This is a genomic window from Asaia platycodi JCM 25414 (assembly GCF_000614545.1).
Classification (GTDB): Bacteria; Pseudomonadota; Alphaproteobacteria; order Acetobacterales; family Acetobacteraceae; genus Asaia; species Asaia platycodi.
In genome coordinates this window covers 56,658-112,584 of record NZ_BAKW01000002.1, presented here as the reverse complement: position 1 = coordinate 112,584, position 55,927 = coordinate 56,658, and the positions used below count along the sequence as shown (strand labels likewise).

The 55,927-nt window shown below is 59.1% G+C and carries 51 protein-coding genes, 1 tRNA gene and 16 pseudogenes (2 of these 68 only partly in view); 27 read left to right on the top strand and 41 right to left on the bottom strand.

The annotated features are described in order from the left end of the window. Both folK and folP read right to left on the bottom strand, forming a co-directional pair. On the bottom strand, window positions 1–429 hold the 5' portion of the coding sequence (gene folK / locus JCM25414_RS02555; RefSeq protein ID WP_025840627.1) for a 2-amino-4-hydroxy-6-hydroxymethyldihydropteridine diphosphokinase. The gene continues 450 nt to the left of window position 1, outside the view; only the first 429 of its 879 coding nucleotides appear in the window; the start codon lies at window positions 427–429; its stop codon lies beyond the left edge, outside the window. Next, window positions 426–1,301 (bottom strand): dihydropteroate synthase, encoded by an 876-nt coding sequence (gene folP, locus JCM25414_RS02550; protein ID WP_242403287.1) that lies wholly within the window; start codon window positions 1,299–1,301, stop codon window positions 426–428. The genes folK and folP overlap by 4 nt, the downstream gene beginning before the upstream one ends. A gap of 140 nt (window positions 1,302–1,441) precedes the next feature. Between folP and JCM25414_RS23590 the strand changes: the two genes are divergently transcribed. After that, on the top strand, window positions 1,442–1,753 hold the full coding sequence (locus JCM25414_RS23590; RefSeq protein ID WP_199897573.1) for a hypothetical protein: 312 nt from the start codon (window positions 1,442–1,444) through the stop codon (window positions 1,751–1,753). 133 nt (window positions 1,754–1,886) lie between these two features. Here JCM25414_RS23590 and JCM25414_RS02540 read toward each other — a convergent pair whose 3' ends face one another. After that, window positions 1,887–2,984: a branched-chain amino acid aminotransferase gene (locus JCM25414_RS02540; protein ID WP_025840625.1), complete on the bottom strand. Its 1,098-nt coding sequence runs from the start codon at window positions 2,982–2,984 to the stop codon at window positions 1,887–1,889. A gap of 200 nt (window positions 2,985–3,184) precedes the next feature. Here JCM25414_RS02540 and panB point away from each other — a divergent pair, with 200 nt between their 5' ends. From panB to JCM25414_RS02510, 7 genes and pseudogenes are all read left to right on the top strand, one after another. Then, window positions 3,185–4,003 (top strand): 3-methyl-2-oxobutanoate hydroxymethyltransferase, encoded by an 819-nt coding sequence (panB, locus tag JCM25414_RS02535; protein ID WP_025840624.1) that lies wholly within the window; start codon window positions 3,185–3,187, stop codon window positions 4,001–4,003. Next, window positions 4,000–4,053, top strand: a pseudogene (locus tag JCM25414_RS26355) (hypothetical protein); the annotation flags it as partial. The gene panB and the pseudogene JCM25414_RS26355, both read left to right, overlap by 4 nt. 61 nt (window positions 4,054–4,114) lie before the next feature. Further along, a pseudogene (locus JCM25414_RS26350) lies at window positions 4,115–4,204 on the top strand (pantoate--beta-alanine ligase); the annotation flags it as partial. A gap of 73 nt (window positions 4,205–4,277) precedes the next feature. Then, a pseudogene (locus tag JCM25414_RS16365) lies at window positions 4,278–4,840 on the top strand (4-phosphopantoate--beta-alanine ligase). Window positions 4,841–4,950: 110 nt separating this feature from the next. Next, entirely contained in the window at window positions 4,951–5,679 is a 729-nt protein-coding gene (locus JCM25414_RS02525; protein WP_025840623.1) for an SDR family oxidoreductase, read from the top strand. 342 nt (window positions 5,680–6,021) lie between these two features. Continuing rightward, window positions 6,022–7,217, top strand: a pseudogene (locus JCM25414_RS02515) (PepSY-associated TM helix domain-containing protein). A 194-nt stretch (window positions 7,218–7,411) separates the two neighbouring features. Then, window positions 7,412–8,272, top strand: coding sequence for a glucose 1-dehydrogenase (locus JCM25414_RS02510; RefSeq protein WP_025840620.1), 861 nt, complete (start codon window positions 7,412–7,414; stop codon window positions 8,270–8,272). A 16-nt stretch (window positions 8,273–8,288) separates the two neighbouring features. On the opposite strand, the gene JCM25414_RS22205 is transcribed toward JCM25414_RS02510, so the two are convergent. Further along, entirely contained in the window at window positions 8,289–8,414 is a 126-nt protein-coding gene (locus JCM25414_RS22205; protein ID WP_081775760.1) for a helix-turn-helix domain-containing protein, read from the bottom strand. Window positions 8,415–8,947: 533 nt separating this feature from the next. Here JCM25414_RS22205 and JCM25414_RS23265 point away from each other — a divergent pair. From JCM25414_RS23265 to JCM25414_RS16360, 4 genes and pseudogenes are all read left to right on the top strand, one after another. Then, window positions 8,948–9,124: a hypothetical protein gene (locus JCM25414_RS23265; RefSeq protein ID WP_159101695.1), complete on the top strand. Its 177-nt coding sequence runs from the start codon at window positions 8,948–8,950 to the stop codon at window positions 9,122–9,124. Between the two features lie 352 nt (window positions 9,125–9,476). Further along, window positions 9,477–10,442, top strand: coding sequence for a thiamine pyrophosphate-dependent dehydrogenase E1 component subunit alpha (locus JCM25414_RS02490; protein ID WP_025840619.1), 966 nt, complete (start codon window positions 9,477–9,479; stop codon window positions 10,440–10,442). Between the two features lie 30 nt (window positions 10,443–10,472). Beyond that, window positions 10,473–11,501 (top strand): alpha-ketoacid dehydrogenase subunit beta, encoded by a 1,029-nt coding sequence (locus JCM25414_RS02485; protein ID WP_025840618.1) that lies wholly within the window; start codon window positions 10,473–10,475, stop codon window positions 11,499–11,501. A gap of 3 nt (window positions 11,502–11,504) precedes the next feature. Continuing rightward, window positions 11,505–12,634, top strand: a pseudogene (locus JCM25414_RS16360) (acetoin dehydrogenase dihydrolipoyllysine-residue acetyltransferase subunit). A gap of 271 nt (window positions 12,635–12,905) precedes the next feature. Here the strand turns inward: JCM25414_RS16360 and JCM25414_RS24290 are convergent. From JCM25414_RS24290 to JCM25414_RS02470, 3 genes are read right to left on the bottom strand one after another with little or no spacing between them, the layout of a single operon-like run. Then, window positions 12,906–13,439 (bottom strand): sugar phosphate isomerase/epimerase family protein, encoded by a 534-nt coding sequence (locus JCM25414_RS24290; RefSeq protein WP_242403286.1) that lies wholly within the window; start codon window positions 13,437–13,439, stop codon window positions 12,906–12,908. Beyond that, window positions 13,415–13,696, bottom strand: coding sequence for a sugar phosphate isomerase/epimerase family protein (locus tag JCM25414_RS24285; RefSeq protein ID WP_242403285.1), 282 nt, complete (start codon window positions 13,694–13,696; stop codon window positions 13,415–13,417). Before JCM25414_RS24285 ends, JCM25414_RS24290 begins: the two co-directional genes overlap by 25 nt. Beyond that, window positions 13,693–14,502, bottom strand: a complete 810-nt coding sequence (locus JCM25414_RS02470) for an alpha/beta fold hydrolase (protein WP_025840617.1) — start codon at window positions 14,500–14,502, stop codon at window positions 13,693–13,695. The genes JCM25414_RS24285 and JCM25414_RS02470 overlap by 4 nt, the downstream gene beginning before the upstream one ends. Window positions 14,503–14,603: 101 nt before the next feature. Here JCM25414_RS02470 and JCM25414_RS22200 point away from each other — a divergent pair, with 101 nt between their 5' ends. Then, entirely contained in the window at window positions 14,604–14,816 is a 213-nt protein-coding gene (locus JCM25414_RS22200) for a DUF2256 domain-containing protein (protein WP_369345975.1), read from the top strand. A 272-nt stretch (window positions 14,817–15,088) separates the two neighbouring features. On the opposite strand, the gene JCM25414_RS02465 is transcribed toward JCM25414_RS22200, so the two are convergent. The 8 genes and pseudogenes from JCM25414_RS02465 to rplM form a co-directional block, all read right to left on the bottom strand. Next, on the bottom strand, window positions 15,089–16,096 hold the full coding sequence (locus JCM25414_RS02465) for a LysR family transcriptional regulator (protein ID WP_025840616.1): 1,008 nt from the start codon (window positions 16,094–16,096) through the stop codon (window positions 15,089–15,091). Between the two features lie 255 nt (window positions 16,097–16,351). Next, on the bottom strand, window positions 16,352–17,236 hold the full coding sequence (locus JCM25414_RS23580; protein WP_408734863.1) for a Hint domain-containing protein: 885 nt from the start codon (window positions 17,234–17,236) through the stop codon (window positions 16,352–16,354). Between the two features lie 14 nt (window positions 17,237–17,250). Continuing rightward, window positions 17,251–17,466, bottom strand: a pseudogene (locus tag JCM25414_RS26920) (Hint domain-containing protein); the annotation flags it as partial. Between the two features lie 91 nt (window positions 17,467–17,557). Further along, window positions 17,558–18,400 carry a hypothetical protein gene (locus JCM25414_RS02455; protein ID WP_025840614.1) on the bottom strand — a complete coding sequence of 281 codons (843 nt, stop codon included), beginning with the start codon at window positions 18,398–18,400 and terminating at the stop codon, window positions 17,558–17,560. A 74-nt stretch (window positions 18,401–18,474) separates the two neighbouring features. Continuing rightward, window positions 18,475–19,491, bottom strand: coding sequence for a hypothetical protein (locus JCM25414_RS02450; RefSeq protein ID WP_025840613.1), 1,017 nt, complete (start codon window positions 19,489–19,491; stop codon window positions 18,475–18,477). An 8-nt stretch (window positions 19,492–19,499) separates the two neighbouring features. Continuing rightward, entirely contained in the window at window positions 19,500–20,153 is a 654-nt protein-coding gene (locus tag JCM25414_RS02445; RefSeq protein WP_025840612.1) for a hypothetical protein, read from the bottom strand. 472 nt (window positions 20,154–20,625) lie between these two features. Then, a complete protein-coding gene (rpsI, locus tag JCM25414_RS02440; protein WP_025840611.1) occupies window positions 20,626–21,111 on the bottom strand; it encodes a 30S ribosomal protein S9 in 486 nt (161 codons plus the stop codon). Window positions 21,112–21,116: 5 nt separating this feature from the next. Next, window positions 21,117–21,593 (bottom strand): 50S ribosomal protein L13, encoded by a 477-nt coding sequence (gene rplM / locus JCM25414_RS02435; RefSeq protein WP_023977905.1) that lies wholly within the window; start codon window positions 21,591–21,593, stop codon window positions 21,117–21,119. Window positions 21,594–23,249: 1,656 nt separating this feature from the next. Between rplM and JCM25414_RS16345 the strand changes: the two are divergent. Together JCM25414_RS16345 and JCM25414_RS16340 are read left to right on the top strand one after the other, a co-directional pair. Further along, a pseudogene (locus JCM25414_RS16345) lies at window positions 23,250–24,148 on the top strand (NAD(P)H-binding protein). After that, a complete protein-coding gene (locus JCM25414_RS16340; RefSeq protein ID WP_025840610.1) occupies window positions 24,145–24,525 on the top strand; it encodes a hypothetical protein in 381 nt (126 codons plus the stop codon). The pseudogene JCM25414_RS16345 and the gene JCM25414_RS16340 overlap by 4 nt, the downstream one beginning before the upstream one ends. 433 nt (window positions 24,526–24,958) lie before the next feature. On the opposite strand, the gene JCM25414_RS02420 is transcribed toward JCM25414_RS16340, so the two are convergent. Then, window positions 24,959–25,034: transfer RNA gene (locus JCM25414_RS02420), tRNA-His, on the bottom strand. 283 nt (window positions 25,035–25,317) lie between these two features. Here JCM25414_RS02420 and JCM25414_RS16335 point away from each other — a divergent pair. From JCM25414_RS16335 to JCM25414_RS02405, 3 genes and pseudogenes are all read left to right on the top strand, one after another. Further along, window positions 25,318–26,771, top strand: a pseudogene (locus JCM25414_RS16335) (SulP family inorganic anion transporter). Between the two features lie 258 nt (window positions 26,772–27,029). Then, window positions 27,030–27,944: a hypothetical protein gene (locus tag JCM25414_RS02410; RefSeq protein ID WP_148300915.1), complete on the top strand. Its 915-nt coding sequence runs from the start codon at window positions 27,030–27,032 to the stop codon at window positions 27,942–27,944. A 113-nt stretch (window positions 27,945–28,057) separates the two neighbouring features. Further along, a complete protein-coding gene (locus JCM25414_RS02405; RefSeq protein WP_148300914.1) occupies window positions 28,058–28,330 on the top strand; it encodes a hypothetical protein in 273 nt (90 codons plus the stop codon). Between the two features lie 178 nt (window positions 28,331–28,508). Here JCM25414_RS02405 and JCM25414_RS02400 read toward each other — a convergent pair whose 3' ends face one another. From JCM25414_RS02400 to JCM25414_RS16320, 11 genes and pseudogenes are all read right to left on the bottom strand, one after another. Beyond that, on the bottom strand, window positions 28,509–28,928 hold the full coding sequence (locus tag JCM25414_RS02400) for a host attachment protein (RefSeq protein ID WP_025840607.1): 420 nt from the start codon (window positions 28,926–28,928) through the stop codon (window positions 28,509–28,511). Between the two features lie 79 nt (window positions 28,929–29,007). Then, complete coding sequence (locus JCM25414_RS02395) at window positions 29,008–29,859, bottom strand: inositol monophosphatase family protein (RefSeq protein WP_199897571.1); 852 nt, start codon at window positions 29,857–29,859, stop codon at window positions 29,008–29,010. 84 nt (window positions 29,860–29,943) lie between these two features. Further along, window positions 29,944–31,247: pseudogene (hflX, locus tag JCM25414_RS16330) on the bottom strand (GTPase HflX). Window positions 31,248–31,274: 27 nt separating this feature from the next. Further along, entirely contained in the window at window positions 31,275–31,568 is a 294-nt protein-coding gene (gene hfq / locus JCM25414_RS02385; protein WP_025840605.1) for an RNA chaperone Hfq, read from the bottom strand. 120 nt (window positions 31,569–31,688) lie between these two features. After that, complete coding sequence (gene ntrX / locus JCM25414_RS02380; protein WP_025840604.1) at window positions 31,689–33,074, bottom strand: nitrogen assimilation response regulator NtrX; 1,386 nt, start codon at window positions 33,072–33,074, stop codon at window positions 31,689–31,691. Window positions 33,075–33,094: 20 nt separating this feature from the next. Beyond that, complete coding sequence (locus tag JCM25414_RS02375; RefSeq protein ID WP_408734862.1) at window positions 33,095–35,455, bottom strand: sensor histidine kinase NtrY-like; 2,361 nt, start codon at window positions 35,453–35,455, stop codon at window positions 33,095–33,097. A gap of 41 nt (window positions 35,456–35,496) precedes the next feature. Continuing rightward, window positions 35,497–35,697 (bottom strand): helix-turn-helix domain-containing protein, encoded by a 201-nt coding sequence (locus JCM25414_RS02370; protein WP_025840602.1) that lies wholly within the window; start codon window positions 35,695–35,697, stop codon window positions 35,497–35,499. Window positions 35,698–35,869: 172 nt separating this feature from the next. Then, window positions 35,870–36,430: a DNA-binding transcriptional response regulator gene (locus tag JCM25414_RS02365; protein ID WP_025840601.1), complete on the bottom strand. Its 561-nt coding sequence runs from the start codon at window positions 36,428–36,430 to the stop codon at window positions 35,870–35,872. Window positions 36,431–36,471: 41 nt separating this feature from the next. Then, window positions 36,472–37,565: pseudogene (dusB, locus tag JCM25414_RS16325) on the bottom strand (tRNA dihydrouridine synthase DusB). Window positions 37,566–37,805: 240 nt separating this feature from the next. After that, complete coding sequence (locus JCM25414_RS21250) at window positions 37,806–38,027, bottom strand: hypothetical protein (RefSeq protein ID WP_148300913.1); 222 nt, start codon at window positions 38,025–38,027, stop codon at window positions 37,806–37,808. Further along, a complete protein-coding gene (locus JCM25414_RS16320; RefSeq protein ID WP_051535639.1) occupies window positions 38,024–38,842 on the bottom strand; it encodes an aminotransferase class I/II-fold pyridoxal phosphate-dependent enzyme in 819 nt (272 codons plus the stop codon). Before JCM25414_RS16320 ends, JCM25414_RS21250 begins: the two co-directional genes overlap by 4 nt. A gap of 8 nt (window positions 38,843–38,850) precedes the next feature. On the opposite strand from JCM25414_RS16320, the gene cbiB reads away from it, so the two are divergent. Beyond that, on the top strand, window positions 38,851–39,816 hold the full coding sequence (gene cbiB / locus JCM25414_RS02350) for an adenosylcobinamide-phosphate synthase CbiB (protein WP_025840600.1): 966 nt from the start codon (window positions 38,851–38,853) through the stop codon (window positions 39,814–39,816). Then, window positions 39,813–40,450, top strand: a pseudogene (gene bluB / locus JCM25414_RS16315) (5,6-dimethylbenzimidazole synthase). Before cbiB ends, bluB begins: the two are co-directional and overlap by 4 nt. 58 nt (window positions 40,451–40,508) lie before the next feature. Here bluB and JCM25414_RS02340 read toward each other — a convergent pair. After that, entirely contained in the window at window positions 40,509–41,387 is an 879-nt protein-coding gene (locus JCM25414_RS02340) for a LysR family transcriptional regulator (RefSeq protein ID WP_277910970.1), read from the bottom strand. 271 nt (window positions 41,388–41,658) lie between these two features. Here JCM25414_RS02340 and JCM25414_RS02335 point away from each other — a divergent pair, with 271 nt between their 5' ends. Beyond that, the gene (locus JCM25414_RS02335) at window positions 41,659–42,129 is read left to right on the top strand and encodes a hypothetical protein (protein ID WP_206777943.1); all 471 of its coding nucleotides are present in this window, start codon (window positions 41,659–41,661) and stop codon (window positions 42,127–42,129) included. Between the two features lie 34 nt (window positions 42,130–42,163). Here the strand turns inward: JCM25414_RS02335 and JCM25414_RS16310 are convergent. From JCM25414_RS16310 to cobU, 3 genes and pseudogenes are all read right to left on the bottom strand, one after another. Beyond that, window positions 42,164–43,596, bottom strand: a pseudogene (locus tag JCM25414_RS16310) (cobyric acid synthase). Window positions 43,597–43,610: 14 nt separating this feature from the next. Next, window positions 43,611–44,219, bottom strand: a complete 609-nt coding sequence (gene cobO / locus JCM25414_RS02325) for a cob(I)yrinic acid a,c-diamide adenosyltransferase (RefSeq protein ID WP_025840597.1) — start codon at window positions 44,217–44,219, stop codon at window positions 43,611–43,613. After that, window positions 44,216–44,710 carry a bifunctional adenosylcobinamide kinase/adenosylcobinamide-phosphate guanylyltransferase gene (gene cobU / locus JCM25414_RS02320; protein ID WP_025840596.1) on the bottom strand — a complete coding sequence of 165 codons (495 nt, stop codon included), beginning with the start codon at window positions 44,708–44,710 and terminating at the stop codon, window positions 44,216–44,218. Before cobU ends, cobO begins: the two co-directional genes overlap by 4 nt. A 48-nt stretch (window positions 44,711–44,758) precedes the next feature. On the opposite strand from cobU, the pseudogene cobT reads away from it, so the two are divergent. Both cobT and JCM25414_RS02310 read left to right on the top strand, forming a co-directional pair. Further along, a pseudogene (gene cobT, locus JCM25414_RS16305) lies at window positions 44,759–45,787 on the top strand (nicotinate-nucleotide--dimethylbenzimidazole phosphoribosyltransferase). Further along, complete coding sequence (locus tag JCM25414_RS02310) at window positions 45,780–46,553, top strand: adenosylcobinamide-GDP ribazoletransferase (protein WP_025840595.1); 774 nt, start codon at window positions 45,780–45,782, stop codon at window positions 46,551–46,553. Before cobT ends, JCM25414_RS02310 begins: the two are co-directional and overlap by 8 nt. A gap of 151 nt (window positions 46,554–46,704) precedes the next feature. Here JCM25414_RS02310 and JCM25414_RS16300 read toward each other — a convergent pair. From JCM25414_RS16300 to JCM25414_RS24275, 3 genes and pseudogenes are all read right to left on the bottom strand, one after another. Beyond that, window positions 46,705–47,729: pseudogene (locus JCM25414_RS16300) on the bottom strand (WD40 repeat domain-containing protein). Window positions 47,730–47,734: 5 nt separating this feature from the next. Next, window positions 47,735–48,696, bottom strand: a pseudogene (locus tag JCM25414_RS16295) (CobW family GTP-binding protein). A 14-nt stretch (window positions 48,697–48,710) separates the two neighbouring features. Then, on the bottom strand, window positions 48,711–49,304 hold the full coding sequence (locus tag JCM25414_RS24275) for an O-antigen ligase family protein (protein WP_369345974.1): 594 nt from the start codon (window positions 49,302–49,304) through the stop codon (window positions 48,711–48,713). A 194-nt stretch (window positions 49,305–49,498) separates the two neighbouring features. Here JCM25414_RS24275 and JCM25414_RS26345 point away from each other — a divergent pair, with 194 nt between their 5' ends. The 3 genes from JCM25414_RS26345 (at window position 49,499) to JCM25414_RS02285 (ending at window position 51,725) form a co-directional block, all read left to right on the top strand. Beyond that, window positions 49,499–49,729 (top strand): hypothetical protein, encoded by a 231-nt coding sequence (locus tag JCM25414_RS26345; RefSeq protein ID WP_369345973.1) that lies wholly within the window; start codon window positions 49,499–49,501, stop codon window positions 49,727–49,729. A gap of 427 nt (window positions 49,730–50,156) precedes the next feature. Further along, complete coding sequence (locus JCM25414_RS02290) at window positions 50,157–51,152, top strand: aldo/keto reductase (protein WP_025840594.1); 996 nt, start codon at window positions 50,157–50,159, stop codon at window positions 51,150–51,152. 114 nt (window positions 51,153–51,266) lie between these two features. Continuing rightward, a complete protein-coding gene (locus tag JCM25414_RS02285) occupies window positions 51,267–51,725 on the top strand; it encodes a hypothetical protein (RefSeq protein WP_025840593.1) in 459 nt (152 codons plus the stop codon). 200 nt (window positions 51,726–51,925) lie between these two features. Here JCM25414_RS02285 and JCM25414_RS23260 read toward each other — a convergent pair whose 3' ends face one another. The 5 genes from JCM25414_RS23260 to JCM25414_RS02265 all read right to left on the bottom strand — a co-directional run bounded on the left by JCM25414_RS23260 (window position 51,926) and on the right by JCM25414_RS02265 (window position 54,204). After that, window positions 51,926–52,063, bottom strand: a complete 138-nt coding sequence (locus JCM25414_RS23260) for a hypothetical protein (RefSeq protein WP_159101694.1) — start codon at window positions 52,061–52,063, stop codon at window positions 51,926–51,928. Window positions 52,064–52,112: 49 nt separating this feature from the next. Beyond that, window positions 52,113–52,691 (bottom strand): cytochrome b, encoded by a 579-nt coding sequence (locus JCM25414_RS02275; protein WP_025840592.1) that lies wholly within the window; start codon window positions 52,689–52,691, stop codon window positions 52,113–52,115. Further along, complete coding sequence (locus JCM25414_RS24270) at window positions 52,688–52,939, bottom strand: hypothetical protein (protein ID WP_242403280.1); 252 nt, start codon at window positions 52,937–52,939, stop codon at window positions 52,688–52,690. The genes JCM25414_RS02275 and JCM25414_RS24270 overlap by 4 nt, the downstream gene beginning before the upstream one ends. Next, the gene (locus JCM25414_RS16285; RefSeq protein WP_242403278.1) at window positions 52,908–53,804 is read right to left on the bottom strand and encodes a catalase; all 897 of its coding nucleotides are present in this window, start codon (window positions 53,802–53,804) and stop codon (window positions 52,908–52,910) included. Before JCM25414_RS16285 ends, JCM25414_RS24270 begins: the two co-directional genes overlap by 32 nt. A gap of 160 nt (window positions 53,805–53,964) precedes the next feature. Beyond that, a complete protein-coding gene (locus tag JCM25414_RS02265; RefSeq protein WP_025840591.1) occupies window positions 53,965–54,204 on the bottom strand; it encodes a DUF1272 domain-containing protein in 240 nt (79 codons plus the stop codon). 226 nt (window positions 54,205–54,430) lie between these two features. On the opposite strand from JCM25414_RS02265, the pseudogene sodC reads away from it, so the two are divergent. Continuing rightward, window positions 54,431–54,963 (top strand): annotated as a pseudogene (sodC, locus tag JCM25414_RS16280) (superoxide dismutase[Cu-Zn]). A 124-nt stretch (window positions 54,964–55,087) separates the two neighbouring features. Here sodC and JCM25414_RS02255 read toward each other — a convergent pair. Together JCM25414_RS02255 and JCM25414_RS02250 are read right to left on the bottom strand one after the other, a co-directional pair. Then, complete coding sequence (locus tag JCM25414_RS02255) at window positions 55,088–55,552, bottom strand: nuclear transport factor 2 family protein (RefSeq protein WP_025840590.1); 465 nt, start codon at window positions 55,550–55,552, stop codon at window positions 55,088–55,090. A gap of 22 nt (window positions 55,553–55,574) precedes the next feature. Beyond that, on the bottom strand, window positions 55,575–55,927 hold the final stretch of the coding sequence (locus JCM25414_RS02250; protein ID WP_025840589.1) for an adenosylmethionine--8-amino-7-oxononanoate transaminase. The gene runs 922 nt beyond the window's last position; the window shows 353 of its 1,275 coding nt (coding positions 923–1,275); its start codon lies off the right edge, out of view — the gene reads right to left on this strand; it ends in the stop codon at window positions 55,575–55,577.

The window sequence follows — 55,927 nt, the reverse complement described above, 5'->3', positions numbered from 1 at the left end:
GGCAAGATCCAGAGCGCTTTTGCGATCGCCCATATTGCAGCCGAGCGAGAACCCGACCGGCAGGCGGCGCTCCTTCGTCGTCTCGACGCTGACCATGCCGAAAGGATGGGCAATGGGTGCGCCGGGTTTGCTGACACGAACCGTCAGCCGCGCAATTGTTGGAAAATGCGCCAGAAGATCCTGCGCGATGCGATCGGCGAGCGTCTCGATCAGACGCACCGGTTCGCCTGCGGCCAGCGCCACCACCCTTTCGCAGAGCGCCGCGTAACAGACCGCAAAACGATAATCGTCGTCTCTCGTGGCAAGTGCAGTGTCGACCGTGACCACCAGATCGATCAGGAATTTCTGCCCGAGCTGCGTTTCCTCCGGCAGCACGCCGTGCCGACCGAAAACATGAATCCCGTCGAGACGGATAATCGACTGGGTCATGACGGCATGGGCCTCTCTTTTTTCGGGGTTGGCGTACCGAACAGCGTGGCGATCCGCACAGCATCGACATGGGGCGCCACGTCATGAACGCGCAAAATGGAGGCCCCCTGTGACATGCCGCAGAGATTGGCAGCCAGCGTTCCGGCCAGACGCTCATCCACTGCCCTATTGAGCAGACGTCCAAACAGCGATTTGCGCGACAACCCGAGCAGCACTGGCACGCCATATTCTGCCCGCAAAGCGCTGATCAGCCTGATGCTTTCTAAATTTTGCGGGTCTGTCTTGCCGAAGCCCACGCCGGGATCGAGCACGATATGCTCGCGCCGGATACCTGCGCGCTCGGCCTGAGCCATGATCGCATCGAAACAGCGCCGGAATTCATCATGCAGATCGAGGCCCGGATCAACCGTCTCGCGATTATGCATCAGCACGGCCACGGCGCCGGTTTCGGCCATGACCGAGGCCATGGCAGGGTCACGCCGCATTCCCCAGACATCGTTGATCATGACAGCCCCTGCTCGGACGGCCTCGCGCGCGACACTCGCTTTATAGGTATCGATCGAGAGAAAAGCGGGGCGATCAGCCAGAGCGAGAATGACCGGACGCGTGCGAGCAATTTCCTCGGAGGCTGGAACGAAGTCAGCGCCGGGCCGCGTCGATTCCCCCCCGATATCGATCAGGGCCGCGCCTTCGGCCACAAGACGGCGTGCGTGGGCGGTAGCCTGATCGGGCGCGTCATGCCGCCCCCCGTCGGAAAATGAGTCAGGGGTGGCATTGACGATGCCCATGATCAGGGGAGCGCAAGTCTCATGCGCGCCCCGTATTGCTGTGACGAGCGCATCGCGCCTGCCCTGCCATTGAGCCCTCTGCACCGCGGGACCGACCGCTTCCATAACATCCATTCAAGTCGGGACTAAGAGAACCCCGCTCATAAAGTATGGGAGCAGGCAGGTCCAGAAAAACGAACCACGCCCTGCCGCCGCTGTTTTAACCGGCAAGAAGGAGACGCATCATGGCCAACGACCAGTTCGACACACCCCTTTTCGACGGTGAAGACAACAAACACCAGAGCGCCCGCGCCCTGGCAGAAGCAGCACTCCGCGCGGAAGAAGAAGGCGATCAGGAAAAAGCCGAGCAGCTTTTCCGTCAGGCTGAAGCCGCCGACCCGTCAGCGTTGGAAAGCGTCCTGCTTGAACGCCGCAGCGAGCATCCTGGCTTCAGCCCACAGCCTGCCTCCAAAGATGAGGAAGTAGCCGCCATGAGCCGAACGATGACTTCTGAACGCCACAGCCCGCCCCCAGAAGCAATCGACGAAAATTACTGATAGCGAGAGTGGACGCGAGGCTAAGCCCCGCCGAGACCATTGCCTGCCAAACGGGCTTCGAGGAGAGTTCAAGCCCGTTGGCGAAGCCGCGGGAGGGTTTCGCTCTCCCTAAATGGACAACCGGATCGCCAGATCAGACGATCGAGTGAATCCATCCATGGGCATCATTTGTCTTGCCCGCCTGTATTTCAGTCAGCGCCTTCTTGAGGCCGAGCGACACTTCTCCCGGGTTCTTGCCATCGCCAAAGACTGCCTCGCCACCCGTGCGACGCAGCGAGCCGATGGGGCTGATCACAGCAGCCGTCCCGCAGGCAAAGGCTTCCTTGTAGCGGCCTGAAGCGGCACCCGCGAAAATCTCGTCAATCTCGAGCGGGGTCTGCTCGATTTTCAGACCGCGATCCTTTGCAAGCTGCAGGATGGCGTCCCGCGTGATGCCGGGCAGAATGGTGCCGGTCAGAGGCGGCGTAACCAGCGTGTTGTCGTCACGCAGGAACATGACATTCATGCCGCCCATTTCCTCGACGAAGCGCTGCTCGCGACTGTCGAGGAACAACACCTGATCGCAGCCATGGGTCTTGGAATCACGCTGGGCCACGAGGCTTGCCGCGTAATTGCCGCCGCATTTGGCGGCACCCGTGCCACCGGGGGCGGCACGGGTATAGTCTTCAGACACCCAGACCGACACGCAGCCCGAGCCGAAATAGGCACCGACGGGGCAGGCGATAACCATGAACAGATATTCGGAAGCGGGCTTCACACCGAGGAAAACTTCGGTCGCAATCATAAACGGACGCAGATAGAGGCTCTTGCCCTCGCCTTCGGGCACCCAGTCGCGGTCGATCTTCACCAGTTCGTCGACAGCCTGCATGAAGATTTCCTGCGGCAGATCGGCCATGGCCATACGCTCGGCAGAAGCGCGAAAACGCCTGGCGTTCTCTTCAGGACGGAAAGCCGCGATACCACCGCTTTCGGTGCGATAGGCCTTCATACCCTCGAAAATCTCCTGCGCATAATGCAGAACGGAAGCGGCCGGATCGAGCGAGATCGGCTTGCGGGCGGTGATTTTCGCATCATGCCAGCCGCGGCCTTCGCTGTATTTCACGATAGCCATGTGATCGGTAAACACGCGGCCGAAAGCGGGGTTAGCGATCAGCTCTGCACGGTGATCCGCAGGGGTCGGATTGCTCGTGGGCTCGATGGTAAATTGCAGCGCTGCGCTTTCGGAAACCATGATCTGTTCCATCTTCAGGTCGATTGTGACGGCACTCTATCCCGTTCGCCGCATCTTGACACCCTTTGAAAGGGAGAGAGAAGAACGCGACCTGTGACTGACTGCATCGTGATGGCCGGTTTTTCCGATAAGTTGGCGCCTTGGCGCAGACGCCCGGCTCTGCGATCACGCGGCAGGCAGCAAGATTTGAGAGGGCCTTCATGAGCGCATCAACCCCCATCCAGACCCTGACACCTCTGGCCATACGGGACCGCAAAGGCAAGGAGCCTGTCGTCTGTCTGACCGCCTATACCACCCCGATTGCGAAGCTCGCCGATGCAGCCTGCGATGTCGTTCTGGTGGGAGACAGTGTCGGCATGGTGCTGCACGGTTTGCCTTCGACACTGGGCGTGACGATGGAGATGATGATCCTGCACGGCAAGGCGGTGATGCGCGGCGTGAGCCGGGCGCTTTGCGTGGTGGATATGCCCTTCGGCAGTTATGAAGAAAGCCCCGCGCAGGCTTTTCGCAATGCGTCGCGCCTGCTGGCGGAAACCGGCGCTTCTGCCGTCAAGCTCGAAGGCGGCGTGCATATGAAAGAGACCATCGCCTTTCTCGTGGCGCGCGGCGTGCCCGTGATGGGCCATATCGGTCTGACGCCGCAGGCAGTAAATGTGCTCGGTGGCTACAAGGTTCAGGGCCGCAATAAGGACGCACAACGCGTGATCGACGATGCACTTGCTGTTGAAGAGGCAGGCGCCTTTGCCATCGTCCTGGAAAAACTGCCGCGCAGCCTCGGGGCCGATATCACGAACCGCCTGACCATACCCACGATCGGCATCGGCGCCGGGCCGGAATGCGACGGGCAGATTCTGGTGATCGACGACATGCTCGGGCTTTTTGCGGATTTCAAACCGAAATTCGTCAAACGCTACGCGACGCTCGCCAAACAGGCCGAACAAGCTCTTGCGGCCTACGCACAGGAAGTCCGCAGCCGGGTATTTCCCGGCCCCGAGCATAGTTTCGGAGACCGGACATGATCATCCGCGATATCGCGGCTCTGAAACGAACCGTCAGGCAATGGAAGCAGGCAGGCGAAACGATCGGCCTCGTCCCGACCATGGGCGCCTTCATGAGGCCATCTCAGCCTGGTGACACAGGCGCGCGCCCGGACGCAGCGCGTGATCGTCTCGATTTTCGTCAATCCGACCCAGTTCAACAACCCGACCGACCTCGCCACCTATCCGCGCACCGAGGCGGAAGATATCGCCCTTCTGCGATGTGGACGCCATTTTCATCCCTACCGCCGAGGCCATGTACCCCGAAGGGTTCAGCAGCACGGTCAAGGTCAGCGCCATGGCCGAAACGCTCGAAGGCGCGCACAGGCCCGGCCATTTCGACGGCATGGCGACAGTCGTCACCAAGCTCTTCTCCCTTTCCGAAGCCGATTATGCATTTTTCGGGGAAAAAGACTGGCAGCAATTGCAGATCGTCCGGCGCTTCGTGCAGGACCTCAACCTGCCGATCGAAATCGTGGCATGCCCGACCCTGCGCGAGGCAGATGGACTGGCCCTGTCCTCTCGCAACAGGCGTCTCTCGCCTAAAGCCAGAAAAAACGCCCCTGCCTTCATGCCATTTTGCAGGAAATCGCGACTACCATCAGACAGGGCCAGCCAATCGCAGAAGCCCTCGATAACGGTATGAAGTCACTCATCGCCGCCGGGTTCGGCCCGATCGACTATCTAGCCTGTTGCGAGGCGGAGAGCCTGACTTCGGTGAAGACTGTATTCGCGACAAAATATGACAATGGTGCGCTGCGATTACTGGTGGCCGCTGCTCTCGAATCTGTGCGCCTTATTGACAACATCGTTATTTAGAACCTCCAAACGGACATGCGAGACTACCCGTATAGTGAGGCGCGACCTGAATGTCGGGCCTCCGGTGCCCTCCTTGTGGGTGGCACCGATGCACAAGAAGGTATGCAAGCATGTCGCTTCCGCTTCAGGACAAGATCGCCGCCGTAACGGGCGGAGCTTCCGGCATCGGTCTGGAATGCGTCCGTCACCTCATCGCCAATGGCGCTGTGGTGTATATTCTCGACCGTGACAAGGCCGCCATGGACAAGGCGCGCGCCGAGCTGGGCGACAAGCTGCACGGCGTCGAGGTCGATCTCTTCCGCCATGCCAGCATCCAGCAGGCCGTGGACACGGTTCTGGCCGAGCAGGGCCGTCTCGACATCATGTTCGCCAATGCGGGCTCGTATGTCGGTGGCAATGCCTGGGAAGGCGACCCGGATGTGTGGGACCGCATGCTCAACCTCAACATCAACGCGGCTTTCCACTCGGCGCGCTGCGCCATGGTGCCCATGATCGCGCAGGGCAGCGGCGATATCGTCATCACCAGCTCGGTCGCAGGCGTCGTGCCGATCGTCGCAGAACCGATCTATACCGGTTCGAAATACGCCATTCAGGCCTTTACCCATACCTGCCGCCGCCAGCTTGCTCCGCACGGCGTGCGCGTCAGCGCCATTCAGCCCGGCCCGGTCGTCACGCCGCTCATCAATGACTGGGACCCCGAGCGCCGCAAGGCCGCTCTCGAAGGTGGCGGCATGATGCAGCCCTCCGACGTGGCAGAGGCGCTGATCTTCATGCTCACGCGTCGCAAGGGCACGGTCGTGCGCGATCTGGTACTGCTGCCCAACGGCTTCGACGTCTGATACGTCGCTTCAGCGATCCCGCAAGGCGCCTCGCGCCTGTGGAAAGACCGATAGAACCCCGCCTCTCTGGCGGGGTTTCTGTTTTCAGACGTCTGATATCATCGAGTCACGCGTGCGAATGCCTCCGGTAGTCACGCCGCTGCCATTGCCTTATCCCAACGTTGCGATTGACTCTCAGTTGCGCGGTCTCTAGAGCCTGTGCCGATCCCGTGGGGTCGGAGCACAGGCTTGTGGCAATGGAGTGCGCCAATCCTCAGCAGATCAGATCGCGCCGTGCCGCGCCCAAAGACAAGAGGCAAGGGTGAGAGCCCTTTCTGGCCGCTGCGCCGGTCACGCAGCGCGATGGTGGCCCTGCATCGCTATGTCGGGCTCGTTCTGGCGCCGCTTCTGGTGGTGATCGGCCTCACCGGCAGTATCAGCGTGTTTCGCACCGAACTCGACCGGATGCTCAACCCCGATCTCTGGACCACCCAGAGCCAAGACAGGCATCTGCCGCTTTCGGCACTGGTCGCCGCCATCGCAAAGAAGCATCCCGATCAGCCCTGATCGCGCTTGAATACCGCCCCGCCCCCGGTGGCACGCTTCACGCCTATCTCACGCCGGCTCTAACGCGGTCAGGCAAATCGAGACCCGACGAGATTTTTCTCGACCCCGGCGATGCGCATGAGCTGGGGGCGCGCGTGGCCGAGGGGTGTTGCCTCAACCGGCGGGTCCTGCTGCCTTTTATCTATCGGCTGCATTACTCGCTCGCGGCTGGCACGACAGGTCTGTGGATCGTCGGTATCACCGCATTGATCTGGACACTCGATTGCGTCAACGGCCTGCTGCTGACCCTGCCCCCGGTGACACCGCCCTGGCGCAGGGGGTTCTGGCGCGGCTGGAAACCGGCCTGGCAGATTGCCCATCCCAAAAATGCCCTGCGCCTGTTTTTCGACCTGCATCGCGCCTTCGGCCTTTGGCTCTGGGTCCTGCTGCTCGGCATGGCAATAAGCGGTGTCGCGCTGGCTCTGGGGCCACAGGTTTTTCAGCCCGTTGTGCGCACGCTTTTCCCGGTTGCACCGATAGCGCCCGAAATCCCCCTTCCGCGCGGTCCACATGCACCGACGCTTGATGAGGCCGAGGCCCTCGCAAGTCAAAACGCAGAAAACCGGAACTGGAAGGCGCGCCCCGCCGCCATGATGCTGACCCATGCACCGGAGCGGGCGCTTTTCTATCTTTTCAGCGATACGGGGCAGATCCCTGCCGGCTTTGGCAGCCCGCTCATCACCATCGCCCTCGATACGGGTGCCACAGTGCAGGCCAACGTGCCGCCCGAGGGCAAGCTGGGCGATCTCATTCTACAATTGCAGGACCCGTTCCATAGCGGGCGGCTTGCCGGATTGACCGGCCGCATACTCGTCTGCGCGAGCGGGTTGGTAACCGCCCTGCTGTCGATCACCGGGGTTCTGATCTGGGAGCGTAAAAGACGCGCCCGGCGCCGTGCGCGCCTTAAACAGCCCCGCCCCGTTCCGACAAGGCAAGCTGCCGGAAACGGCTAAGCAAGGGGCTCGGAGCGTGCGAAAGACCCGACAGACACTGTTCCGATGACGCTCGCATACGCGTTCTTGCTCGGTCGAAATCCGTTCACAAAACCTTGAGCGCAACGCGAAACAGGAACATCCGCGGCTGGATCGGCTTTCTCACATATCCGTGAAAAACTGCCCCTATCGAGGAGCAGAGCAGGAGCCACCCTATGCCCGACCAGATTCCCCCCCAGTCGCAATCTCACCAGCCAGGCACGGAAGCGCCTATGCGCCCCGCCGCCATTCATATTCGCGAAACCTATCGCGGGAGCGGCAAGCTTGACGGACGCAAGGCGCTCATCTCCGGCGCCGATAGCGGTATCGGCAGGGCGGCGGCATTGCATTTCGCGCGCGAAGGGGCCGATGTCGCCATTCTCTATCTCGAGGAACACGAAGACGCGCAGGAGACCGTGCGCCTGATCGAAAAAGAAGGCCGAAAGGCGCTCGCCATTGCCGGAGACATAAGATCGAGCGCATTCTGCAACGACGCGGTCGCCCAGACCGTCGAAGCATTCGGCGGCCTTAATATTCTGGTCAATAACGCAGGCTGGCAGGTGGTCAATCAGGATAGCGCGACCATTACCGATGACGAATGGCAGCGTCATATGGACACGAATATCAACGGCTATTTCTTCCTTACCCGCGCCGCACTCGCGCATCTCGGCAAGGGAAGCGCCATCGTCAACACCTCGTCGATCAACGCTTACCGGGGCAGTGCGGGGCTTTTGGCCTACTCGACTACGAAAGCCGCCGAGATGGGCTTCACCCGTGCTCTGGCGCTCGAACTCGTCTCGAAAGGCATCAGGGTAAACGCGGTGGCTCCGGGCCCGGTCTGGACGCCTCTGCAACCTGCCAGCTGGGGGCCGATCGACCCCGAGCAGGTTTCGGAACTCGCCAATTCCGTGCCGATGGACCGTTGTGGCGACCCTGCCGAACTCGGCCCGGCCTATGTCTATCTGGCCAGCGAAGACGGGTCTTTCGTGACCGGGCAGACCCTGCACGTGAATGGCGGCACCATCATCAACGGATAAGCCTGCCGCAAGGCGTTCAGCCGTTTTCGATTCCGAGCGTCTTGATCTTGCGATGCAGGGTCGAGCGGCTGATCCCAAGGATGCGGGCTGCCGGGGCGATCTTGCCCTGGGTGAGAGACAGAGCGTCTTCGATGGTACGCAATTCTGCCTTACGAAAATCGGGGCGAGAGGCTCATCACCGATCAGCGGGCCCGGCCAGAACTGGGCCCCTTCCGGAGTCTGAACGCTCGGTAGCGCTCGGTCTCTGGCCGAACGGCTGGCACCTATGATCCGACCTGTTTCGTCGAGCGCGACCAGAGGCTGGGACGGCCCCTCGCCGCCCTCAAGCAGCAGAACGCGCCCCCTACCGAACCTGTTCTGAAACAGCCGACATTCGATAGCGCGGGCTGCGTTCAGCAGCAGGGCTTCCATGATGCCGGAATCTTTCGGATCGCTGGCAAACAGGCTCACATTCAGCGCGCCCGCGATCTGGCCCTCGGCATCGAAAAATGGCATTGCCGTGCAGGTCAGGCGATGAAGGGCATGGCACCAATGCTCGCCCCCGCTGATAGTGACTGCCTTTCCCTCGACCAGGCAGGTCCCCAAGCCATTCGTGCCGGCTGATGCCTCTGTCCAGATGGCGCCCGAGCGCAGATTCCATCTTCTCGTACGCGCCTCACCCGCCTCGCTGCCACGATGGGCCACGACCACACCGTGCGGATCGGACAGAAGAGCGACATATCCCAGAGGCACGACCAGACGGGCGAGATGATCCAGTTCGATACTGGCCGCACGCATGGCGACCCCCATGGTCACGCGGGCCTGACGCAACTCGGCAGCGCAAAGCCTGTCATTCAAACTGGCGCTCCGTGACGCAAGCCCCCCGTTACGGCTGCACCGTGCCCAGGACTCCCTCAGCATGGCGGGCAGAGACACCGGCATATCGCGACGAATGACTGCATGGACCATGACGCTTTCTCCAGATCAGACCCGGCCGCTCCCCCTGGCTGTTGCCCATGACCCCTGCCTGACTGGCGCAATTCTGCGACAGTTCTGACTCGATGATAACACTTAACTGTTATTGATAACGTTTAAATGTTCTCAATCCGCTCTGCCCATGATGACCCTGTCCCGATCGGAACAGGCATCCCCCGATCGGGATCGCCTCGTTTCCCGACTCACAGAAGCTGGCGCTGCATCCTGCGCGCCAAGGGGAGAGTGTCTCATGCAGATTTCCCGTGACGTCCTTCTGCATTCCTATCGGGCGATGCGCACCATTCGCGATTTCGAAGAGCGATTGCATGTCGAATTCGCAACCGGCGAAATTCCCGGCTTCGTGCACCTCTATTGCGGCGAAGAAGCCTCTGCGGTGGGCATATGCGCGCATCTTAGCGAGACGGACACGATTGCCAGCACCCATCGCGGTCATGGCCACTGCATTGCCAAGGGCGTGGCCGTCGAAGGGATGATGGCCGAGATCTACGGCAAGAAAACCGGTGTGTGCGAGGGCAAGGGCGGGTCGATGCATATCGCCGATCTGTCTCTGGGTATGCTTGGCGCTAACGGAATTGTCGGGGGCGGACCGCCGCTGATCTGCGGGGCTGCCCTGTCGCACAAGCTGCTGAAAGATGGCGGTGTGGCCGTCGCCTTTTACGGTGACGGGGCCTCGAATGAAGGTACGACGCTCGAAAGCCTTAACCTCGCGACCGTCTGGTCTCTTCCGGCGGTCTTCGTGCTCGAAGATAACGGCTATGGCGAAGCGACAGCTTCCTCCTATGCCTGCGCCGGTTCGCAGCGCGCCCGGGCCGAAGGGTTCGGCATGCCCTATATCGAATGCGACGGGTCTGATTTCTTCGCCGTGCATCAGGCAGCGGGAGAGGCCATCGCCCATGCGCGCTCGGGCAAGGGCCCTGTCATGATGCATGTCCATCTGGCGCGCTGGTACGGGCATTTCGAGGGCGATGCCGCAAGTTATCGACGGGCGGAGGATGTCACGCAACTACGCGCCGAGAAGGACTGCCTGAAGCGCTTTCGCGAGCAGGTAACCGCCATAAGCACGATCGAGACTTCGGAACTCGACGTCATCGACAGCGCCGTGCGTGCGGAGATCGAACAGGCCGTCAGCAAGGCCAAGGCCGCCCCCGTGCCGGAAGCCGCCGCTCTGCTCGATAATGTCTATGTCAGCTACTGAGCCTGACCCTGTCAGGTAAAGGGGGATATCATGTCCAGAAAAAGCTTCAGACAAGCCATCAACGAGGCGCTTCGCCAGGAAATGCGCCGCGACGAACGCGTCATTCTGATGGGTGAGGATGTTGCAGGCGGCAAGGGCGGTACGTCAGGCGTCGACGACGCCTGGGGCGGTGTGCTGGGTGTCACCAAGGGTCTTTACACCGAATTCGGCCCCGACCGTGTGCTCGATACGCCCATTACGGAAGCCTCCTATATCGGCGCCGCTGCGGGGGCTGCGGCAACGGGGCTGCGTCCTGTTGCCGAACTGATGTTCGTCGATTTTGTCGGGTGCTGTCTCGACCAGATCATGAATCAGGCGGCCAAGTTCCGCTACATGTTCGGCGGCAAGGCGCGGACGCCGCTGGTCATACGCGCCATGTATGGCGCGGGCCTCTCGGCAGCAGCCCAGCACAGCCAGGCGCTGTATCCGATCTTCACGCATATACCGGGGCTCAAGGTCGTTATTCCCTCTTCGGCCTATGAAGCCAAGGGATTGCTGATCGAAGCCATACGCGACGACGACCCGGTCATCTTTCTCGAAAACAAGCTGATATACGATGAGGAAGAGGACGTGCCAGACGAGGCCTATACCATCCCCTTCGGTGAGGCCAATCTGACACGCGAAGGACAGGACGCGACCATCGTGGCCTTCGGTCGCATGGTGGGTTTCGCCAATCAGGCGGCCGATCGCCTGCAGAAACAGGGCATCTCCTGCACTGTAATCGACCCGCGCACGACGTCGCCTCTCGATACAGGCACCATTCTCGACTGCGTGGCGGAAACGGGACGTCTGGTGATCGTCGATGAATCGAGCCCGCGCTGCAATATGGCCGCCGATATAGCGGCCCTCGTGGCGGAAGAGGGTTTCGATACGCTCAGAGCCCCAATACGGCGCGTGACGCCGCCCCACACGCCGGTTCCCTTTTCTGCCACTCTCGAAAAACACTACATGCCCGACGCAGAAAAAATTTCGGCAGCGGTACGCTCGGTCATGACCTACGACGCGAAACAGGAGGCCTGAGCAATGGCAGAGCGCATTGCCCCCATCACCATGCCCAAATTCGGCCTGGCCATGACAGAAGGTATCGTCGTCGGCTGGCTGGCAGCGATCGGAGACAGCATCACCTCAGGTCAGGAACTGGTAGAAATAGAAACCACCAAAATCACCAATGTCTATGAAAGCCCCGTCTCAGGTGTTTTGCGCCGTCAGCTCGCTTCACAGGGCGAAACCCTCTCGGTCGGCGCCCTGATCGGCGTCGTGGCGGCGCCCTCTGTGTCCGATGCCGAAATCGATACTTTCATCGCGGGGTTCGAAGCGCAGTCGCCCGAAACGGCAAGCGATGACGAAGAGAAGACAACGCCCGCCAACAGCGTCATCACGCTCGGCCCGCTTCGGCTTCGCGTGCAGGATAGCGGCGCTGCTCAGCCGGGTAGATTGCCGGTGATCCTGATCCATGGCTTTGCTGGATCACTCGATAACTGGATGCTGGTCCAGCCCGCTCTGGCCGCAGTGACGAGGGTCGTCGCATTCGATCTTCCTGGCCATGGAGAATCAAGCAAATCGGTTGGCGACGGCACGGTGACGTATCTGGCTGAGGTTACGCGGGCACTGCTTCGAGCGTTGTCGATCGAAAAGCGCATGTCGTCGGTCATTCTCTCGGCGGTGCCGTCGCGATAGAGTTGGCGGCGCTCGCCCCTGAGGCCGTTGAAAGCCTGACCCTGATCGCACCGGCCGGGATCGGGGAGAGTATCAATGCCGCGTTCATCGACGGGGTATTGAGCGCCACTACGCGCAAGACATTGCAACCTGCGCTTTCTCTGCTGGTGCATGACAAGGCCCTGATCTCGCGCCAGATGGTGGAAGAGATGATCAGGTTCAAACGGCTTGACGGCGCGCTGGACGGACTCAAGACCCTGGCGGCAACCAGTTTCGAGGGTGGCCACCAGAAAATCTCGCTCATCGCGCCGTTGGGACAGTTTGCGGGCAAGACGACCATTCTCTGGGGCGAAAATGACGAAATTCTGCCGGCGAGCCAAGCCAGAAATGCAGAGCACAACGCGAGGGTCACGATTTACCCGCAAACCGGACATATGCCTCAGCTCGAGCGCAGCAGTGCAGTAGCCACTGAACTGAAAGCGATCATTTCGAGTTGAGTTTCGTCGCGAGACGGCGGTGCTGCGCGGCGCCAGCGCCTCGACCAGCCTGCCGCCTCGGCAATAATGACACGGAAATATCGCCGCTGTGACACAAGAGGGGCTGGCACTGTCGGCCTGATTAAGGGACTGTTTGCGGGCAATTTTTCAGCCGGACCGCAAAATCGTCCAGCACTCAGAGATGATGCAGCGAGAACTCAGGCCTGTCGACGGGCCTCAACCAACGACCAGGCACGGTGCAGCCCTTCACGGCCTTGCGTAATCACCTCGTTCAGATCCCCCTCATAAAGCTGTCGGAGACTCCGGACGAGAAGATTTCCAGCGTGCAGACTCCGTTGAAACCTGCTTCCGCAGTCGCATGAAGCAGGGTGCCAAGCGGGATACAGCCCGATCCGGGCACCAGACGGTCCATACCCGAGCAGGGCGTGCGCCAGTCGCTGGCCTGCAACACAGCAATACGCCCCGCCGCGCGACGAATGGCCCCGGCGCAATCGGGCTGCTGCCAGATATTCCAGTAGTCGAGGCACAAGCCGCAGGAATCATGCCCTACCGCGTCGATCAGATCGAGCGCCTGATCAATGGTCCATATCGCGGTCTCGACATTGATCGATGTCGGGTTGAGCGGTTCGACGGCGATCTTCACGCCGAGATCGGCCGCGAGGGGTGCGAGACGGCGCAGATGATGCACCGTTTCGTCTAGACATTGCTGCATATTGCCATCGGGAGGCGCACCCGTATTCATGACGAAAGCCGCGCCTTCGGCATGAGGCGCGAGGGTTTTCAGACTCTGAGCAAAGGCTGCCACACGTGCTTCCACCCTTCGGGTTGTGGCGCCATCTTGCTGCCGAAAAACGTGCGAATTGCAGGCTGCACGGCGCTGATTTCCAGCCCGGCTGCCCTGACTGCGCGCATCTGCTCGTCTGCGCGCGCCGGATCGAGCTTGACCTCGCAGATTTCGATCGCGTCGACGCCAAGCGCCGCATAACGCGTCACATCCTCTTCGAACGACCAGGGCTGGGTCGTGAACTGATTAACGCCGAAACGGAACGGAAAGCCGATCATCGTGCCAGAAACTCCAGAACCGTCCGGTTGAATTTATCCGTCTCGTCCAGAAACAGCATGTGGGAGCTGTGTTCAAAACGCAGTGAACGGCAATTTGGCATATGATCGGCCACCCATGACGGCCCTTCCGGCACGAGCACCGCATCTTTTTCGGCGATCATCATCAGGGCGGGCAGGTCGAAATGAGGCAAAACATCGCGCCAGTCATGCACCGTATGATCCGCCATCATGGCAGCCCGCGCATGGGCCGGGCTTTTGCCCATTTCAGCCAGGAGCATGGTGCGCTCATCGGCAGAGAGCTCGGTCGCAAGGCAGTCGGTGAGATTCTGCTCATCGAACGCCTCGGGCGTGAGCGTGAGCTTCTGGATGGTTTCGGCAAGCCCGGCCTGATCGTAACAGGCGGCATGACCGTATTTCCACTCGGAGGAGAAATACTGCCTGGGCGTCTGCTGCACGAAGATCGCATCGCGCAGGCGCGCCCGGCCGAAAAGCTCGAGATAAGACCAGATGATCGGGCAGCCGATGGACCAGCCCAGCACCGTCACATCCTCCAGCTTCAGAGTGTCGAGCAGATCCCGCAGATCAGCCGCAAGACGTGGAATACGGTAGGAGTGGTCAGGCTTGTCCGATTCACCATGCCCGCGCAGATCGAGCGTGATGACACGCGCCTGTTCGGCCAGAACCGGCACGTTGCGATGGAAAAACCGACCTGAGAACGTCCAGCCATGGATCATGACCAAAGGGCGACCCTGCCCCTGCTCTTCGTAATGCAGGCGAGTCCCGTCACTGGTAGTGATATAGGGCATTAAACACTCCTCGCGGTGGCGTGACCAGATCAGAAATCCTCTGGCAAGCGCACGAGACAAAGGCAGGTTCCCTCGTCGCTCTGGAATGAAATACATCCTGCATGCCGCGTTATGGCTCTGTCGCAGCGAGAGGAGAGCGGATCATGAGCCGAGGCAAGGGCCGCGTAGCCACAAGACCGGCCAAGGACGACCTTCCCACAAAAATCTGTCCCGTCTGCCAACGACCTTTCACCTGGCGGAAGAAATGGGCTCGCGACTGGGACGACGTGCGTTATTGTTCCGATGCCTGTAGAGCTGCAATTCGAAAGCAATGATTTTTGTTCTTCTCCGATAACGCGCCGCGCTGATAGAGGCAGCCAGAAGTCATCCTGCGTGACCCGACAAACGATCGTCGAGACGGAATACTGACTGCGGTACGATCTACGATCAGGGACAAGCCTCCCGAAAAGGCTGTCGTCTCCATCCTCTATCAAAAAGGCTCCTTCGGCGGCTTTGACCACCATCAAGAGTCAAGCATACGAATCAGGATGAGAATTGCTTTTCGTAATAAATATTACAACGTAAATTCATAAGGCCTTTTTTATATTCAATTGTCATTCAAACCTCCGGTTGCGAACATCTTGATCGCTTCCTCAATGTGCGGGGTACGTGTGTGATTTTTCATCCAGATCAAGCCACTCTCCAAATTCATTTCATCCAGCAAGTCATAATGATCTTTTATCGAAACATACTTTTTGACGACTGGCATGGCATAGAAAGGCAAAATCCCCCATCCATTTGTATAGAGAAACAAATCCTCGAGGCCGACTGAAGAATTATATTCGATTATATTCGTTGGTAACTGCAGATCGCGAGCAGATAACGTCGCCTCAAATCGCTCTCTCAACGCCACCCCTTTCACGGGTAAAATCCAAAGCTTCTTGCGGTTTTCACTCCAATCAGAAAGCAACTCAGGTATGGACGTAGACGCCTCACGTGAGGCCGCAAAGCAATTGTCGCGATGCATGACACTCATATTCAGGCTTTTATTTTTATTCAGCTGGAAAAAATCCACAAAGGCAAAATCAAGATCGCCGCTCTCAAGCATATCCAGGAGATAGGGTCTTTCACGATACACGATTCTGATTTTTAAAGATTCATCTTTCTTCTTGAGTTGAGCAATTCCTCGCATGATCTGCTTTTCAAGAGCAGGAGCCTGGAAGCCGACATTAACGGTTCCAGTTCTTATCTCTTTAAATTCGTTTACTTTATGAGCAAGCTTCTCAAGTTCAGATTTGATGACGCGACTGGTCTCAACGATCGACTGGCATATTGCAGTAGGCATCATTCCGGAATTGGACCGCGTAAACAACTTCACACCCAGTATATTTTCGACTTCCAGACACGCTTTCGAAACAGCCGTCGGTGTGAGATTCAGTCTCGACGAGGCCCCAACGAGAGATTGTGCATTGAATATCTCTTCAATAACTCTGAAGTATCTTAACTTCATATTTTTCATCGCTCTATGCGATTCAATGTCAAAACCCTCGATATTCATCCCGATTCTCTGCGACGAGCATGGCCCGATTTGGCCATGCTTGCGATCATGCTCCATAACGAGGCTGTCCCAAAGAAAATAATGATAATTTATCGTACGCAATATTTAAGAATTACGTTTTTTCAGTGCTTGATCGAGAAACACATCATATCGATATCGTCACGTGAATGAATGCAGCGACACCCGATACAGTCGAGCGTTTGCACATCTGACACCTGGTCAGTGTCAGAACAGCTACCTATGGCCTGACCTGCGGTTCAGCCGCCAAAAAGCGGGCGCAATCCTCTCTACTGGATATTACGCCGGTGCCTTTCAAATCAGATCGGCACTATAAGGACCGCCAGCAACGATCTGCACCGCAAGGATCCGCGTACTCAGGCCTTCGAGCTTGCTCAGCGGTAGAAAGGCTCTCCCACTGGTCCAGCGACGCTGACTCCCCTCTGGATCATACCAGCCTCGCCCCGAGTGCAAGAAGTCACGTACATCTATCTCCACGCTGGAGCAGGGATCGTAAAGTGTCACGGCGCCGACCAAAACGCCAAGCTTGCGGCGATCATCTATGTAAGGGCCAATTGCGTCGCTGGGGCGCGACGACCGGGAGCAGAGATAGACAGCCCCGAAATGCCCAGGAATCTGGAATATGTAGCGGTCTCCGACCACCCGAATTGGGGTCATCACATGCCCATCTTCTGAAGCAAGATGGACTATGGGGTCCTGGTCATGCATCCGGTCGGTCTCCCCGCCCTCTTCAACGCTGCGGTTCAGGTCCGACCAGATCGGCTCCACAAAAGATCGGGATACGCAAAGAGGCGCAGCCATCGTTCTGCGATCGTCGCTGTCCGTGCTGGCATGCGTACACTCGACTGCGTGAGAGCCTGTCGTAAGATCGTACCGATTACCTGAGTCCAGATAGCTTTCGCAAAGTAGACCATCCGCCATCACGACCGAATGGGTTTCCGTTTCTATATGATAATATTTATAGGTACTCAGGGTGACATCGTGTCGTATTGATCGACCGTTGACGAGCATACGCACCGGCACAAGATTGCCTGCAATAAAAATGCAGTGCTCCGGAGTAACCAGCAGGTCCTTGTAAGGCATTCCAACACCGAAGGCGCCTGCCTGGATTCTGACCGGGTAGTCGGTAACGTCATAAGTGGCGCTATCATTTTCCTCAACGCAACGATGACCTGCCAGATGACTCGCTGGGTCTCAACACGACCTCGATGATAGACATTGACCAGATTACCGGCGGACAATGTCTCGACAGCACGCTCTCCATCGGGTGTCCTGATCATGGTACCAAGCAGAAAGCAGACCGAGAAAACAGTCGAATTATCCAGTCCTGCACTCAAATCGAAGCCGTAATTTCCTACGCCTTTGATGTTCAGGACGAGAGAGCGATCTCCGGTCAGCCGAAACTCCACATGATCGGCATCGGGATACTTCACTCCGACAATATCCGATTTCGGAACATCCCGAAGCACAATCTGATCCGAGGAGCCAGGGGATGTCCCGTTAAAGCCGGATATAATCGAATTCGGGCTTGTCGTTCCCGTGAGGGTCAGAGACTGAACCCCTGTCCGCCAAGATTGACGGTTCCTCCAGCAGTCCCATCCAACGTCGCGTTACCGCCTGCTGCAAGGTTTGCCAGCCCAATGAGTGTACCCCCGGCATCGATTTGCAGAGTGCCTCCCGATGCAACGAAGAGATCGCGTGCACTCCCCCCGAAAGGATTTCCGTGATCCCCTGTGAGACGATACTCCCCCCTGAGACAGCCACCCCTACTTTGATATTTCCTGTCCACAGAGCTCCGGCTGACCCACTTAATGTCGCCCCAGAGGCAATTATCCCCCCGGAAAGGACACCCCCTCCAGCGATCAGGACGCGCCCCCCACTCACTGCGTTGGCGCCATATGCGGTGCCGCCCGAAAGGACAGTCATAAACCCTGCAGACGAGACAACAGAGCCGGACGCGACACCGCCGAGCATGGCGGTTTGCGTACCGCCTGCGGAGATGATCGTTGTAACGGCCGTGCCACCGCTGACAAATTGCTTGCCACCACTGACAAGCGTTGAGCCTGAGGCGACACCGCCGCCATACAGGCCGTCAAATGAATTCAGGCCGACATCCTGCCAGCCACTATTCGTGACCACAGTATTTTCGGTATAGGCGCCCTGCCCCTGCACCGCCTGATAGGCACCTGACAGGACCGTGTTGAACGCCGTGCCGCCCGACCCAACCAGAACAGCACCTGCGCCCATACCCCACCAGCCATTACCGATGACTCTGAGCTGGGACGCTGTACCGCCCGATTGTATCCGCGCCTGACCCCCAAGCCAGAGAAAGCTGTCGCTCATCGTTCCGCCGCCGGAAACAACAGCCTGCCCACCTCCCTGCACCGTGAAGCCAGTAATCTGACCGCCGCTGATGCTCAGGCAGATCCACCGCTCAGAATGCTGACCCCGGATGCAACGCCACCGGATGCAACTGCCGTGCCACCCTGCGAGACAGTCGCCATTGCGCCGCTCGCCGCACTGGCGTTGAAAGCCGTACCGCCCGAGAGCACAGCCATCGTGCCACCTGACGCAATGATGGATCCAGATGCGATGCCTCTCAGCATGACAGACTGCGTACCGCCTGCAGAGATGATCGTCGTCCAGGCCGTGCCACCGCTGACAAATTGCTTGCCACCACTGACAAGCGTTGAGCCTGAGGCGACACCGCCGCCATACAGGCCGTCAAATGAATTCAGGCCGACATCCTGCCAGCCACTATTCGTGACCACAGTATTTTCGGTATAGGCGCCCTGCCCCTGCACCGCCTGATAGGCACCTGACAGGACCGTGTTGAACGCCGTGCCGCCCGACCCAACCAGAACAGCACCTGCGCCCATACCCCACCAGCCATTACCGATTGCGGTTAAACTGGTCGCCGTTCCACCCGAAAATATCCGCGCCTGACCTCCAAGCGAGATAACCGATTGACTGATCGAGCCACCCGACGAAACAATACCTCTAGCTCCACTGAGAAAAGAAATATCGCGGAGCGTGCCGCCGCTCAAACTGACTGCAGAACCGCCATTTTGCACGGCAAGACCCGATGCCAGGCCGTTGGATGCTTGCGCGATCCCTCGAACATCAGCCTGACCGCCAGCAAGAACGATATTATTGACGCCAGTACCGCCACCGTCGATCTGAAGCAGTCCGCCTGAAAAAACGGTACCGCCAAAAGCCGTACCTGCGGCAGCGACTTCCTGCATGCCTCCCGACGAGACAAGCGTATTCACCGCTACGCCGCCCTTGACGAATTGTGCGCCGCCATTGATCAGGGTCGTAGAAGACGCGGTGCCACCACCTGTAGCACCATTATTGTTCGAACCGACATCCTGCCAGCCATTCGAGGTGACGTAGGCATTCTGTGAGAGCGCACCGGCGCCCTGCACGGCCATGTAGCTCCCTAGATTACTGCATCGAGACTGCTACCACCAGTGCTCAGAATCAGAGATCCCTGAATCCCGTTGCCGGCATTGCCCAACCCTGTTCCCGAGGTCAGGACACGCTGGGCGGTACTGCCTGAGAATACCTGCACCTGCCCCCCACTGGAGACAACCGCATCCTTCACAAGACTGCCGCTCGTCGCGCTGACCATACCGCCCGATTGTACGGTGCCACCCGACCACACCGCGCCACTCAGAAGGGAGCTTCCCTGACTGATCGACAAATTACCTATTTGCGCGCCCTGTCCTGCCGTGAGGTCACCGCCATTATATTTGACATTATTGGTGACAGTTCCGCCTGCGGCTATCTTGTCGCCAGTATGATTGAGCGTATTACCTGTCAGTACCCCCCCTGAACTGACTATGGCTACGACACTCTGAAGTGCAGAGTCCTGCAACGTCCCACCACTTTGAATAATCGCGCTTCCCCACTGAGCCGTCCAGGACGACATGGGAGACATGAGGCCGGCAACAATGGCGCCACTTGTGACGTAAAGAAGGGGGGTTGTTCCCGCCAACGAAACCGGCCCATCAATGACGGATGCGCCGCTTTGGTAAACGGTTTTTCCGTTCAGAAGAACTGCGCTCCAGACACCACTGATCGACGTCGTCATAACTCGGCTTCTCATCCATTATCCGCAGCAGGGAAAATATATTCCGCTCCAGGAAACTGTGTGAAAGGGGTCGCATAACCTCCGCATTCAAACCGACCAGATCTCAGCATTTACGCAGACCCAGATTATATCCGAGACAACTTGCGAGACCTTGATTCTATGTCGATTATTAGTTTTGGTTAACGATGATTGATGATTTCCCTATAATCCTGATAAAAATACAAACAATCGAATTTACGTTCATACCTCTGAACCGAAATTCGATACATTACGATCTCCGTTACAAATCGGGGCTTTGAAAGCCTTCCTTGTCGAGTCTGAGAGGTCCAGATCGCAATTATGTGAACGAATATGACGTATATTCGCGTTTGGATTAGAAAAACAACTCGGCGCAATAAAAAAAACCCGCCTCGTGAGAGGGCGGGTTTTTCTGACGGCGTCGAATCCAACGGGGCCGAAGCCCCGGCAGAAATCAGCGCTTCGAGAACTGGAAGGAACGACGTGCCTTGGCGCGACCGTACTTCTTGCGCTCGACGACGCGGCTGTCACGCGTCAGGAAGCCTGCAACCTTCAGGATGCCGCGCAGAGCGGGATCGTAATGGGTCAGGGCGCGCGAAATGCCATGACGCACTGCGCCAGCCTGGCCGGACAGACCGCCGCCCTTGACCGTGCAATACACGTCGAACTGGTTGTAGCGATCCGTCAGCAGGAAAGGCTGCGTGATCAGCATGCGCAGAACCGGACGAGCAAAATACGTCGTGACCGCACGGCCATTGACGATGATGTCACCCTTGCCAGGCTTGATCCAGACACGTGCCGTGGCGTCCTTACGACGGCCCGTTGCATAGGAACGGCCCTGTGCGTCGCGCTTGACTTCGTGAACCGGACCAGCCTGCGTGGCGGGAGCGATACCGGCGAGGTCCTGAAGCGTACCCGTGCGCTCTTGAGTTTCAGACATATCTCTCAGGCCTCGATCACGTTGAGGGTGTTCTTGCGGTTCATGGACGCAACATCCAGCTTCACCGGCTGCTGGCCTTCATGCGGGTGCTTGTCACCGGCATAAACGTACAGATGCTTCATCTGGGCGCGCTGGAGCGGGCCGCGCGTGATCATACGCTCGACAGCCTTCTCGATCACGCTGCCGGGGTTCTTGCCCTCAAGGCGCTGCGTGATGGTGCGCTCCTTGATGCCACCGGGATGACCCGTGTGGTAATGGAACAGCTTCTGCCCCACCTTGTTGCCGGTCAGGACGATCTTCTCGGCGTTGATCACGACGATATTGTCGCCGCAATCGACATGCGGGGTGTACTGGGGCTTGTGCTTGCCGCGCAGGCGGGTCGCGATGATGGTGGCGAGGCGGCCAAGAACGAGCCCTTCGGCGTCGATCAGGGTCCAGCCTTTCGTCACCTCTGCAGGCTTCAACGAAAGTGTGGTCTTCATGGTTCGGACTGATCCAGCAACATGTGTTGGTATTGGGGGCGCGTTATGAGGGCCGCGGGGCTCGAGGTCAAGCTTTTTCGACTCTTCCCACCTCAGGGAAAACGGCTGAATTCCGCCACTTTTTCGGCAGAGGTATTATAATACCGCATAAAAAGTAACGAGATTGTTCCTGTTGCAAAGCCGGACTAACATGCACGCTATCTGTTGAAGCGGACCTTGTTGAGGATGATCTGACGTGAAGAGACCTTTGCTAGTCGCAGGCCTGTGCCTCGTTGTTGTCGGTTTGGGGGGTATTGGCGTACGCACGAATCAAAGGCCGAGCTTCAGCGTGCTCTGGCGAGCTTCCGCGCAAATCTCCCCCCCGATGCCCGTTTCGAATACGACCACGCTTATCCGCGCTTCTTCGCACGTGGCGCAGGGTTCGATAATGCCCGCTTCATACGAGGAGAGACGATTCTCAGCGCGCGCGTGCTGACCGTCAACAATCCGAGTGGCTATCTGACCACCGGGCTGAGTTTTTCAAAAATCCACGCAGAAGGCATCACTGTCGACGGGGTGGCAAGCGGCAAGATCGGCGACCTCACACTGAGCAAGCTGCTCCTCCCCCCCGTCAGCCGGGAAAAGCATAATTTCAACGAGCTGCCCCCCCTCTCGCAGATACATTTCCGTCACGGACAGATCCACGACGTGGTTCTGGGCACAGCCGATCACTGTGCTCTGCACGTTGCTTCTGCTTCTCTCGAGAATTATGGTCATGATGACGGCAATGCCGGCGCGCTTCAGGGGGCTCATTTTTCCTGCGCGAGCGACAGTCTTGCCGCACAAAAACTTCATGAACTGACCAAATTACCCAGTTCCGAGCTCGCCTTCGATCTGGAAGACATGCACGAGAACGGCACACGATACGCGCGCATCGTCGCCTGGGGCGAACAGCTCTATCAGTCATGGGGCGCAGTGCAGGACAAGCCGCTTACGCCTATCACGGATGTGTCGGAAACACCGAGCCGGTCAGAATCGCACGGGCTGGCCTTCAACCTTCTGGGCGCCCATGCGCGAAGCGAGATGAATACAGCCCGACGCTGGAAAGACGGCGACAAGATTTTCGTCAAGAGCGAGTCGCGCAACGTCGCGCTGGGCTTAACCCCCTCCTCCGTCCTCGCCCCCTTTCTGCCGGATGGTATCCATATCGAAAGCCTCGTTCAGGACCTCACGACCGATACGAAAACATCTCTCAGCACAATCGCTTTCACAGGCACTACCCCCGGATCTTTCAGTTTCGAATGGAAGATGATCATGATGAATGTCGAAAATGGTGGGGAGCCTGCAGTAAACTCATTGGATGTGACCTATCACGACGACGCCTCCAATCTCGACGGCCTGCTGACCCGTATCGCCGCACAACGGAACCAGTCTTTGGCGCAGCTGAAAAGCGCGATGGCCCTGCCTCTTGCCCTGCTCATTCAGAAGGTGCCCGGCTCAATGCCGTGCCAGCCTTCATGCTCGCCCCATCCGGTCATAGTCTCACAATCTCCTTTCATCCCCCCGAGCCGATCAGCGCCGGATCGGGCAAACGTCTTGGGCCGAAATTTTCAGCCGATCCCTCCTGGTCCAGCTCTGGGCCTCGCCACCCATCCTGTCATCGAGCCTCAACTGAGTATGCTCTCACCTGTTCATCTGATCGGCGCCACCGGCCGCTCGGGCGCAGCAATCGCCCGCGCCCTGCTGGCCCGAGGCGAGACCGTCATTCCGGTTGTGCGAGCCCCCGGCAAGCTGTCAGCTGAGCTTCGTGATCTGGCCCGCGAGGCCGATCTGAACGATCAGCATGCAGTGACCGCTGCCCTTCACGACGCGAAGAGGATCGTCTCGACCGCGCACGCCCGTCTTGTTCCTGCCATTCTGACAGCTTCTCCGTCGAGTGCCCGCCTCATCGCGCTCGGAAGCACCCGGAAATTCACGCGCTGGCCTGATGCACATGGCAATGGCGTCCTTGCGGGAGAACGCGCCCTGCTGGAATCGGGCCGCGACGGCATGATCCTGCATCCGACCATGATCTACGGGGCTGAGGGGGAGGATAATGTGCAGCGCCTCGCCGCCCTGCTGCGCCGCCTGCCACTCGTACCTCTACCCAATGGCGGACGCTCGCTGGTTCAGCCCGTCTATCAGGATGACGTCACCCGCGCCGTCGTGGCGGCACTCGATCTGGCCGAAGCCGGGCAGATGCAAGGACCTGAAGCTCTTGTTATCGCAGGGCCGCAGCCCGTGACCTATCGCGGCTTTATCGAGGCCATTCTTGACGCCGCAGGCTGGGTCGCCGCCTTTTCCTGCCTGTGCCCGGTGCAATTCTGGAAGTTCTGGCCCCTCTGGCATCGAAACTACCAGGATTTCCTGCAATCGGGCGCGCGGAAATCAGGCGTCTACTTGAAGACAAGGCATTTTCGATACAGCCTATGCAGGATCGCCTGGGGTTTACGCCCCTTTCCCTGAAAGACGGGCTAGCCCAACTCTTTCAGAAACCGAACGCTGCTTTCCCTCTTCCTGCCGGAAAACACCCATGACCCGCCTGTTCAAATCCCTGTCGCGCCTTGGCAGCCTTACCCTCGCTCTTGCCTCGCTCGGTATGCTTGCAGGCTGCACCGACCCCACGGGACCGGTTTTCGGTGACTGGTACGGGTTCAACCCGCTTCCCACGCCGCAGGGCAATATCTCGATCGAACTGGTTCTGGATGGAACACCGACGGCCAGTTCAGGCAGCTACCGCCTCCATCGCCAGTCTTTCTGGGCGGAAGACATGATGTTCAATCGCTCCGACACGCTCGACGGCACCTGGACGCTCAAGGAATACACGGTCGATGGCAAGATCTGGCGCAACGTGTTTCTCAAGGGGCCTGAACTGCACATCACCCATTACGTATTGCTGCCCAACGCTATCTGACCCCGGCTACAGATCAGAATACGCCCGACATGGGTGAAAGTGGCTGGCTCTGCTGCCGTCTAGCCCCTCGGGCACGCGACAGCTTCGGTTATGGGCGCGTCTGAAGACAGGTGAGACATGGGTCGGGGCATGAAACCTGCTCCGATCACCCTTTTCCCGGGGCGGCAGTCTGCAGAGAAAAGCTGGAAGTCGTCGATATTCGGTGTCTGAGTCGCTTCACCGACATCGCCATATATGACCTCTGAGCTCGGGTCAGATCCATGCAATACAAATCTTGGTCCCGCCGTATTTATCGGGGCTGACGCTGGGTGGTTGCGACGACAACTACGCCCGATATGAATACGATAAGCTGCGCCGGCTCTCACGGGCGGCAAGAGACACATGCCCACACTGGCCCAGTGTATATTAGGAAATAAATTTTCAAGGAAAATGCTGGGGCGAATGACGGGACTCGAACCCGCGACCACCGGTACCACAAACCGGCGCTCTACCAACTGAGCTACATCCGCCACACAGCGATGCCCGATGTAGAGAAATGCAGGGCAGACGTCTAGCCCCTTTGTCGAGATTCTTTTGTCAGACCCGGCACGCCTCTCGGGGAATGCCTGATACTGCGCCTCAATACAAAGATAGTGCCGGGAGAAACAGGTAAACAGGAGGTCATCACGCGCTTTCCTTTACGCGGCCCCTTGCGATCCTGCACGGCTCTTTCTACCTTTGCGACGCCATTGCCGCGTCGGGCCGGAATACGACGAGAAAGTCTGATCGTTTTTCACCCGAAGGAGTCGTCCCTTGAATCTCTCGACTTATCGCGCACAGTGGGCTTTCAGCCCGCTGCGTGAGGTGCTGGCTGGCATGGTGGGCACGTTTGCGCTCATTCCCGAAGTCATCGCCTTTTCCTACATTGCAGGCGTCTCTCCTGCCGTGTCGCTCTATGCCTCTTTCGTCATCAGCGTAGCCATTGCCATTACGGGCGGCAGGCCGGGCATGATCTCGGGAGCAGCCGGGTCGGTCGCTCTTGTTGCCGCCGCCCTCGTGCATCATCATGGCATCCATTACATGTTTCTGGCGACGCTGATCGCTGGCGCGATGCAGATCGTCTTCGGTTTGCTGCGCCTGCATGTGCTGATGCGGTTTGTCTCAAAAGAAGTGCAGACAGGCTTCGTCAACGCTTTGGCCATCATGATCTTTTCGGCACAGGTGCCGCAGATGCTTCATGTTACCTGGCATACCTACGCCTGATCGCCCTGGGCCTTGCCATCATCTATCTGCTGCCGCGCCTGACGACGGCCATTCCTTCACCGCTGATCTGCATCGTTGTGCTGACGCTGATCACGATCTGGCATCCGATGCCCGTTCATACCGTGGCCGATCTCGGCGCGCTGCCCAATGGCCTGCCCTCGCTCATTTTCCCGCATGTACCCTTCACACTCGAAACCTTCGAAATCGTCATGCCCTATGCGCTGGCCATGGCCTCTGTCGGATTGCTTGAGTCCCTGATGACCGCCGGCGTAGTGGACGACCATACCGACACACATGGCGAGCCGCGCATGGAGTGCACGGGTTTGGGCATTTCGAACATTGCCGTGGGACTGTTCGGCGGCATCGCTGGCTGCGGCATGATCGGCCAGACGGTCGGCAATCTGCGCTATGGCGGGCGCGGGCGCCTTTCCACCTTCACGGCAGGGGCGTTCCTGCTGGCTCTGATGGTACTTCTGCATGATTACGTTGCCAAAGTGCCTATGGCCGCCCTCGTCGCCATCATGATCATGGTTTCGGTCAGCACCTTTGCCTGGGGCTCGCTACGAGACGTGATGCGCCACCCCAAATTGTCGAGCCTTGTCATGATCGTGACTGTGCTTGTGACCGTCACCACTCATGATCTCGCGGCAGGCGTAGCGGTCGGTGTTTTGCTGAGCGGTGTTTTCTTCGCTTGGCGGGCAATGGGCATGCTTCGTATCGAGACACGAAAATCCGAGGATGTGGATGTCTATATCGTGCATGGCCAGGTTTTCTTCGCCTCGGCTGACATGCTCTATGACGCTGTCGACTTTCAGACCCAAGCGAAAATCGTCGAAATCAACGTGGCCGATGCGACATTCTGGGACATCACCTCGGTCGATATTCTTGAGAAGATTGTCAGCAAACTACAGGGACGATCAATCAAGGTCCGCGTCGAAGGGCTGCATAGCCGCCGCCATGGATTGATCGCAGAACAATCGGACGAGCCGCTTCTCTCCATGTAAGGCAAAACCAGAACGTCTCGTCTGATGAACCTACCAGGCGCGAGGCGCGCTTTGATTGAGCTAATATTGTCGACCTGATTAGTCAGAAGAAATCGAGTGGGCACGCGACCAGCGCGCCCCTCAGATTCGACATTCTTTGCCTGGCGCGACCTTACGTCAAAAAAGCGCAACACAAGGTAGCAATTTTCCTGTTTTGTCGCATTCATTCACAAGTTATCAGGAGCCAACAAATAAGAAGCGAGGCGTAGAGCTATGATCTTGTATGAAGGCGACGAGATCGTACTGCACCATCACAAGGGAAGCAGCCCCTACACTGTGATTACTTTTACTGGCCTCAATTTCGAAAACGCGGCCAGAGACTTTTTTATGCTCAAGAACGTTGCGCGTATAAAAGATATCGACGTCATCGGGTTTGCTACAAAGAAACCGAACTGGTTTCTCAGCGATGAGATGCAAGCCGCCATCAAGGTCATGAACGCTACAATCGGATTTGGACGGGATCGGCTCGTTTTCGGTCAATCCATGGGCGGCTATGCCGCAATCAAGTTCTCGAAACAGCTTTCCGCCGACTACGTCATGGCGCTGTCTCCAAAAATCTCCATTCATCCTGATGAGTGCGACATCGACGAGACTTATCACCAGTATCTTACACATAAGATGACAGGAATGTCCGTCAAGATGGGAGACGTCAGGGGTAAAATCTTCGTTCTGTCAGATCCACATGACAAGACAGACAGCTACCACACCAGACTTCTCTGTAACGTCAGCCCCGATATCATTCATATACCTACGTTTCACACTGGTCATGTCGTTTACGAAAGCATGGCCGGATCGAAATCGATTTCATCCATTATCGATGCTTTATCGAGCGGTCAGTCTGCACGAGTGCAACGCGAGATATGCGTGCAGCGTCGAAGGAACCCGGCCAATCTGAGAAACCGGCTTTTTCGCGCCAAGCCACGCCATATGAAACTTGTCGCGCGTGCTCTCGCCTCCGATCAGATTGATTCGATGAAAAACCGAATCTTCATTTTTTCCCATATCGGCTTCATTCTGGGGGTCATCTACACGGCATCCCTGCGCGGCGAACACGAACTCGCAAAACGCCTCAAGCGCAAGCTGGTGACCAATCTGGCTGTCTCCGGACCGGAAGATATACAGACCGAGCCTTGACGGCCAATAATATTACCGGCCCGCTTTGCCTGGACTGCCACCAGAGGATCGTTTGTTACGATATAGAAAATAAATGTCTGACGGTTGAGCCTCTTACTGGTCGCGGCCCAACGATGATCCCTGTCTATCCCGACCCGCTGAATCATGAGACAGACCAGCCAGCTTGCGTAACTCTTCTTGGAGAGGAATACAGGCTGGTGCAGCAAGACGGAAAAATAGGTCTGTCTCCTGACAGGAGAACACAGGCAAAAACCATAGTTTTTGTTAAGAAGGGCGCCTATTACCTCATCAGCAACGGATCTGAGCTTGCCACTTCGCTCCATGGTGGCTCGATCGTCTTTTCAACGACAATCGAAAATGCGTGGGAACGCTATGTCGTCCTTTGACAAAAAAGGCGGAAACTCAGCCGGTAAGCTCACAGATATCAAGACAATGAGGTTGTAAGCCTCTCTGCTTGAAGAAGCGCGCGTACCGGGGTCTTTCCGCTGAACGGATGCCGCGCATAAGACAACCGTTCAGCGAGACTGATATCCGAACCAGCCAGTCGGAGCACCATGTGTCCGGTTACGGTTTTGGCCAACCAGTCGCAGGACGATCGAAGTGAGAGAGCAGATCCTGATCCGGGATGTTGGTCAGATCCTTGCTTTCGCTTTTGATCAGCTTCTTGCTCGTCGCCTTGGACAGATGCTCGCGAATATCATGCAGCACATGGGGCGCCGCCGCGAGAACCAGACCTTCAAGGGCGGGATTGCCGTTGAGAGCCGCTTCGATTTCATCGGCAATCAGTCGGGCGAAACGTTCTTTCACCTGAACCTTTGGATCCGAGCGGGGTTCCTTGATGGAGGCAACATCACCTGCGGCGTCAGTTCCCTTGTCATGGGCGCCAAAACGTTGGATCGTACGCATCTGCTGGCCATCGTAGCGCAGAAAGCGGGCCTTTTCGCCATCGCATACTGCATAAAGTACTGGGTCTTGAACGGCCATAAAACCTCTCCTTTGTTCCTGAACAAAGAACGTCGAAGAGTAAACGTGGTTTCTGATTACACAAATACTTGAAGATTGGTCAGAAAGACAACGCCAGTGCATCATGAATGAGATGCCAGCTCTTCCTGTCGGGTGCATAAAGCAGACCGCGCCCGGGAATGGAAGCGTGATAGGTTGCGCCATTGAGTCGCGCTCCATATCCCCCGGCTTCATGAAGTAGCAGCCAACCCGGGCAATGGTCCCATGGACAGGTGCGGCTATAGGCGAGAACATGACCGTGGCCAGCAGCGACCAAGCGGTATTCATGAGCCGCACAACGCAGGTCCCACAGCCCCGTCATCGCCCTCAGATTATGATCAGCCAGAACGGTGTCGCCAAGAGGCAGGGTACGCCACGCGATCTTGCCCGTAATTTCCTCGATGCGCTGAAATGGTGCCGCCACATGCAGGGGGGTGATATGCCCTGTCTGGTCTTCAGACCATGCCCCCTCATTTTTCAAGGCAAGCGACGCCGATTGCGTGACCGGGTCGAGAATAACACTGGCTACCGGTACACCCCTCTCTAACACGGCTATCATGACCCCGAAAACCGGCAGACCGGCCGCATAATTTGCTGTGCCATCTATCGGATCGATGGTGACCGACAGATCGGCTTTGACCGCCTGTTCAATCAGCGCCGGATGCAGGCTACAGCGCTCCTCACCGATCAGAAGCGCCTCGGGCATCAGCAGCTTCAGCCTATCGGCGATATAGTCTTCAGCCAGCACATCAGCCACAGTCACCAGATCGGAAGGCGAGGTCTTGGTTCGGATGTCTCCTTCAGCGAGCTGCCCGAACCGCGGCATGATGATGCGGGACGCCGCTTCACGGGCAATCAGGGAGAGATCGTCTAGAAGCGTGCGGGTCACGACCGAGGGTCGTGCCGTCATCATGATGTCCTCAGCCTTCAACCTGTCTGCCCTCCCCATGAGGGACTTTCATCCCGATCGCCCCTCATAGGCAGTATCGGGACGATTTCAGGCAGATACAAGGCAATCCGGGTAAAGCTGGCCAAAGCGTGACCGGTCCTGCTCGAAAAGACGGACATCGAGCAGGATCTCGACCTCCTGGTCCAGTCGCTCAAGCACTTCGCCATGCTCATACAGCCAAGCGAGCGCCGCACCATTGGTGATCTCGAGACGAATGCGTGTCAGCACCATCGACGCGGTCATATGCTGATCGAGCTTCGAATAGAGATTGGGCAGACCCTCGCCCGTGATCGCCGAAATGGCCACGCAGCCCGGATGGCGGGGTACAGCTTCGATCCCGCCCATGAGATCGGCCTTGTTGAGCACCTCAATCGTGCGCTGGGGCCAGTTTTCGTCCAGCATGCCGTCGCGCACCATGCCGTCCAGCACATTGATCACATCGGCTCGCTGAGCGGCACTATCTGGATGCGCCACATCGCGTACATGAAGAACGATATCCGCCTCAGCCACCTCTTCAAGCGTGGCACGAAAGGCCGCAACAAGCTCGGTCGGCAATTCGCTGATGAATCCCACTGTATCCGACAGGATGACCCGTCGGCCCGAAGGCAGGCGAAGCCCGCGCATGGTTGGATCCAGCGTGGCAAACAGCTGATCCTGCGCATGCACGGCCGAACCTGTCAGCGCATTGAACAGCGTCGATTTGCCCGCATTGGTATAGCCGACCAACGCAACCACAGGGAAAGGCACCTTCTTGCGCGCCGAGCGATGCAAGCCGCGTGTCCGCCGCACCTGATCGAGGTCCTTGCGCAGACGCACGAGGCGCTCGTCGATCATGCGGCGATCGGCCTCGATCTGGGTTTCGCCCGGTCCGCCTAGAAAGCCGAACCCGCCGCGCTGACGCTCAAGATGGGTCCACAGCCTCACCAGGCGCGATCGCTGATATTCCAGATGGGCAAGCTCAACCTGCAAGACGCCTTCACGCGTTGCGGCACGAGCGCCAAAAATATCGAGAATAAGCCCGTACGGTCGAGAACCTTGCAGTTCATCGCCTTTTCGAGATTGCGCTGCTGGCCCGGCGAGAGCTTGGCATCGACAATCACGACCTTGACGTCGTTTTCCTCCACAAGCTCGGCGAGCTGTTCGACCTGGCCTTTGCCGAACAGCGTTGCCGGACGCACGGCCCTTATGGCGAGCACAGCCTGCCTGACCACCACAAGACCGATCGAAGAGGCGAGCCCGACCGCCTCTTCCAGACGGGCTTCGGCAGCGCGGAACTCGTCATTCGGTGTCGGGCGCTCCCAGGGAAGAATAACCGCGGCGCGTGTCGCGGGAGGCGTCGTACTGGTCGTCACTGACACGTTCTGGGAAAACTCCTGCCCTTACAGTTCGATCTCGCCATCCTGCGCGAACAGCGCCAGGGGAGCGACGGGCATGATCGTGCTGACGGCATGCTTGTAGACGAGCTGCGTATGGCCATCACGACGCAGAATGATCGTCTCGTGATCGAAGCGAGGAATGACACCCTGAAGCTTCACGCCGTTGACCAGAAACACGGTCACGGGCAGGCCATGCTCCTGCAGGTGCTGCAGAAAGAGATCCTGAACGGTTTCACCCGGGGTGAACTCCGTATACGGAGCGGCGGTCGAGGCGGGGGTTGGGTTTGCTCTGGCCAATGTTGCTCTTCTTCTTTTCCGGTATGTGGAGGCCCCCGTTGAGGACCAGAGATAGACGCATTCAACGTCCCTCTGGCTTTGTAGCCCTATCCTAACTTCATTGAAATCTGGTTTCCAGACCTACAGGGTCCTATCTTCCGGGGTGACGCCCAGCTGCTTCAGCTTGCGATGAAGGGCACTGCGTTCCATCCCCACAAAATTGGCCGTGCGGCTGATATTGCCACCAAAGCGCAGAAGCTGCACCTGCAGATATTGGGTTTCGAACAGATCGCGCGCTTCGCGTAGCGGCAGTGCCATGACATCGGCGCCTGCATCGAGACGGGTCATCGAGGGTGCGCCCTGACTCACAGTGCTCGGCAACATGTCAGCGCGGATCAGATCCTGGCCATTCGGCATCATGATGAGCAGGCGTTCCATCAGATTGCGCAGCTCTCTGATATTGCCCGGCCATTCGTAGGATTGCAGTGCTGCCAACGCATCCACCGACAATTCACGTGGGGCAAGACCAGCATTTTCGGCATAGCGTTGCAGAAAATGCTGCGCCAGAGCCGGAATATCCTCGCGCCGCTCCCGCAGCGAGGGCAGACGCAGAGGCACCACGGCAAGACGATAATAGAGGTCTTCACGAAAGCGCCCAAGGGTAATCTCGCCCTGAAGGTCGCGATTGGTGGTGGCAATGACGCGCACATCCACCTTGACCCGTGCCGCGCCGCCCAGACGCTCGAATGTCTGATCCTGAAGCGCCCTGACGATCTTGCCCTGTGTTTCGAGTGGCATGTCAGCCACTTCATCGAGAAGCAGCGTTCCCTTATGAGCGCGCTCCAGCACACCGGTACGGCGCATGGTGCCGTCGGCCTGCCCTTCGATACCGAAAAGTTCTTCCTCGAAGCGGTTGGGGGCCAGCGTGGCGCAATTCAGGGCGATAAACGGCCCGGAACCGCGCCGTGAACGCGAATGGAGCATCCGCGCCGCAATTTCCTTACCCGAGCCAGCCGGGCCGGTAATCAACACGCGCGAATTGGTAGGCGCCACACGGTCGATCTGGCCGCGCACGGCACTGATACCAGGGCCTTCACCGAAAAGCATGGTTTCGTTGCCGGAGCGCAAACGCAGCTCGGCATTCTCGCGCTCAAGGCGCGCCGCTTGAAGGGCGCGCTGAGCCACCAGAATCAAACGATCGGTCTGAAACGGCTTTTCGATAAAGTCATAAGCGCCATGCTGCAGGCTCGAAACTGCGGTTTCGATTGTGCCATGGCCTGAAATCATCACGACAGGCAGACCCGGCTCTTCAGCCTTGATGGCCTTGAGAAGGTCGATCCCGTCCAGACGCGAGCCCTGAAGCCAGATATCGAGAATGACCAGCGACGGACGACGGGCCCGGAACGCTGCCAGAGCCTGGTCCGAATTTGCCGCAACGCGCGTTTCATAGCCTTCATCGCGAAGAAGTCCCTCGATGAGAAGCCGGATATCCGGCTCGTCATCGACGATCAGGATTTCATGCTCCATGCGCATCCCTCATCAGACGTTCATTGCTCCTTGCCCGCTCCACCCGGTTCGAGGCTCTGATCACGCACCGGCAGGGTGAGCGTCGAGACGGTGCCCCGTCCGTCCGGCCGGTCCTCCAGTCTGATGCCACCTGAGTGATCCTCCATGATCTTCTTTACGATCGCGAGCCCGAGTCCCGTCCCTTTCGGTTTGTGCGTGATATACGGTTCCGTCAAGCGGTGGCGGTCAACTGAAGGCAAACCAATGCCATCATCCGTCACCTGAACGGCAGCTTCAGCCCCGTTCACAATCAGCGAGACCCTGATACGCCCCTTCGCCTCGCCGGGATCACCCCCATTCCCGACTGAAACAATTTCATGATCCGGCACCACCATGGCGATGGCATCGGCAGCGTTCTGCAACAGATTGGTGAGAGCCTGCCCTACGAGGCGTCTGTCGCAGCGCACAATCGGCCCCTTGGGCGGCAGAGACTCTGTGTCGTAAACGATTTCAGGGTGGGCATTGCGCTGCAACACCAGCGCCTCGCGCACAAGGCGCACCAAATCTTCATCCTTCAGCACGGGCTGTGGCATCCGGGCGAAAGACGAGAACTCATCGACCATGCGGCCGATATCGCCAACGTGCCGAACAATCGTATCGACACACTGCCCGAACGTCTCGGGGTCGGAGCTAATCTCGCGCATGAAGCGACGCTTCAGCCGCTCGGCCGAAAGCTGGATAGGAGTCAGCGGATTCTTGATTTCATGGGCGATACGTCGCGCCACATCGGCCCAGGCCGCCTTGCGCTGGGCGGAGAGCAGGGCAGTAATATCGTCGAATGTCACCACATAACCGGTCGATTCGTCGCTCCGCTGCTCGCCTACCGCACGCACAAGCAGGGTACGCCCGGCACTGCCGACACTCGGCCCGTCACCCAGGGTCGCGCTCTTTTCAGGTGCGTCGATCTGAATTTCGGCCGTATGGGCCTGACCGGGCTCGGACCGCGCGCGGTCGAGCATCCCGACGAATTCAGGCACCATATCGCTCAAAGGCTGACCGATGCACTCATCGAGATCGCGCTGCAACAGACGCGACGCCGCCCTGTTGGGCAATTCGATGACCTGATCCGCGTCCAGACCGATCACCCCTGCAGAAACGCCGGACAGAACGGTCTCCGTAAAGCGACGGCGCTCATCGATCTGTTCGTATGCGACCATAAGCTCAGTACGCTGGGTCGAAAGCTGATCCGTCATGCGGTTGAAAGCGCGCGAGAGCGTGCCGACCTCATCGTCCTTTCGCCCGTCGCGGCCGCGCGCTTCAGGCACACGCACAGTAAGGTCCCCCTCGCTGATGCGCCTTGCGGCCAGAATGAGCAGGCCCAGCGGCTGGGTGATCTGCTTGGCGAGAACGAGCCCAGTCAGCATACCAACGCTCAACACCAGAAGACCAAGCATGGCAAAGATCAGCACGAAACTGATCTGGATGGCCGAGCGATGGGCATTCAATCGCTGATATTCCGACACCACCGCGTCGGTGTGCCGCATATGCTCAAGAATCTTGGCGTCAACAGGCCTGGTGATGACGAGCATCAACCCCGAGCTTGGCCCCAGACTCACTACCGCACGCACGGTTCTCTCATCGGGACTGTCGAGAATGGCCACGTCATTGGTGCGGGCCAGCGTCGTGGCATCCTTGGGGGGCAAAGCCAGTTGCTGGCCTTGCAGGGCCGCAAGACCGCCCGAGGCAACAACTTTGTTGGTGTAGGAATCGAAAACCACAGCCTCGTTCAGCCCGCGTTCGGTCGCCTCGACATCGAGCATCATTCCGAGCTGGCTTGGGTCGCGCATCAAGTCGACGCCGTGGCGATACATCTCGTCGTTATTGGCCGTGATGATGATATTTGCGAGGGCGAAGGCCTCTGTGCGGATATTGTCGTTATGCTCCTGCAAATAGCCGGCCGCGACATCGTGCGCCTCGGTAAGCGCCGTATTGACCCGGTTCGAAAACCATATCTGGATGCCGAAATGGAAAAACAGCGCTGCCAGACCGCCGATCACCACGGTAGGGGCCACCGCCACCACACCGAAAAGCGTGATCAACCGCACATGGAGCCGCGCCCCTGCCAGCCCCCTGCGACGCTCGGCCAGCATGCGTCCTACGCGGATGATGACCGCCGTTCCCAGCAGAAGCAGCACGATGAAGTCGAGCAGGAATACGACCGCCTCGATCTGCGGGCGATAGGCAAAGGAAAGCCCGCGCGCCAGAACAACAAAGGTCGTCACCAGCAGGACAAGCGCCGCGCAAGCCAGCACCATGGCGGTTTTCAGGCGGCTCACATGCCGGACAAGCGAGCGCATTGCGAAGAAATCACTCCCCGGTGCCGGATCAGCTTCTTCAGTCATACGGCCTTCATCGGGAGAGCGGTGTGACACGTCATTGTCTGTCATGATCGAGAACGGCCCACTTCAATGCCAAGAAGCTGCAAACGCTTGCGCAGCGTATTCCGGTTGATTCCGAGCAGAGCTGCGGCCCTGATCTGATTACCGTCGGTCGCCTTCAGCACCAGCCGGAAAAGCGGGCGCTCGACCTCTGCCAGCACACGCGCATGAAGCGTGCCTTGTATGTCTGTTTCGAGATCAAGCATGGAAGCAGATAGCGCGCCATCAGCCCCTGAAAAGACGATGCATCGGGCGTTGTATCGACGCGATGCAGATCGGCCAGGCGCGAAGCGGTGAGCAGAGCCCCCTGAGCGCTTTGAGATGCGTGATGCAGCAATTGCCTCATCTGCCGGAAATTACCCGGCCAGTCCTGATGGGTCAGCCAGGCAGGCAATCGTCATGCAGAACGAGCTGACTACCACCCTGCCCCATCCATACCGCACAGATCGCCGACAGATCGGCATGCCTGTCGCGAACAGGAGGCACGGACAGGTTACGCGAAGCCAGAACGTCGCCCAGTGTTCCACCCATGCGACGATCCTGAACCAGACGCGCAGGCGTCCAGGAGCTCGTGCAGATAACAGCAGGGCGCGCTCCGGTATCTCTGCCGTGAAGCATCTGCATCAGAGCTGCCTGAAGACCAGGCTCCGCCAGACCGATTTCATTGATAAAAAGACAACCCGTCGTTGCATCCGTCAGGGCTTCCTCGAAGGAAAGCCGGTCGATGACAGAGACGAACCGGCCATTCCTGCCGGATTGCGTCCAGAGATAGCGCGCTGCACGCGTTCTGCCGCTACCGGATTCGCCTGTCAGCACATGAAGCCCAAAGCCCGACAGGCTGGCGTCCAACCCGTCACGCAGCTGCCGGACGGAATCGGATTGCCCATCGAAGCCGAGACTGGCCGGGGCACTACCCTGACCGGGCGGCGCGCCCCTCACAAACTTGCGCGGACGCTGAAGAGACCGTCATCGGAACGCATTCAGGCTGCTTCTTCGAGCGTATCAGGGCGCTGATGGGTGCTCTCGCGATCGCGGATCACTCCATTGGCAATCTGCTGATCGTAAAATGCCGTGAGATGATCGATGACGTCCTGCGCCTGATCCATCTTGTTGATGCTGGCGCGAAACGCCGCCGAACCCGGCAGGCCGTGCGAATACCAGGACACATGCTTGCGCGCGAGACGCAGGCCCGGTCTCTCGCCGAAATGCGCTAGCATCATACCGTAGTGACGCAGCACAATATCTTTCTCTGTCGCCAGATCGGGGTCGGGCATGTCTTCACCCGAGCGAAGAGACTGCGCGACCTGAGCCAGAAACCACGGCCTGCCATAGCAGCCACGGCCGATCATGACGCCATCGGCGCCCGAGGCGGCCAGTGCGTCACGCGCATTCTGGATAGAGACGATATCGCCATTGACGATGACCGGAAGCTTCACGCTCTCCTTCACCGTCCTGACGAAATCCCAGTCTGCCGTGCCGTTATAGAACATCTGCCGCGTGCGGCCATGCACCGTCACCAAGCGTATGCCCACATCTTCGGCAATGCGAGCCAGATGGGAGGCATTGAGCGACTGATGGTCCCAGCCCATACGCATCTTGAGCGTGACCGGCACCGATACGGCCTTGACCGTGGCTTCCAGCAGGGCTGCCGCCTTCACCTCGTCACGCATCAATGCCGAACCTGCGGACTGCCCGACGGCCACCTTCTTTACGGGGCAGCCGAAATTGATATCGATGAGATCGGCGCCTGATCGACTGCGATCTTTGCCGCCTGCGCCATGGCCTCGGGATCGCATCCGGCGAGCTGCACCGAATTCGGGCCGTTCTCGGCACTACGCGCCATGCGCAGTGTGTTTTCGTTTTCCCGCACCATCGCCCATGAGGCGATCATTTCCGAGACGACCAGCCCCGCACCCAGATCGCGCGCAAGCTGACGAAACGGCAGATCGGTCACCCCCGACATCGGGGCCAGAATGACCGGCGTCTCGATAACGACGCCACCGCCGAGATCGATCGGGCGTAGCTCGAGGGCGCGGCGCGACCCAGCCACATCAGGTGAAGAAGAATTGCTCATGATACGCCGAGGATACCGACGCATTCTGCCTGAATCAATCAGAGATCGTCCCATAGTGCAGCGCGTAAAAATCAGGCAGGGCAACGCCCCTTGAGCGCTCCGGCCGCAACCGGGCGAGTTCAGCAGGGTGCTGCCCTGCCCCCATGGAAAGGACCGCCCCCCTTTCATCCCCTCCAAATAGGTTTCCGGAAGGGAGACCGATCTCTGGTGCGGGAGGGAGCAAAACCTGATAGCAGCCCCTCACCCAAGAGCCCTGGAGAGCCTTCGCAAACTGGTCTCATCCGGCGGCAGGCCGAAACGCAAAAGCGTATCGTCCCAGTCGAAGCGACGCACGAGGAAACCGGCCCGAGCGAGAATTTCCCAGATCTTCTGGGCATCGGGCGAGCGAAAAAGGCTGAACAGGGAAGTGCCTCCCACGAAATCCAGACCAGCCTGCGTCACCACATGACGCAGGGCGGTCATTTCGCGTTCCAGACGTGGCGCCGTGGCCATGCGCCAGTCACGATCGCAAAGGCATCGCGGCCGATATGACAGGCTGGCGTGCTGACGAGCCACGGTCCCATGGCGGCGCGCATAGCGTGAAGAACCGGATGAGAGCCGAGCAGGAAGCCGATTCTCACTCCAGCCAGACCATAGGCCTTGCCAAAGGAGCGACAGATGACGAGCCCCGGATGCGGCAGCAGAGAGGCTGCGCTCTCGGGGGAAAAATCGGCAAAGGCCTCATCGACGACGATCATGCCACCGAAACGGGCATGGCTTTCTGCAAGAGAGGCGATTTCAGCGAGGGTGAGGCGATGCCCGGTCGGGTTATTCGGCGAGCAGAGCACGCTCACCATACGCTTGGCAGGCATGGGGAGAGCCGCTCCGTGAGGCGCATGGTCGATTGCAAAACCTGCCTCGCGCCAGGCGGCTCCGTGACCGCTATAGGTCGGCCCGAGAATACGGATGACCGACGGTGTGAAAAAACGGGAGAGGAAGACCGGCATGAGGCCGATCAGCATCTGCGTACCGGCGCCGGCAAGAACGTGGTCCGGGGAGACGCCGTACGCCTCTGCGGCGGCAAAGCGCAGGGCCTGCTCCTCCAAAGGGTCTGGCAGGCGCTGCATCAGCGACAGGTCCAGCCTTGCCGGTTTGTAGGCGTGAGGGTTGATGCCAGTCGACAAATCGATCCACGGCACGGGAGCATCGGGGAAAAGCCGCGCCAATTCGCTCAATCGACCACCATGCACCGGCCAGGGTGTCATGCTATGGTCCGCCTTCTCATGCAGCCCGGTCATTTCGTTTCATGTTCCTTTCCCTGACCCTTTGCGCCCTTCTGATCGAGGCGGCTTTCGGGTATCCGAACGCGATTTTTCGCCGGATCGGCCATCCGGTAACATGGATCGGACGCCTGATCACGACGCTCGATCACTTACTCGGTGGAGAGAAATCCATTTTGCGTGGGCGGGCCTGCGGACTACTCGCGCTTGGGCTGATCATTGCCCTGCCGGTAGGCATCACGATCGCGGCGCAGATTTTGCTGCATCATTTTATGCCACGAGGCCTCTGCCTCTCCCTGGAGGCCCTTTGTGCCAGCACGCTCATCGCCCAGCGTGCGCTTCATGACCATGTTCGTGCCGTGTTGACGGGATTGAAGCAGGGTGGCCTTGCGGGAGGGAGACGCGCCGTATCGCAGATTGTCGGGCGCGACCCGGAGACGCTCGATAGCGCCGGAATCGTGCGCGCCGCCATCGAGAGTCTCTCCGAGAATTTCTCGGATGGCGTTGTCGCTCCCGTTTTCTGGCTGGCCGTGTTCGGACTGCCCGGAGCGGTCGCTTACAAGGCAATCAACACCGCTGACAGCATGATCGGCCATCTTTCGCCCCGCTATCGCGACTTCGGCAGGGCTGCGGCGCTTTGCGACGATTGCGTCAATATCCCGGCGTCACGCCTTACCGCATTATGGCTATGCCTCGCCGCCCTTTTCCCAGGCGGCTCGGTCAGAGGTGCGATCGGGGCCATAAGGCGTGACGCCGCGCGCCACCGCTCGCCGAACGCCGGATGGCCCGAAGCAGCCATGGCGGGAGCCCTTGCTTTGCGTCTGGCAGGCCCGAGACAGTATGATGGCGTTGTCGTTGCCGATTCCTGGATGGGGAATGGGAGAGACGACGCCGGGCAAAAGGATCTCGCAAGGGCGTTGAGGCTGTATCGCCTCGGGTGTTTGATTCAGGCGATCTGTCTGCTGGGCCTGTTGACTGGAGTAAATGTCTGATGTCCCCGGTATTCGACCAATCCTTTCGCGACCAGCTCGATACGCTTTTTGAGTGGCGTCGCGACGTTCGCCATTTCAGGCGCGATCCTGTACCTGAAACCGTCCTGGACCACATGCTGGCTCTGACCTGCACCACGCCTTCGGTAGGGCTCAGCCAGCCGTGGCGCTTCATGCGCGTGGACGACGAAACCAGACGGAACGCCGTCAGGGCGGAATTTGCCGAACGCAATGCAGAGGCGCTCAACGCACGCAACGAATCTGACAGCCAATCCTATGCACAGCTGAAACTGGCCGGCCTAGACCGGGCACCCCATCATATTGCTGTTTTTTGCGATCCCGATCCTGCACAAGGGCGTGGCCTCGGCCGCCTGACCATGCCAGAAACCGTCCAGTGGTCTGCTGTGATGGCCATTCACAGCTTCTGCTCGCCGCGCAGGCCCATAATGTCGGTATGGGCTGGGTATCGATTCTGGACCCCAACCATATGAACGCCCTGCTTGGCGCCGCACCGGAATGGCGCTTCATGGCCTATCTCTGTGTCGGCTATCCTGACGAGTCGCATGACACCCCCGAACTGGAACGACGCGGCTGGGAACAACGCTCGCCGGAGAGACAGCGCTGGATCATGCGCTGAGACTGTCCCTGCATGACGCGTGCAATCGAGGCGCGTCGGGTAAAGTGCCTTACCGCCTTCAATCCGGGAAAGGCAGGCCTTGCGCTGCACAGGCAACCCAGTCGACAAAAATCCGCACCGCTGCCGAACGCTGCCTCGCGGGATACGTGTAGGCAAGAATGCTTCCCGATTCTGCCGACCATTCGGGCAAGAGGAGTTTTATCCGGGGCTGCACTATGGGGTGGTCGTAGAGAAAACTCGGCATGACCGAAAATCCAAGCCCGTCCATGACGCTCTCAAGCACCAGATTGATCGGCCCGAGAGACAGCCTCGAGTCAAACTGGATATTCCGTTCCGACACGCCGTCGCTGAAAATCCAGCCTGCCGCTCCGATGTGATTGACATAGTCGATAAATGGCAGGCGGTGCAGCGCTTCGAAACTGTCGACAGGGCCCCATCGCTCCTGAAACTCTTTCCCAATGACAAGATGACGCTTGAAGCTGCCGATCCGCCGGACATGCAGCGCATGGTCATCGAAACTGCGTGTGCGGATCGCCACGTCGAACGATCTCATCCTGGCCTCCGACACATCATCCGCAAGGTTGAAACTGACACGACAGGCCGGATAACGCACAGCAAAAGCCTGCACCACAGGCAGAACGACGTAGCGCCCGTAAGCTGCGTTTGCGAGCACACGCAGTTCTCCCTGCGGCGACGCGCCATGATACTGAGCGTCGAGATAAGCTGTTTCGATCTCCGTGATTCCGGCGTTGCACCGCTTGTAAAAGGCGTCGCCTGCCCGCGTTGGCAAAATCTGTTTTGACGTTCGCACCAGGAGACTGGTTTGCAATGTCGCTTCCAGATCGCTGATGGACTTGCTGATAACGCTTTTTGACACTCCCAGGCTTCGCGCTGCTGCAGAGACAGACCCCGCCTCGACCACCGACATAAAATACATCATCCCATTGAAATTGATCTTCTTTTTCATTTTTTCTCACAGAGCGCGTTCGATAAAAACGAACAACGCGTTGCCAAAACGGGCCTTGTTTTTACACAGCATTTCAGCAAAGGTTGAAGAACGTAAAAGTGAAACAACAGAGATGTACGATATAATCATACTCGTTACATTCCGTTAAACACTTTTAAGGACGTTGGTAGGTATCACAGCATTTACGAATGTCTCACCAGAAAAAGCGGCAACTGATACATAATCAAGACCGGAGATCGAGATGCATAACTTTAATACACCAAGCGGCACTCAGTATATGACGGAAAATCGCTGGAACACTCCGGCAATTAGTTCGGAGCTGGTGCAAAATTCGCCGATATTGCATAATGACTATTATGAGTCGAAAATGGTTTTCGGCGACGATCTTGTTTTTGAAACCGAAAGCGCCTCAAAGAATACCGCCACCGAAAGCGACGATCTGAGCGAGGCCATTTCCTTCCTCAACTCCGACACAGAAATTCTGAACAAGACAGCACAGCAGCCCGTATCCGTACGAGTTGTCTGGAATCTTCTCGAAAATGTAAGCCGTGTCTATCTCCCGAAGGTCGCGACATCGAGCGAGCAGGAAACGGTCTGCCTTTCAGTCAAAGGCGACCCTTACGCCGTTCGTGAGAATGGTGTGATGCTCGATGCCCTGAATTATGTGCGTATGCTGTTTTCCGAGCAGGCCAGAGCACTGCCCGCTTACTGACCTAGCTCTGCCGACACCGCACAAACCCCGAACTTCAGCATAACGACAGCATCTGCTCGATCGATAAATGGTCGTCGAGGTGATCTGCCAGGGCGTCGAGCGCAGACAGGATTCGCTGCGTGTTATCGAACGGATCTGATACCTGGCCGAACTGTGCCAATATCGTTGCACGCGATGCGGCACTATCGAACAGGCCATGAAGATAGGTCCCGCAGACCTGCCCCCCTTCCGACTGCACCCCGTCATATCGACCATCGGAAAACCTGACGAACGGACGCGCCGTTCCCGGACCGAAACTTGTGCCTGCATGAATTTCATATCCTGAGACCGGTGCCCCTGACCCAAGCAGACTGCCACCGATCTGCCGCACGGTCTTCATCGGCTGCAGTTCGGTCTCGATATCCAGATAACCCAGTCCTGAGCGCTGGCGTGGAATGCCCTCCACACCTCCTGGATCGGCAATGCTGCGCCCGAGCATCTGATACCCGCCGCAAAGACCCAGAATACGTCCACCACGTCGATAATGCGTCCTGAGATCGACATCCCAGCCCTGGGCATAGAAAAAATCCAGATCGGCTATCGTGGCCTTTGATCCCGGCAGAATCACCAGATCGCAAGGCGGCAGCGCATCGCCGGGCGATATGAATGCCAACGACACCGCAGGCTCGGCACGCAGGGCATCGAGATCGTCGAAATTGGCTATCATGGGCATGAGCGGCACGGCGATACGCAGCGCGCCGCTGCCCTGCCAGCCTGCCGCGAGATCACCCGTATCCTCAGGCGGCAGCTCCCTCATACGCGCGAAAAACGGCACGAGCCCGCAAGATGCCCAACCCGTCTTCTCGGCGATGAACCGCATCCCGTCATCGAACAGGCTCGGATCTCCCCGCATACGATTGACGATGAATCCCTTGATACGCTTGTGATCCGATGAGGGAAGTACGGTTTGCGTGCCGACGAGGCTCGCGATCACTCCGCCCCTGTCGATATCGCCGATCAGGATGACCGGCAGATCTGCCGCTTCGGCAAAACCCATATTGGCGATGTCGTTGCATCTGAGATTGACCTCCGATGCCGACCCCGCTCCCTCGACCAGAACAATATCGGCCTCATCCTGCAATCGGGCGAAACTGTCGAGCACGGCAGGCATCAGCAAAGGCTTGACCTCCTGATAACCACGCGCGTGCCTCTGACCCCATACCCTGCCCTGCACGATGATCTGCGACCCGTGCTCCGATTGCGGTTTGAGCAGGACGGGATTCATATGAACGCTCGGCGCCACGCCGCAGGCCAGAGCCTGCAAGGCCTGGGCACGACCTATCTCGCCCCCGTCAGCCGTGACGGCGGCATTATTGGACATGTTCTGCGGTTTGAACGGGCGGATTTTCAGCCCGCGTCGCGTCAAAGCACGGGCAAGCCCGGCGACCAGCACCGACTTGCGACATTGGACCCAGTTCCCTGAAACATCAGAGCACGTGAGCTCAAAATTCGACCCCTTGCTGTGCCTTCACCCCATCCTTGAAATGATGCTTCACCAGCGTCATTTCGGTCACGAGATCGGCAGCCTCAGTCAACCAGGCAGGCGCATTGCGCCCGGTGATCACCACATGCTGCTGTGGCGGGCGATTGCGCAGCCCCGCCATGACGGTCGCTTCGTCGAGATAGCCATAACGCAGGGCGATATTGAGCTCGTCGAGCACGACGAGCGCCACATCCTCCTGCGCCAGAGCCACCAGAGCCTGCTCCCATGCACGGATGCACGCCACAATATCGCGCGCGCGGTCCTGCGTCTCCCAGGTAAAACCCTCACCCAGCGCATGAAACTGCGCCAGATCGCCAAAGCGCATCAGCGCCCGGCGCTCACCCGTATCCCAAGCTCCCTTTATGAACTGCACCACCACCACCTTGCGCTCGTAGCCGAGCATGCGCAGCGCCAACCCGAAAGCGGCTGTGGACTTACCTTTTCCCGGCCCGGTATGAACGGCGAGCAGCCCTTTTTCGATCGTCTTTTCGGCTACCTCGCGATCCTGCACCGCCTTGCGATGCTGCATTTTCTCGCGATAGCGGGTGGTTTCGTCTTCTGCCGTCATTTCATCTCCAATGCGCAGCCTGCTGCGACAAACAGCACGCGGCGCGCTTCATGGGCCAGTTTCTGATGCAGCAGCCCGGCTTCATCCCTGAAGCGCCGGGCCAGCGCGTTATCGGGGACGATCCCAAGCCCAACCTCATTGCCGACGAGAACCGTCAGGGCCGCGCGGTGCCGCAACGCATCAAGCAGGCTTTCCGTCGCCGCTTCAATATCGCGTTCATCCAAAATTAAATTGGTTAGCCATAAGGTCAGACAATCGATCAGAACCGGCTGAGATCCATGCAAGGCAGAGACCAGATCGAGAGGGGCCTCGATCGTTTCCCACCCTGCCCCACGCTGCGTGCGGTGCAGGGCAATACGCGCGCGCATTTCATCGTCCCAGGCGCGCCCCGTAGCCACATAGCGCCAAGGCCCGGACTGGGCCGTTATCAACGCTTCGGCGTGGCGACTCTTGCCCGAACGCGCACCACCCAGAACCAGAATGGAATTCATCACGCGCTTCCTCTTGCAGAACAATGCTTATCTCAACAGAAAGGCGCTATGTCACCTTTCCACTCGATCGAGGCTCTTCACGCAGCCTGCACTGCCCTGCCTCTCCCCGACAGGCGGGCCGTATCGCAGATACAGGCACGCGAGGCAGTGCTGACCAAGCCCGCAGGCAGCCTCGGGCGACTGGAAGAGCTTGTCGAATGGTTTGGCGCCTGGCGCCCCTTGCAAGTCGATCAGGTCGATCTCTGCATTTTTGCCGGCAATCACGGCGTTCTTGCCCAGAATGTCTCTTCATGGCCCGCCAGTGTGACCGCTGCCATGGTCGATAATTTCATGCAGCAGGGCGCGGCCATCAACCAGCTCGCAAAAATCGCCGGTGCGCATCTGCATGTTATACCGATCGGCGAACTCATACCCAGCGCGGATTTCACGCTTCATCCGGCGCTTTCACCCGAGGCCTTTCTTGCCGCTGTGTCGACAGGGTATGACGCCGTGCCAGAACACTGCGATCTGCTGGCGCTTGGCGAAATGGGCGTTGGTAACACGACCGCGGCTGCCGCCCTCGCGGCCGCACTTTTCGGCCAGGACGGATCATACTGGGCAGGCCGGGGCGCTGGACTTGATGAGGCAGGCCTGACCCGAAAGGCCCGAGTCATCGACAGGGCACTTGCCTTGCACGGGCGCAACCACAGCCCCCTCGATCTCACTCGCATCTACGGTGGATGGGAGCTTGCCGCCTGATGGGTGCCTCACTGGCGGCGCGCCACCGGCGCATTCCGGTGCTTCTGGATGGATTTGTCGTGACCGCCGCCGTTGCGCCGCTTGCCCGGCTCGACCCGACAGCTGGATCATACGCGCCTTGCCCATCAATCGCAGGAGCAAGGCCATCGCCAGCTTGCCGGTTTTCTCGGCCTCGATCCCCTGCTCGACCTTCAGCTTCGACTAGGCGAAGGGTCGGGCGCGGCTTTGGCCATTCCGCTTGTGCGGGCCGCACTCGCCTGTCACAACGGTATGGCGAGTTTCAGCGATGTTGCAATCCACAATAAAAGCGAACGAATAATCATAAAGAGAGATGACTGACATACGCGCAGATCTGGCCGCAGGCTTGAGCCTGCTTACGCGCCTGCCGACGGGCTGGCTCTACTCGGCTCACGGTGACATCAACCTTGCCCGCTCCAGCTGGTGCTGGCCTCTCATCGGCGGTGCGATCGGCGCCCTGACCGGCGCCGTTCTGGTGCTTGGCATCACGCTCGGCATGCCTGCCATCGTCGCCACCGGCTGGGCCATAGTCGCCCAGCTTGTTCTGACGGGCGCCCTGCACGAAGACGGCTTTGCCGATTGCGTGGATGGACTGTTCGGCGGAAACACTCCCCAGAAACGCCTGGAAATCATGCGAGACAGCCGTATCGGCAGCTATGGCGGGCTCGCGCTCAGCCTCGTGATGCTGCTGCGTGCGGGCACGATGAACACGCTCGCCGCCCAGCCACTGCATATCATCTCCATCCTCATGACAGCCGGCGCCTTTTCACGTCTAGCTCTCATGCTGCCCCTCCTGTGGCTGCGCCCAGCCCGCGCAGACGGGCTCGCCCACCAGCTCAGACACCTTCCCGCACGCTGTCTTCTGATCGCCATGCTGTTCACGGCGGTGATCGCCAGCTCGCTTTCCGTGCTAGGCGCCCTGTCGCTGTTTCTGGTCGCTTGCCTCGGCACACTTGGCCTATGCAGCGTCGCCTATCGCCTAATTGGCGGCTATACCGGCGACGTTCTTGGCGCAACCGCCATTATCGCCGAACTGCTGGTGCTGACAGGAGCAAGCCTCAGGGGCTTTGACGGATTGCCGTTTTAAGAAACCCGAACGCCGGGGCCGCAACTGGGCAAAATCTACAGGGCGCCGCCCCGCTTCCTAGATAAAGGGCCGCCTCTTTTATTCCTTTAAATCGGATTTCCAAAGGGCGACTGCCCTTTGATGGGGGATGGGGCAAAGCCCCATGATTACATCACCCGGCAGAAGACAGATCGACAGCCGCGATCACACCGTCATCGGTACCAAACACCATGACCCCGCCGAGCGGCGAGAAAACGAGGCCCGTTACCTTGCCGCGTTTGCCGAGACAGATCGGCAGAACGCGCTCCGAACCGAGTTCTGCGAGCAGCACCGAGCCATCTTCGAAACCGGCTGCGATGATGTCATTCTTCGGATGCGCACAAACAGCGGAACAGAAAACACCAGGCAGACGCGCTATCTCGGTAGGCGGCTTACCCATGGGGCCGCCACCGAAGAACGGCCAGAGCACGATCGCATCCGCGCCCGATGTCGCCAGCCAGCGCCCGTTTCGAGTGAAAGACAGCGAGGTAACACGCTTGGGATAGCCGCTCATGCGCATGTTATGGCTGTCTGACAGACGCCAGCCATGCAGGTCATTCTCCTGCATGGCGGTCACAAGCGCTTCACCGCCAGGATGGATGGCGAGGGCAGTGTGACTGCCCTTCCATTCCAGCGGGCGCACCGTGTCGATCTTGGCCCCCACAAACCACATGGACACGCCATTATAATGCGACGCAGCCACGCGCTTGCCCTTGGCGTCAAAGACAATGCCCGTCACGGTCGAGGGATGATCGAGGGTTTTCAGCGTGATCTGACCGGAAGCGTCGCGAATTTCGAGCTGCTTGCCAACCGAGAACGCGATATTGGCCGTGGTCGTGGCCACGCAATCGACCCAGCGCCGTCCACGATATAGCTCGCTAACGCTGCCATCGGTCTCGATGCGACACAGGCGGTTATCCTCGCCTCCGCAGACGAAACCGGTCTTGCCCGTATCGGGAGCAAGGCAGAGAACGGCGCCATCGTGGACCTCGACCCGCTGCCAGGTCTCGGGATGCTTGAGCCTGCCACGGGAATGAGAAAGATCTCCCCCTCAACCGTACCCAGCGCGAAGGTCTGGCCGTCACGGGCGCAGGCAACGACGGTAACCGGCGACCCGATCGACTTTTCCGCACCACGCGTGGCAAGGAGTTCGGTCATCTCGCTCATGCGCGGCAGCTTTCGAAACCACGGCGCAGCTGCGGACGGTTCAGATCGCGCCCGATAAACACGATGCGGGACTCCTTGCTGTCTCCTTCCTTGCCTTTACCGATGTAATCGCCGTCAGCCATCATATGCACGGCCTGAAACGCAAAGCGTTCTTCCTGACCGGCAAAATGCAGGATGCCCTTCGAACGCAGGATATCGGCTCCGCGCTCCTGAAGCAGCGCACCGATCCAGGCCTGAAAGCGCGGCTCATCGAGCGGCTCCGACACGGAGAAGGACATGCTGGTTACGCCTTCTTCATGTGAATGCTCAGAGTTTTCGAGGAAATCGGGCATGGTTTCCAGGGCGCGCTCAAGGTCGAACCCGCCCTGATCGAGCACATTGCTCAGCGCAACCGCACTATGGCAGGCGCGATGAATCTGTACGCTGACATTGATACCGCGCAGACGGGCCTCGATGGCTTCAAGCCCGGCCTCGTCAACCAGATCGGTCTTGTTGAGAATAATCACATCGGCGAACGCCACCTGGCTGACAGCTCGGGGCTCTCATCGAGGGTCTGCATGACGTTATAGGCGTCAACTACGGTAACAACCGCGTCCAGTCGGGATTTCTCACGCAGATTTTCATCGACGAAGAAAGTCTGGGCAACGGGCGCCGGATCGGCAAGGCCCGTGGTCTCGACGATGATCCCATCGAACTTGCCGCGACGGCGCAGCAGACTGCCCAGGATACGGATCAGATCGCCTCGGACCGTGCAGCAGATACAGCCGTTATTGGTCTCGAAGACCTCTTCGTCCGCATCGACCACCAGATCGCCATCAACGCCAAGCTCACCGAATTCGTTGACGAGCACGGCATATTTGCGCCCATGCTCGGTAGCGAGAATATGGTTGAGCAGCGTGGTTTTTCCGGCACCGAGAAAGCCTGTGAGAACGGTGACGGGAATCTTGGTCTCTGACATCGGCACTCCGGGTGCTAGCGAAGGGTTGCTATGGGCTCAGCATATAGGGTGGCAGACGAGGGAGGAACAGAGGCAGCGCACGCCATGGCCTCCGCCAGCCCCACACCGAGCAACATGAAGGCCCAGCCACCCAGTGGCAGATTGAGGAAGTCGCTGGCAGACGCCAATGGCCATTCCTGCACGAAAAAAGCGGCGAACAACCCGATACGCCAGGCGTGATGCGTGCCCTGCACGGGCCAGAGCGCCCGCAGACACGCAAAAACGAGCCCTCCGAAGAGGAACAGCCCCGGCAGCCCGGCATTGGTCAGAGCCTGCAAGTAGTGATTATGTGCATGCTGCACGCATATGCCTGTGCCGCCGCCGTCCTGCGCCGCGCTGAGCCAGGGCAGACCATGCTGATAGGCCGGATTCGCGCAGGCGTGGCGGAATGCATCATAACCAAGTCCGGTAACAGGGTGGGCCTGTGCCATGACAACCGCTCGGGTGAAAACCAGACCGTAATGCGACTGCCAGAAATGGGAGAGCTGCTGCGCCGCCAGAATGACAAGGTGATGAAAAGCCTGTGGCGCGAAAAGCCTCGCGAGAAGCACCAGTACCGGCAGCTGCATAGGGCAGCCAACGCAGCGGGACGCAGCGGACGATAAAACAGCGCACAGACGGCCATGCCCAATACCGTCAAAGCCATGGGGATACGCTGGCCCGCAAGAACCATCACCGCCACCACACCGATAGCCAAAACGCTCATGGCCAGAAAACCGCGCAACCTTGCGGTACGATCGGCTGTCACCCCACTTTTACCAGCATGGGCGACGAGCCACGCACAGCCGAGCATCATGACGGGCAGAACGAGACGCGAAAAGGGCGCCGCAGCGCGCGGATGGGCATAGGGGCCGGTCAGCGTACCGTCGATATAGCGCGGATAGCCGAAGAGATTGTGACCGAACACCGCCTGAACGACGAATTGCAGCACGAAATAGAGGCAGCACGCGACCAGCACCGAGGCCATGGCCCGGCGCGCCTTGCCCGTCGATAGCGTCCAGACCTGCAAGGCCACCGCCATGAGCGGAAAACGGATGGCCAGCACGGCCTGTGTCAGCGCCTGGGATGAGCCCAGCCCGATATGAGGCAGAGAACACACGATCTGCCATCCCCACCAGAGCAGGGCCAAACGCACCCAGAACTGACGCGCCCAGCCCCAACCCAGCCCCAATGCGGAGCGCGCCAGCAGACCAAGCGCCAGCAGATCCATCGTGATCTCCGAAAAGATCCGGCCGTGGGTCAGAAAAACCGGCAAAAGCAGCGTCATCCCGAGGCCGAGATGATCAAGCACAGGCATAAAACGATCGGTTCTGGTCATGAAAACGGTGATGCCTCGTCGCTGCACAGGCGCAAGTGAGGCAACGATCACCCTGCGCAACCGTATGGAACGCGATGTCACCATTTCTGAATGGAGCAAAATCATGAAGACGGCAGACAGGATTACCATCAAGGGCCTCGACAAACCCGTGACTCGCATCGCCCTCGGCACCTGGGCGATTGGCGGCTGGATGTGGGGCGGCCCCGATGACGACAACGCCATACGCACCATTCACCGCGCTCTGGATAACGGAATCAACTTCATCGACACGGCCCCGGTCTACGGCTTTGGCCATAGTGAAGAAGTCATCGGTCGCGCGCTGGAAGGCGGTAGACGCAAGGACGTCGTGCTGGCGACAAAGCTTGGCCTGGCCTGGACAGACGATCATAAAGTCTATCGAGACAGCCGCCCCGAGCGTGTGCGTAAAGAAGTCGAAGATTCTTTGCGTCGCCTGAAAACCGACGTGATCGATCTGGAGCAGGTCCATTGGCCAGACGGCAAAACTCCCGTCGAAGAAACGGCTCATGAGCTGGAAAAACTGCGACAGGAAGGCAAGATCAGGGCGATCGGTGTCAGCAATTTTTCCGTAAAAGATATGGAAAGCTTCGCTGCAATCACGTCAATCAGCACGATCCAGCCGCCTTATAATCTGTTTGAACGCGTGACCACCGAGCGCGATATCCTGCCCTATGCGAAGGCACATAACGCAATCGTGATGGCCTATGGCCCGCTCTGTCGTGGGCTTCTGGCTGGGAAAATGACCCGTGAGACGCGCTTTGCGGAAGATGATCTGAGGAGCAGCGATCCGAAATTCCAGCCGCCGGTGTTTGACCGCTATCTGGAAGCTGTCGAGGCGTTGAAGGCCATTGCCGCCCGCCATGACAAGTCGATGCTGCCCCTCGCCATTCGCTGGGTACTCGATCAGGGGCCAACTGTTGCGCTCTGGGGCGCACGCAAGCCCGAACAGATCGAAGGGATCGACGACGCCTTTGGCTGGGAGTTAAGCGCTCAGGATAGGAACGAAATCGAGGCCATTCTGCGCGCCCATGTTCCCGACCCGATCGAGCCCGATTTCATGGCGCCGCCGCAACGCGGCTAGGCGCTCCGGGCCTGGTTTTCACTGCCTCGCGATCTGAGGCCAAGTCGGGAACGAAAATTGATGCGGTGAGTTAACGCTGCACAACGCATTCCCTTTTTGAGAGGAACAATTCAGATGCGCTCATTTACCCGCCGGGCACTTGCCGCTTCCACCTTCGCTGCAGCCGCTCTGGCCGTCATGCCCGTAGCGCATGCCGCACCCGACGCCCTTGGCACGCCGGTCGGCCATATTACCCTCACCGCCAAATCGGCTGATGTGGGCATCGGCTATACTTGGGGCCAGGGCACGCTGACCTATGGTCACAAGACCTATCGCTTCAAGATCTCGGGCGGCAATATCGCCGCTGTCGGCTTCTCGAAGATCGAAGCCACGGGCATCGTCTACAACCTCAAGAACCTGCACGATTTCGACGGCGGTTATGGTGCGCTGAATGGCGATGCCACGCTCGATCGCGGAATCGGCGGCGCGATTCTGAGCAACAGCAATGGCGTGAAGATCAAGATCACCACGGCCACGCGCGGTGCTCATCTGGCAGCTGGCGGTCAGGGTCTGTCGTTCCAGATCGAAGACTGATCACCAGGCTTTCGGTTATCGGAAAGAAGCGGCCTTCGGGCCGCTTTTTTTATGCCCGGCGCAGTAGATCGATGCCGCTACAGCTCCGAAACCTCCGATCTTCTTGCTGCATCATGCCGGCATAGGTGCATCGCCCGGCGTTTGTCGGATCGACGATCAGGATAATGCCTTCACTACAGCACCTCGCTCTTGCAGCCTGTTCACAGCTCTGTTTGCGCCGCATCGGGCCGATCGTACGAAGGCGCCTTTACCGGAGCCACACCGACGCAAACACGATCTGCCGCATCGGTATGCGACTGATCAACATCGGTGGCCAGAGCCGAAGGGGGGCCGACCATACCGATCGAACAGAGCGAGCCATAAGGCTCCTCTGCACGATTTAGGCGCTCAATCAGTCACGCGAGGCGAGACGCTCTTCGTCGGGGAGACTGAACCGGCGCCGACCATGCTTTGCAGGACGCTGTCACGGCAGATCAGAAAATGAAACAAAGCGGCCCCGCCATGCGCCATGATCAGCGCGAAAAGGGCAAAAGCCAGAACCGTATGGGCAAGGCGCAGCCAGCCCCATAAAGCTGCGTCGTGAGGCAAAATGGGGGGTAGCAGCACGTCGTTACCGAAAAGCGGGATCGGATACCCGCCTGCAGAAAGCATGGCCCACCCTATGAGAGGCAGCGCCATCATCAGCGCGTAGAGCGCCCAGTGCGAGGCCTTGGCTCCAAACACCATGAGCGGCGGCAAATCGATCGGCAAGGTGGGTGGGCGATGAAAGAAACGATTGATCAGACGCAGGACGACCAGCGCCAACAGGGCGATCCCGAGAGGACGGTGAAACCCGACGAGCGCATGATAGGCAGGCCCGACACTCGCCGCCATGAACACGCCCACAAACAGCATCACCAGAATCAACACTGCCATCAGCCAGTGCAACACACGCGAGGAACGCGCGAAAAACACGATCGGATTCATGAGGCTTTCTCCGGCGAGACACTGTCTGAGCCGGTTTTCGCACCGGGTTCCAGACCGGGCACGACAGCCGGATCGTAAGCGGGGACAGGTCGTTTTTCCCGCGAGCGCTCGCCGAAAGAACGCATATAAGTAGCCGAGCGCGCCTGAAGAACCGGATCGTCGGAGGCCATGATCCCCTCGGGCAAGACCAGCGGATCGAATGTGATGCCCGTGCAATCACCCCCTGTCTCGCTCGCAAGACGGGTCAAGGTAAGTACCCGCGGTGATCTGCTGGTCCTTATCTGACCAGATCCGGCTCGGGTCGCTCACCGCATCGCCTGCTCCCGCTAGTGTCAGCACCAGGGTCCAGCGTAACGGATGGGCCGAGATCGCTTCATTGAGCTGATCGAATGACGCGTTCTCCCCCCTGCCCGGCAAATCGGCAAATTTCTGCTCCTCCGGCACCATTGCAAACCGCATGGCTGTGCTGTGCCCATCGACGCCATGCAGCACGAAGCTGTCGAGGCTGCGATAAGTGTCGTTTTCAAAACCCGACGTGATCGGCCGCTCTGCCAGTGCCTTGCCTGCCGAGGCCAGCCAGGGATGCGCCGTGCGAAAACGCCTGATCGCCAGCGGGTCGGGTTTACCCGTTCCCGCCACTGGGCGAACAGCCTGTTGCAACGCCTGAAACTCCTGCGGTGTGCTGACAGGAAAGACCGGGATATCGTTCAGCCCCATGCGCCATTCCTGCCCACCCGGCCCTTTCAACGCGAGGGCCATACTGCGCACCTTGCCAGGCGCATCGCCCTGATAGGGCATGCCTCCCGCCAGCGCGAAACGCCCAATCACCGGCACACGCTTCGTATCGAAGGCAAAAGCGGAAGAATAAGACGCTGCCTGACCATTGCCTTCAAACCAGCCCGCCACGCAGACGCCCTTGGCGTGATTGCGTCGAAATCCCGGATGCGCGCCATCGACGCCCTGAAGCGCGGCAAGCAACGTGTCCGGCGTCACGCGATGCGGGCTGAGCCAGCCCGCCGCAGCCGCAAACCCCACGGCCAGTGCGACAGGCAGAGACACGACCCCCAGCCAGCGTATCAGCCCCCCAGAACCACCAGACGCGTTTCCAGCCATCTTATTTCAATCCCTGGATTTCATCACCGGGCAGCACGAGCCGCACACATGACAGCTACTGAAACGGGCGGCTACCTGTCTCTGCAAATCGCTGCAGCCATGAGCCTATCGAAAGCCCGACAGGAGCGTCACGAAAATCGGTTTTAAGCGCCTACGCTCCTCACGCGCAGCCGAGCGGCTTGAAAACCCGCCGCGTCGAGGCCGGTGCACGCGCGAGATACCGGGAAGGCCTTACCGGTCGCCTGACGAGATCGCCTCCACAATTAGGGCAGAACCCGTCGAGCCTGATCGTGGCGCAATCCCGACAGAAGGTGCATTCGAACGAGCAGATCATCGCCTGATCCGTGTCGGGGGGCAGATCGCGATCGCAGCATTCGCAGCCAGGCCTGAGTTCAAGCATGTCGTCTTTCCTTCCTGGGCACAGACAGCGCCCGCGAGCCTATCGTTGTTGTCCGTGTTTTCCGTCTACTCGCGAGACAAAACCTTTTGCCGTTCATACGTTCCAGAAAGGAAGCGACCCAGATCGCTCTCGATGTTGCGAAGCGCTCTCAGCTCAGGCAAGCTTCGATCGTTCCGATGTAATTTTATCAGGCTCCGCTCAACGCCGTCTGTAAAAGGCCCGATTCATGCGCGCAGTTTTCAAGAATACCCTTTCGCTCTTTTCTCTCGCTCTGGCTGTCACTGCCTCCTCGCATGCCTATGCCGCCGATACGGCGGGGGGCACGCTGCTTGGCACCGATGGCAAGCCCCATGGCACCGTGACCGTGACCGACGCCCCGAAGGGCGTGCTGCTGCACATCGTTGCCGAAGGCCTTGCCCCCGGCTGGCACGGCATGCATTTTCATGAAAAAGGCAGCTGTACCCCGCCAAAATTCACCAGTGCCGGTGGCCATGTGCACGCCGTCACCCCAGTCCTGCACGGCCTGCTTACGCCCAATGCTACCGATGCAGGCGACCTGCCCAATCTTTACGTCGCCAAGGATGGCACCGCGACGGTCGAACTCTATTCGACCTTGTTTCCCTTCACGGCGCCGATGGCCGCCCCGCGCTCAAAGACGCCGATGGCTCGGCTCTGATCGTCCATACGAGCCCCGACGATTACACCACCCAGCCCATCGGCGGCGCTGGTGCGCGTATCGCCTGCGCTGTACTGAACTGAGCGGGCTTCATGGGGCTTTGCCTCATCCCACACCCAAGGGGCCGTCGCCCTCTGGATACCCTCAATCGGGATGAAAGGGCTCGCCCCTTTCCGGGGGGCGGGGCAGCGCCCCGCAAATCACCCCTCAGAGACCGAGTTCGCTCAGGGACGGATGGTTTTCGGGTCTCGTACCCTGTGGCCAGAAAAACAGGCGATCTTTTTCCGCGATGCGCACGTCGTTGATCGAGGCCATACGACGCGCCATCAGGCCTTCGGTATCGAATACCCAGTTTTCATTGCCATAGGAGCGAACCCACTGACCGGCAGCGTCGTGCCATTCATAAGCGAAGCGCACGGCGATACGCGCAGCGTCATAGGCGAATAACTCCTTGATCAGGCGATAATCATGTTCTCTGGCCCATTTCTCCTGCAGAAACGCGATAATCGCGTCGCGTCCTTGAAGAGAGACGTCGCGATTGCGCCAGACGCTGTCGGGGCTATAGGCCAAAGCAACCTGCTCAGGGTTGCGGCTGTTCCAGCCATTTTCGGCGCAGCGCACTTTCTGGCGTGCCGTGTCATGCGTGAAAGGCGGGACGAGAACGAGGCTCATCGCACAGTTCCTTGCTGGAAGTTCAAGCGCACTTGCGAAACGCGCCCTCGCGAATGACGCTCTGAATGGCGCTTGTGAGCACGGTCAGAGCGTCGGGGACGATCGTAAAGGCTGGCGTCAGATAGATGATATGGCGGAATGGGCGCACCCAGACGCCACAAGCGACGAGCGCGGCCTTGAGACGGTTCATGTCATCGATGGAATCGAGTTCGACCACGCCAATCGCGCCCAAAACGCGCACGTCACGCACGCCCGGCAGGGTGCGACAGGGCTTCAGTTCTTCGCAAAGCTGACGCGAGATGGCAGCCACCTGAACGAGACGGGGCTCACGCTCGAAAATCTCCAGCGAGGCGCATGCCGCCGTACAGGCGAGCG

What these genes read in the sequence shown, in the direction of transcription:
- JCM25414_RS23590 (WP_199897573.1), top strand. Translation starts at nt 1,442, where the DNA reads ATGGCCAACGACCAGTTCGACACACCCCTTTTCGACGGTGAAGACAAC.
- JCM25414_RS02540 (WP_025840625.1), bottom strand. Translation starts at nt 2,984, where the DNA reads ATGGTTTCCGAAAGCGCAGCGCTGCAATTTACCATCGAGCCCACGAGC.
- panB (WP_025840624.1), top strand. Translation starts at nt 3,185, where the DNA reads ATGAGCGCATCAACCCCCATCCAGACCCTGACACCTCTGGCCATACGG.
- JCM25414_RS02525 (WP_025840623.1), top strand. Translation starts at nt 4,951, where the DNA reads ATGTCGCTTCCGCTTCAGGACAAGATCGCCGCCGTAACGGGCGGAGCT.
- JCM25414_RS02510 (WP_025840620.1), top strand. Translation starts at nt 7,412, where the DNA reads ATGCCCGACCAGATTCCCCCCCAGTCGCAATCTCACCAGCCAGGCACG.
- JCM25414_RS23265 (WP_159101695.1), top strand. Translation starts at nt 8,948, where the DNA reads ATGGGCCACGACCACACCGTGCGGATCGGACAGAAGAGCGACATATCC.
- JCM25414_RS02490 (WP_025840619.1), top strand. Translation starts at nt 9,477, where the DNA reads ATGCAGATTTCCCGTGACGTCCTTCTGCATTCCTATCGGGCGATGCGC.
- JCM25414_RS02485 (WP_025840618.1), top strand. Translation starts at nt 10,473, where the DNA reads ATGTCCAGAAAAAGCTTCAGACAAGCCATCAACGAGGCGCTTCGCCAG.
- JCM25414_RS24285 (WP_242403285.1), bottom strand. Translation starts at nt 13,696, where the DNA reads ATGATCGGCTTTCCGTTCCGTTTCGGCGTTAATCAGTTCACGACCCAG.
- JCM25414_RS02470 (WP_025840617.1), bottom strand. Translation starts at nt 14,502, where the DNA reads ATGCCCTATATCACTACCAGTGACGGGACTCGCCTGCATTACGAAGAG.
- JCM25414_RS22200 (WP_369345975.1), top strand. Translation starts at nt 14,604, where the DNA reads ATGCCGCGTTATGGCTCTGTCGCAGCGAGAGGAGAGCGGATCATGAGC.
- JCM25414_RS02465 (WP_025840616.1), bottom strand. Translation starts at nt 16,096, where the DNA reads ATGGAGCATGATCGCAAGCATGGCCAAATCGGGCCATGCTCGTCGCAG.
- JCM25414_RS02455 (WP_025840614.1), bottom strand. Translation starts at nt 18,400, where the DNA reads ATGAGCGACAGCTTTCTCTGGCTTGGGGGTCAGGCGCGGATACAATCG.
- JCM25414_RS02450 (WP_025840613.1), bottom strand. Translation starts at nt 19,491, where the DNA reads ATGGCCGTGCAGGGCGCCGGTGCGCTCTCACAGAATGCCTACGTCACC.
- JCM25414_RS02445 (WP_025840612.1), bottom strand. Translation starts at nt 20,153, where the DNA reads ATGACGACGTCGATCAGTGGTGTCTGGAGCGCAGTTCTTCTGAACGGA.
- rpsI (WP_025840611.1), bottom strand. Translation starts at nt 21,111, where the DNA reads ATGTCTGAAACTCAAGAGCGCACGGGTACGCTTCAGGACCTCGCCGGT.
- rplM (WP_023977905.1), bottom strand. Translation starts at nt 21,593, where the DNA reads ATGAAGACCACACTTTCGTTGAAGCCTGCAGAGGTGACGAAAGGCTGG.
- JCM25414_RS16340 (WP_025840610.1), top strand. Translation starts at nt 24,145, where the DNA reads ATGACCCGCCTGTTCAAATCCCTGTCGCGCCTTGGCAGCCTTACCCTC.
- JCM25414_RS02405 (WP_148300914.1), top strand. Translation starts at nt 28,058, where the DNA reads ATGATCCCTGTCTATCCCGACCCGCTGAATCATGAGACAGACCAGCCA.
- JCM25414_RS02400 (WP_025840607.1), bottom strand. Translation starts at nt 28,928, where the DNA reads ATGGCCGTTCAAGACCCAGTACTTTATGCAGTATGCGATGGCGAAAAG.
- JCM25414_RS02395 (WP_199897571.1), bottom strand. Translation starts at nt 29,859, where the DNA reads ATGATGACGGCACGACCCTCGGTCGTGACCCGCACGCTTCTAGACGAT.
- ntrX (WP_025840604.1), bottom strand. Translation starts at nt 33,074, where the DNA reads ATGGAGCATGAAATCCTGATCGTCGATGACGAGCCGGATATCCGGCTT.
- JCM25414_RS02375 (WP_408734862.1), bottom strand. Translation starts at nt 35,455, where the DNA reads ATGACTGAAGAAGCTGATCCGGCACCGGGGAGTGATTTCTTCGCAATG.
- JCM25414_RS02370 (WP_025840602.1), bottom strand. Translation starts at nt 35,697, where the DNA reads ATGCTTGATCTCGAAACAGACATACAAGGCACGCTTCATGCGCGTGTG.
- JCM25414_RS21250 (WP_148300913.1), bottom strand. Translation starts at nt 38,027, where the DNA reads ATGACCGCCCTGCGTCATGTGGTGACGCAGGCTGGTCTGGATTTCGTG.
- JCM25414_RS16320 (WP_051535639.1), bottom strand. Translation starts at nt 38,842, where the DNA reads ATGACCGGGCTGCATGAGAAGGCGGACCATAGCATGACACCCTGGCCG.
- cbiB (WP_025840600.1), top strand. Translation starts at nt 38,851, where the DNA reads ATGTTCCTTTCCCTGACCCTTTGCGCCCTTCTGATCGAGGCGGCTTTC.
- JCM25414_RS02340 (WP_277910970.1), bottom strand. Translation starts at nt 41,387, where the DNA reads ATGTATTTTATGTCGGTGGTCGAGGCGGGGTCTGTCTCTGCAGCAGCG.
- JCM25414_RS02335 (WP_206777943.1), top strand. Translation starts at nt 41,659, where the DNA reads ATGCATAACTTTAATACACCAAGCGGCACTCAGTATATGACGGAAAAT.
- cobO (WP_025840597.1), bottom strand. Translation starts at nt 44,219, where the DNA reads ATGACGGCAGAAGACGAAACCACCCGCTATCGCGAGAAAATGCAGCAT.
- cobU (WP_025840596.1), bottom strand. Translation starts at nt 44,710, where the DNA reads ATGAATTCCATTCTGGTTCTGGGTGGTGCGCGTTCGGGCAAGAGTCGC.
- JCM25414_RS02310 (WP_025840595.1), top strand. Translation starts at nt 45,780, where the DNA reads ATGACTGACATACGCGCAGATCTGGCCGCAGGCTTGAGCCTGCTTACG.
- JCM25414_RS24275 (WP_369345974.1), bottom strand. Translation starts at nt 49,304, where the DNA reads ATGCAGCTGCCGGTACTGGTGCTTCTCGCGAGGCTTTTCGCGCCACAG.
- JCM25414_RS26345 (WP_369345973.1), top strand. Translation starts at nt 49,499, where the DNA reads ATGGGCGACGAGCCACGCACAGCCGAGCATCATGACGGGCAGAACGAG.
- JCM25414_RS02290 (WP_025840594.1), top strand. Translation starts at nt 50,157, where the DNA reads ATGAAGACGGCAGACAGGATTACCATCAAGGGCCTCGACAAACCCGTG.
- JCM25414_RS02285 (WP_025840593.1), top strand. Translation starts at nt 51,267, where the DNA reads ATGCGCTCATTTACCCGCCGGGCACTTGCCGCTTCCACCTTCGCTGCA.
- JCM25414_RS23260 (WP_159101694.1), bottom strand. Translation starts at nt 52,063, where the DNA reads ATGGTCGGCCCCCCTTCGGCTCTGGCCACCGATGTTGATCAGTCGCAT.
- JCM25414_RS02275 (WP_025840592.1), bottom strand. Translation starts at nt 52,691, where the DNA reads ATGAATCCGATCGTGTTTTTCGCGCGTTCCTCGCGTGTGTTGCACTGG.
- JCM25414_RS16285 (WP_242403278.1), bottom strand. Translation starts at nt 53,804, where the DNA reads ATGGCTGGAAACGCGTCTGGTGGTTCTGGGGGGCTGATACGCTGGCTG.
- JCM25414_RS02265 (WP_025840591.1), bottom strand. Translation starts at nt 54,204, where the DNA reads ATGCTTGAACTCAGGCCTGGCTGCGAATGCTGCGATCGCGATCTGCCC.
- JCM25414_RS02255 (WP_025840590.1), bottom strand. Translation starts at nt 55,552, where the DNA reads ATGAGCCTCGTTCTCGTCCCGCCTTTCACGCATGACACGGCACGCCAG.